Annotated in this window: 60 protein-coding genes and 1 tRNA gene (2 of these 61 running past the window's edge); 18 read left to right on the forward strand and 43 right to left on the reverse strand. The window is 32.4% G+C overall.

The window, feature by feature from the left end:
• The 21 genes from ACT53I_RS06715 to ACT53I_RS06815 all read right to left on the reverse strand — a co-directional run.
• Positions 1–162, reverse strand: partial view of an acyl-CoA thioesterase gene (locus tag ACT53I_RS06715; protein WP_476078992.1) — the beginning only. The gene continues 222 nt to the left of window position 1, outside the view; the window shows 162 of its 384 coding nt (coding positions 1–162); it begins with the start codon at positions 160–162; its stop codon lies beyond the left edge, outside the window.
• A gap of 62 nt (positions 163–224) precedes the next feature.
• The gene (locus ACT53I_RS06720; protein ID WP_476078993.1) at positions 225–893 is read right to left on the reverse strand and encodes a hypothetical protein; all 669 of its coding nucleotides are present in this window, start codon (positions 891–893) and stop codon (positions 225–227) included.
• Positions 894–1027: 134 nt separating this feature from the next.
• Positions 1028–1101 (reverse strand) — tRNA-Asp (locus tag ACT53I_RS06725).
• A gap of 127 nt (positions 1102–1228) precedes the next feature.
• Entirely contained in the window at positions 1229–1546 is a 318-nt protein-coding gene (gene trxA / locus ACT53I_RS06730) for a thioredoxin (RefSeq protein WP_069797670.1), read from the reverse strand.
• A gap of 106 nt (positions 1547–1652) precedes the next feature.
• Complete coding sequence (locus tag ACT53I_RS06735) at positions 1653–2795, reverse strand: cysteine desulfurase family protein (protein ID WP_476078994.1); 1143 nt, start codon at positions 2793–2795, stop codon at positions 1653–1655.
• Positions 2796–2867: 72 nt separating this feature from the next.
• On the reverse strand, positions 2868–3455 hold the full coding sequence (locus ACT53I_RS06740) for an HAD family hydrolase (protein ID WP_476078995.1): 588 nt from the start codon (positions 3453–3455) through the stop codon (positions 2868–2870).
• Between the two features lie 76 nt (positions 3456–3531).
• The gene (locus ACT53I_RS06745) at positions 3532–4164 is read right to left on the reverse strand and encodes a hypothetical protein (protein ID WP_476078996.1); all 633 of its coding nucleotides are present in this window, start codon (positions 4162–4164) and stop codon (positions 3532–3534) included.
• Positions 4165–4890 carry an SDR family NAD(P)-dependent oxidoreductase gene (locus tag ACT53I_RS06750; RefSeq protein WP_476078997.1) on the reverse strand — a complete coding sequence of 242 codons (726 nt, stop codon included), beginning with the start codon at positions 4888–4890 and terminating at the stop codon, positions 4165–4167.
• A 36-nt stretch (positions 4891–4926) separates the two neighbouring features.
• Positions 4927–6243: an FAD-binding oxidoreductase gene (locus ACT53I_RS06755; protein WP_476078998.1), complete on the reverse strand. Its 1317-nt coding sequence runs from the start codon at positions 6241–6243 to the stop codon at positions 4927–4929.
• Positions 6240–7127, reverse strand: a complete 888-nt coding sequence (locus ACT53I_RS06760; RefSeq protein ID WP_476078999.1) for a decaprenyl-phosphate phosphoribosyltransferase — start codon at positions 7125–7127, stop codon at positions 6240–6242. The genes ACT53I_RS06755 and ACT53I_RS06760 overlap by 4 nt, the downstream gene beginning before the upstream one ends.
• Positions 7128–7219: 92 nt before the next feature.
• Positions 7220–7915, reverse strand: a complete 696-nt coding sequence (locus ACT53I_RS06765) for a YiaD family glycine zipper/OmpA-like lipoprotein (protein ID WP_476079000.1) — start codon at positions 7913–7915, stop codon at positions 7220–7222.
• Positions 7916–7937: 22 nt separating this feature from the next.
• Positions 7938–8432 (reverse strand): hypothetical protein, encoded by a 495-nt coding sequence (locus tag ACT53I_RS06770; RefSeq protein WP_461376483.1) that lies wholly within the window; start codon positions 8430–8432, stop codon positions 7938–7940.
• Positions 8433–8585: 153 nt separating this feature from the next.
• Complete coding sequence (locus tag ACT53I_RS06775; protein WP_476079001.1) at positions 8586–10280, reverse strand: S8 family serine peptidase; 1695 nt, start codon at positions 10278–10280, stop codon at positions 8586–8588.
• Positions 10280–10912 carry a WbqC family protein gene (locus ACT53I_RS06780; protein WP_476079002.1) on the reverse strand — a complete coding sequence of 211 codons (633 nt, stop codon included), beginning with the start codon at positions 10910–10912 and terminating at the stop codon, positions 10280–10282. The genes ACT53I_RS06775 and ACT53I_RS06780 overlap by 1 nt, the downstream gene beginning before the upstream one ends.
• Before the next feature lie 111 nt (positions 10913–11023).
• The gene (gene lepB / locus ACT53I_RS06785) at positions 11024–12679 is read right to left on the reverse strand and encodes a signal peptidase I (RefSeq protein ID WP_476079003.1); all 1656 of its coding nucleotides are present in this window, start codon (positions 12677–12679) and stop codon (positions 11024–11026) included.
• Between the two features lie 80 nt (positions 12680–12759).
• Positions 12760–13461: a 4-hydroxy-tetrahydrodipicolinate reductase gene (gene dapB, locus ACT53I_RS06790; RefSeq protein WP_476079004.1), complete on the reverse strand. Its 702-nt coding sequence runs from the start codon at positions 13459–13461 to the stop codon at positions 12760–12762.
• 11 nt (positions 13462–13472) lie between these two features.
• On the reverse strand, positions 13473–14057 hold the full coding sequence (locus ACT53I_RS06795; RefSeq protein ID WP_069797647.1) for a DUF5683 domain-containing protein: 585 nt from the start codon (positions 14055–14057) through the stop codon (positions 13473–13475).
• Positions 14057–14944 (reverse strand): ParB/RepB/Spo0J family partition protein, encoded by an 888-nt coding sequence (locus ACT53I_RS06800; protein ID WP_476079005.1) that lies wholly within the window; start codon positions 14942–14944, stop codon positions 14057–14059. The genes ACT53I_RS06795 and ACT53I_RS06800 overlap by 1 nt, the downstream gene beginning before the upstream one ends.
• A gap of 60 nt (positions 14945–15004) precedes the next feature.
• Complete coding sequence (locus ACT53I_RS06805) at positions 15005–15778, reverse strand: ParA family protein (RefSeq protein ID WP_104793450.1); 774 nt, start codon at positions 15776–15778, stop codon at positions 15005–15007.
• Between the two features lie 190 nt (positions 15779–15968).
• The gene (locus ACT53I_RS06810) at positions 15969–16793 is read right to left on the reverse strand and encodes an energy transducer TonB (protein ID WP_476079006.1); all 825 of its coding nucleotides are present in this window, start codon (positions 16791–16793) and stop codon (positions 15969–15971) included.
• 204 nt (positions 16794–16997) lie between these two features.
• Complete coding sequence (locus ACT53I_RS06815; protein WP_069797639.1) at positions 16998–18284, reverse strand: adenylosuccinate synthase; 1287 nt, start codon at positions 18282–18284, stop codon at positions 16998–17000.
• Between the two features lie 209 nt (positions 18285–18493).
• Between ACT53I_RS06815 and ACT53I_RS06820 the strand changes: the two genes are divergently transcribed.
• Together ACT53I_RS06820 and ACT53I_RS06825 are read left to right on the forward strand one after the other, a co-directional pair.
• A complete protein-coding gene (locus tag ACT53I_RS06820) occupies positions 18494–20119 on the forward strand; it encodes an alpha-amylase family glycosyl hydrolase (protein WP_476079007.1) in 1626 nt (541 codons plus the stop codon).
• A 23-nt stretch (positions 20120–20142) separates the two neighbouring features.
• On the forward strand, positions 20143–20658 hold the full coding sequence (locus ACT53I_RS06825) for a TlpA family protein disulfide reductase (RefSeq protein WP_104793447.1): 516 nt from the start codon (positions 20143–20145) through the stop codon (positions 20656–20658).
• 35 nt (positions 20659–20693) lie between these two features.
• Here the strand turns inward: ACT53I_RS06825 and ACT53I_RS06830 are convergent, their stop codons facing one another.
• Positions 20694–21347, reverse strand: coding sequence for a DUF2461 domain-containing protein (locus ACT53I_RS06830; RefSeq protein WP_476079008.1), 654 nt, complete (start codon positions 21345–21347; stop codon positions 20694–20696).
• Between the two features lie 14 nt (positions 21348–21361).
• Positions 21362–21892: a hypothetical protein gene (locus tag ACT53I_RS06835; protein WP_476079009.1), complete on the reverse strand. Its 531-nt coding sequence runs from the start codon at positions 21890–21892 to the stop codon at positions 21362–21364.
• A 256-nt stretch (positions 21893–22148) separates the two neighbouring features.
• Between ACT53I_RS06835 and ACT53I_RS06840 the strand changes: the two genes are divergently transcribed.
• The 9 genes from ACT53I_RS06840 to ACT53I_RS06880 all read left to right on the forward strand — a co-directional run bounded on the left by ACT53I_RS06840 (position 22149) and on the right by ACT53I_RS06880 (position 30908).
• Positions 22149–23855 carry a DEAD/DEAH box helicase gene (locus tag ACT53I_RS06840; RefSeq protein WP_424305795.1) on the forward strand — a complete coding sequence of 569 codons (1707 nt, stop codon included), beginning with the start codon at positions 22149–22151 and terminating at the stop codon, positions 23853–23855.
• Between the two features lie 185 nt (positions 23856–24040).
• Positions 24041–24763, forward strand: a complete 723-nt coding sequence (locus tag ACT53I_RS06845) for a DUF2490 domain-containing protein (RefSeq protein ID WP_476079010.1) — start codon at positions 24041–24043, stop codon at positions 24761–24763.
• Between the two features lie 89 nt (positions 24764–24852).
• Complete coding sequence (locus ACT53I_RS06850; RefSeq protein WP_476079011.1) at positions 24853–25491, forward strand: DUF47 domain-containing protein; 639 nt, start codon at positions 24853–24855, stop codon at positions 25489–25491.
• Between the two features lie 34 nt (positions 25492–25525).
• Positions 25526–26668, forward strand: a complete 1143-nt coding sequence (locus ACT53I_RS06855) for an inorganic phosphate transporter (protein WP_476079012.1) — start codon at positions 25526–25528, stop codon at positions 26666–26668.
• Between the two features lie 102 nt (positions 26669–26770).
• A complete protein-coding gene (locus ACT53I_RS06860) occupies positions 26771–27742 on the forward strand; it encodes a polyprenyl synthetase family protein (RefSeq protein WP_476079013.1) in 972 nt (323 codons plus the stop codon).
• Position 27743: 1 nt separating this feature from the next.
• The gene (locus ACT53I_RS06865; protein WP_476079014.1) at positions 27744–28694 is read left to right on the forward strand and encodes a GSCFA domain-containing protein; all 951 of its coding nucleotides are present in this window, start codon (positions 27744–27746) and stop codon (positions 28692–28694) included.
• 50 nt (positions 28695–28744) lie between these two features.
• The gene (locus tag ACT53I_RS06870) at positions 28745–29443 is read left to right on the forward strand and encodes an SIMPL domain-containing protein (protein WP_476079015.1); all 699 of its coding nucleotides are present in this window, start codon (positions 28745–28747) and stop codon (positions 29441–29443) included.
• A gap of 74 nt (positions 29444–29517) precedes the next feature.
• A complete protein-coding gene (locus ACT53I_RS06875; RefSeq protein ID WP_476079016.1) occupies positions 29518–30027 on the forward strand; it encodes an N-acetyltransferase family protein in 510 nt (169 codons plus the stop codon).
• 116 nt (positions 30028–30143) lie between these two features.
• Positions 30144–30908 (forward strand): TatD family hydrolase, encoded by a 765-nt coding sequence (locus tag ACT53I_RS06880; RefSeq protein WP_476079017.1) that lies wholly within the window; start codon positions 30144–30146, stop codon positions 30906–30908.
• Between the two features lie 51 nt (positions 30909–30959).
• Here the strand turns inward: ACT53I_RS06880 and ACT53I_RS06885 are convergent, their stop codons facing one another.
• The 13 genes from ACT53I_RS06885 to polA form a co-directional block, all read right to left on the reverse strand.
• Positions 30960–32210, reverse strand: a complete 1251-nt coding sequence (locus ACT53I_RS06885) for a DEAD/DEAH box helicase (protein WP_476079018.1) — start codon at positions 32208–32210, stop codon at positions 30960–30962.
• Between the two features lie 194 nt (positions 32211–32404).
• Positions 32405–33016: a porin family protein gene (locus ACT53I_RS06890; protein ID WP_476079019.1), complete on the reverse strand. Its 612-nt coding sequence runs from the start codon at positions 33014–33016 to the stop codon at positions 32405–32407.
• Between the two features lie 14 nt (positions 33017–33030).
• Positions 33031–34014 carry a GTPase ObgE gene (gene obgE, locus ACT53I_RS06895; RefSeq protein WP_476079020.1) on the reverse strand — a complete coding sequence of 328 codons (984 nt, stop codon included), beginning with the start codon at positions 34012–34014 and terminating at the stop codon, positions 33031–33033.
• A gap of 86 nt (positions 34015–34100) precedes the next feature.
• Positions 34101–34679, reverse strand: coding sequence for an adenylate kinase (locus tag ACT53I_RS06900; RefSeq protein ID WP_476079021.1), 579 nt, complete (start codon positions 34677–34679; stop codon positions 34101–34103).
• Positions 34680–34770: 91 nt separating this feature from the next.
• Positions 34771–35325 (reverse strand): phosphoribosyltransferase, encoded by a 555-nt coding sequence (locus ACT53I_RS06905; RefSeq protein WP_461377633.1) that lies wholly within the window; start codon positions 35323–35325, stop codon positions 34771–34773.
• Positions 35326–35569: 244 nt separating this feature from the next.
• On the reverse strand, positions 35570–37054 hold the full coding sequence (locus ACT53I_RS06910; RefSeq protein WP_476079022.1) for a lipopolysaccharide biosynthesis protein: 1485 nt from the start codon (positions 37052–37054) through the stop codon (positions 35570–35572).
• 20 nt (positions 37055–37074) lie between these two features.
• Positions 37075–37869, reverse strand: coding sequence for an FkbM family methyltransferase (locus ACT53I_RS06915; protein WP_476079023.1), 795 nt, complete (start codon positions 37867–37869; stop codon positions 37075–37077).
• Between the two features lie 7 nt (positions 37870–37876).
• Entirely contained in the window at positions 37877–39001 is a 1125-nt protein-coding gene (locus tag ACT53I_RS06920; protein ID WP_476079024.1) for a hypothetical protein, read from the reverse strand.
• A 15-nt stretch (positions 39002–39016) separates the two neighbouring features.
• Positions 39017–40726, reverse strand: a complete 1710-nt coding sequence (locus ACT53I_RS06925) for an amidohydrolase (protein ID WP_476079025.1) — start codon at positions 40724–40726, stop codon at positions 39017–39019.
• A 3-nt stretch (positions 40727–40729) separates the two neighbouring features.
• Positions 40730–41662, reverse strand: a complete 933-nt coding sequence (locus ACT53I_RS06930; protein WP_476079026.1) for a glycosyltransferase family 2 protein — start codon at positions 41660–41662, stop codon at positions 40730–40732.
• Between the two features lie 3 nt (positions 41663–41665).
• A complete protein-coding gene (locus tag ACT53I_RS06935) occupies positions 41666–41935 on the reverse strand; it encodes a YciI family protein (RefSeq protein WP_476079027.1) in 270 nt (89 codons plus the stop codon).
• A 38-nt stretch (positions 41936–41973) separates the two neighbouring features.
• The gene (locus ACT53I_RS06940; protein WP_476079028.1) at positions 41974–42249 is read right to left on the reverse strand and encodes a hypothetical protein; all 276 of its coding nucleotides are present in this window, start codon (positions 42247–42249) and stop codon (positions 41974–41976) included.
• Between the two features lie 257 nt (positions 42250–42506).
• A complete protein-coding gene (polA, locus tag ACT53I_RS06945; RefSeq protein WP_476079029.1) occupies positions 42507–45350 on the reverse strand; it encodes a DNA polymerase I in 2844 nt (947 codons plus the stop codon).
• 314 nt (positions 45351–45664) lie between these two features.
• Here polA and ACT53I_RS06950 point away from each other — a divergent pair, with 314 nt between their 5' ends.
• Genes ACT53I_RS06950 through ACT53I_RS06960 form a run of 3 tightly spaced genes read left to right on the forward strand, consistent with a single transcriptional unit; the run spans position 45665 to position 47964 of the window.
• Positions 45665–46807, forward strand: a complete 1143-nt coding sequence (locus tag ACT53I_RS06950) for a leucine-rich repeat domain-containing protein (protein ID WP_476079030.1) — start codon at positions 45665–45667, stop codon at positions 46805–46807.
• A 7-nt stretch (positions 46808–46814) separates the two neighbouring features.
• Positions 46815–47594: a HipA family kinase gene (locus ACT53I_RS06955; protein WP_476079031.1), complete on the forward strand. Its 780-nt coding sequence runs from the start codon at positions 46815–46817 to the stop codon at positions 47592–47594.
• Entirely contained in the window at positions 47581–47964 is a 384-nt protein-coding gene (locus tag ACT53I_RS06960) for a DUF3037 domain-containing protein (protein ID WP_069797591.1), read from the forward strand. Before ACT53I_RS06955 ends, ACT53I_RS06960 begins: the two co-directional genes overlap by 14 nt.
• A 4-nt stretch (positions 47965–47968) precedes the next feature.
• Here the strand turns inward: ACT53I_RS06960 and ACT53I_RS06965 are convergent, their stop codons facing one another.
• Positions 47969–48805 carry an alpha/beta hydrolase gene (locus ACT53I_RS06965; protein WP_476079032.1) on the reverse strand — a complete coding sequence of 279 codons (837 nt, stop codon included), beginning with the start codon at positions 48803–48805 and terminating at the stop codon, positions 47969–47971.
• A 57-nt stretch (positions 48806–48862) separates the two neighbouring features.
• Positions 48863–51190 carry an ATP-dependent helicase gene (locus tag ACT53I_RS06970; RefSeq protein ID WP_476079033.1) on the reverse strand — a complete coding sequence of 776 codons (2328 nt, stop codon included), beginning with the start codon at positions 51188–51190 and terminating at the stop codon, positions 48863–48865.
• 221 nt (positions 51191–51411) lie between these two features.
• Here ACT53I_RS06970 and ACT53I_RS06975 point away from each other — a divergent pair, with 221 nt between their 5' ends.
• The 3 genes from ACT53I_RS06975 to secG all read left to right on the forward strand — a co-directional run bounded on the left by ACT53I_RS06975 (position 51412) and on the right by secG (position 52866).
• Complete coding sequence (locus ACT53I_RS06975; RefSeq protein ID WP_374450681.1) at positions 51412–51837, forward strand: hypothetical protein; 426 nt, start codon at positions 51412–51414, stop codon at positions 51835–51837.
• 152 nt (positions 51838–51989) lie between these two features.
• Positions 51990–52460, forward strand: coding sequence for a hypothetical protein (locus ACT53I_RS06980; protein ID WP_476079034.1), 471 nt, complete (start codon positions 51990–51992; stop codon positions 52458–52460).
• 67 nt (positions 52461–52527) lie between these two features.
• Positions 52528–52866, forward strand: a complete 339-nt coding sequence (gene secG, locus ACT53I_RS06985; RefSeq protein ID WP_069799356.1) for a preprotein translocase subunit SecG — start codon at positions 52528–52530, stop codon at positions 52864–52866.
• 51 nt (positions 52867–52917) lie between these two features.
• Here secG and ACT53I_RS06990 read toward each other — a convergent pair whose 3' ends face one another.
• Genes ACT53I_RS06990 through recR form a run of 5 tightly spaced genes read right to left on the reverse strand, consistent with a single transcriptional unit; the run spans position 52918 to position 57035 of the window.
• Positions 52918–53934: a WaaS/CpsH family glycosyltransferase gene (locus ACT53I_RS06990; protein ID WP_476079035.1), complete on the reverse strand. Its 1017-nt coding sequence runs from the start codon at positions 53932–53934 to the stop codon at positions 52918–52920.
• Positions 53931–55064: an NAD-dependent epimerase/dehydratase family protein gene (locus ACT53I_RS06995; protein ID WP_476079036.1), complete on the reverse strand. Its 1134-nt coding sequence runs from the start codon at positions 55062–55064 to the stop codon at positions 53931–53933. The genes ACT53I_RS06990 and ACT53I_RS06995 overlap by 4 nt, the downstream gene beginning before the upstream one ends.
• Before the next feature lie 4 nt (positions 55065–55068).
• On the reverse strand, positions 55069–55617 hold the full coding sequence (locus tag ACT53I_RS07000; RefSeq protein WP_476079037.1) for an acyltransferase: 549 nt from the start codon (positions 55615–55617) through the stop codon (positions 55069–55071).
• Positions 55614–56402: a glycosyltransferase family 2 protein gene (locus tag ACT53I_RS07005; protein WP_476079038.1), complete on the reverse strand. Its 789-nt coding sequence runs from the start codon at positions 56400–56402 to the stop codon at positions 55614–55616. Before ACT53I_RS07005 ends, ACT53I_RS07000 begins: the two co-directional genes overlap by 4 nt.
• A gap of 21 nt (positions 56403–56423) precedes the next feature.
• Positions 56424–57035, reverse strand: a complete 612-nt coding sequence (gene recR, locus ACT53I_RS07010) for a recombination mediator RecR (protein ID WP_476079039.1) — start codon at positions 57033–57035, stop codon at positions 56424–56426.
• Between the two features lie 76 nt (positions 57036–57111).
• On the opposite strand from recR, the gene ACT53I_RS07015 reads away from it, so the two are divergent.
• Positions 57112–57671: the 5' portion of an LURP-one-related family protein gene (locus ACT53I_RS07015; RefSeq protein ID WP_476079040.1), read on the forward strand. It continues 37 nt past the right edge of the window; the window shows 560 of its 597 coding nt (coding positions 1–560); the start codon lies at positions 57112–57114; its stop codon lies off the right edge, out of view.

A 57671-nucleotide genomic window follows, 5' to 3' on the forward strand; every position in this document is an offset into this window, starting at 1 on the left:
CACCCAAAAATCATCTGAATAAGGCGTACTATTTTTTAAAATATCCCAATGTTCTTTTGCCATTTCTTCTACCCAATGTACATACTGAACATTATTCACATGATTATTTTGGTCTAAATGCTCGTCACTTACTACAATTTCTTTGATGTGAACCAGTTTCATTTTAAAATTTTTATAAAATTATCAACTTATTTCTTCTTAAAAGATAAACTGAGAAAACTTTTTTAGAATAATGCAGTTGATACGAAAAGTCCAAAATTATTTTGGTTAAACTTTTGTGGTCCAAAATATTCAAAATTACTGGCTAAACCAAAAGAAATCTCGTTGTAATTAACGCCAGCTCTTAATCTAAGATAGCTTCTCGTGTGAGGATTACCTTCATTGGTAATTGCAGCATACATCGCCTGAATTTTAGAATAAAATCTCCAATTTTCTGAAAGTTTTGGTTTATACTCTCCCATTAAAAAAGCCTCCATTTCTCCATTATCATCTATATAGTAACGCGGATTAAATACAATTACATAATCTGGAGAGCCTTTAGAATAAATCACTCCTACTGCTGGTCTGATATCTACACCTGTAGCCATGTGAAAACCGCCCATTACGTTGAAATTTTTCATCAATTCATAGGTGATGTTCCCTTGAACCATAAAACCGTCAGTATCGTCTTTATCCCAAGTTCCAATGATATCACTTACTGCAAATATTCCAAATTTAGGAGCAGTTGTCAATTTTTTCTGAAAATTAGTTTGAAATCCTAAAGCTTTGTCTCCAAAAACAGTTTCTATAATTACAGGAGGATTTTTCACCTCTACAGTAGCCGTTTCTTGAGCTTTTAAAATTGAAATTGATGTAAATAAAGAAGCTATAGATAAAAATAGTTTAGTGGTCATGATCAAAATTAAATTTTTCTAGTCTGATTTTAGTATTGTAATCACTTAGATTAAAAAAAATATAAGTCTTAAAAAAACAAAAACCCTTTAAATTTTCATTTAAAGGGTTTCATTAGATTTTCCATTTCTGCTTGCGATCCGGACGGGACTCGAACCCGCGACCTCCGCCGTGACAGGGCGGCATTCTAACCAACTGAACTACCGGATCTTTTAATTAAAGAACATTGCTCTTTTTTCGTGATGGCAAAATTACAACTTTTCTTGAATACTGCAAATATTTTTATAAAAAAAATGCTCTCCAAAACGGAAAGCATTCATTTTCAACTATATTATTTTTACAAGTATGCATTTAATTTCTCTGCAATAGCCGCTTTAGGAGCTACTCCTACGAATTTATCTACTACTTCTCCGTTCTTAAAAATCAAAACAGTAGGGATATTTCTGATTCCGTAATCCATAGATACTTGTTGATTATTATCTACATCTACTTTTCCTACAATCGCTTTTCCTTGGAAATCATCATGAAGTTCTTCAATGATTGGCCCAAGCATTCTACATGGTCCACACCAAGCTGCCCAAAAATCTACTAATACTGGTTTATCTGAATTTAATACCAATTCTTGAAAGTTGCTGTCTGTTAATTCTACTGCCATAATTCTTTAATATTTGTTTCTAATTATTTATTGATTTCAGGTTACAAATTTACAATATTCTTGCCAAATTTTTAAAAGTATTGTCTATGCGAACCATTATCTTTTTCTATAATCGCAAGATTTCCACCAATGCATTAACTAAAGCATCTATTTCTTCTTTTGTGGTTTTATGAGAAAAAGATATTCTAAGCGGAGTGGTGTTTTGCTGAGTTTCTTCACTTAAAATTTTAGAAAGTACAGATGATGGTTTTGCTGCTCCTGAACTACATGCACTTCCTTGTGAAACTGCAATTCCTTTCATGTCCAATTGTAACCCAATCAACGGATTTTGTGAAGGCAAAGAAACACTTAAAACCGTATAAAGACTCTTATCCCTTTCTGCACTTCTTCCATTAAAAAGAATTCCGGGAATTTTTTCTGAAAGTCTTTGGATGGCGTAATCCTTGATTTCTTGAATATGAGAAGAGAATTTTTCTAAATTATCCGTTGCAATTTCAAATGCTTTCCCTAGTCCCGCAATCCCTACCACGTTTTCTGTTCCAGCTCTTACATTTCTCTCTTGAGTTCCTCCATGAATTTGAGCTTTTAAGTGCGTAGATTTTCTGATGAAAGCAAAACCTGCACCTTTTGGTCCATGGAATTTGTGCGCACTACAACTCGCAAAATCTACCAAAGTTTTAGAAAAATCCAAAGGTAAATGTGCCATCGTTTGCACCGTATCCGAATGAAAATACGCTCCATTCTCTTTACAAATATTTGCAACTTTGTCAAGGTCTAAAAGATTGCCAATTTCATTATTGGCGTGCATTAAACTTACCAAAGTCTTTTTATCTGAAGACTTCAAAAGCTGCTGTAATTGCTCTATATCTACATCTCCTTTTTCATTGACATTAAGGTAAATCACTTCTACATTTTTAGAATTTTTGAGATTTTCTACAGATTCTGCTACACATTTATGTTCTAATTCTGTGGTAATGATTCTTTCGATTTTTAAATCTTCTACCGCAGATTTCAGAATTAAATTATTGGTTTCAGTTCCGCAAGAGGTGTAGATAATTTCTGCTGGGGAAACATGCAGTGCATTAGCTATTTTTCTACGGGTTTCTTCTAGAATCGTTTTGGCTTCTTGACCAAGGGTATGTGTAGAAGAAGGATTCCCGAAATTGTTTTTCATGACCACCACCATCGCATCAATCACTTCCTCTAAAAGTGGTGTAGTAGCCGCATTATCTAAATATATCTGTGTCATTTTTAGGAAATATTTGTGAGCATTAAGATAGAAAATCTTAATTTCTCAATTTTAGAATTTAACGCGACGAAATTAATGAAAAAATCTGTAATGAGATTCGTGCGCGAGAGAAAGCATAGGTAAATCTCCAGAAGTATCCCCAAAAGCGATGATTTTATCGTACTTTTTGCCTTCTATTTCTTTTTTAATTCGGTTTACTTTTTCTTTGCCATTATTATTTCGGGTTTTGAAATGCCCAGTGAAAATTCCGTTTTCGAAACGGGCTTCTGTTGCCAAAAATTTCATTCCCATTTTTTCGGCAAAAGGTTTCACCCAAATATCAAGAGAAGCGGTTATTAAGTAACTTTCTGTGTTTTCTTTATCAATGTTTTGTATAAATTCCAAGGCATTATCTCTGATGATTTTCGGATAAAATTTATCGAGAAACTCTTGAGAAACTCTATTGATTTTTTCTTCTCTTTCGCCTTTTAGAATAGAACTGATGAAACTTTTTTTCACTTTTTCTGCATTCGCCAAATGTAATTTCACCAAAACAAAAAGCGGAATGTGTTTCAGAAAATTCCAGAAATATTTTTTTTCATTATAAAAATGCAAGTACAAAAACATGGTGTCTTTGTATGTAAGTGTTCCATCAAAATCAAATAGATATAGTTTTTTCATTAAATTGTTATTAAACCATTAAGAATACATTAAATTCTTATGAAGCATCAAGTATTCACTGGCGAATTTAATAAATTTAGTTGTTAAAGAACAGAGCGTTTGATAATCCTGTAATCAAAACTAAAGCTAATATTAAAAACAAAAATGCAGAAATATTTTCAATAAAATATAGAATTCTTGGTAATTTACAATCTTCTAGTTTACCTTCGCCTGTTTTTAGTTTTCTTATTAATTTTAAAACCTCTTGATATTCATATTTATTCAAGGCATAAGTTTTAATAGACTTTCCGTTTTCTAAATCTATATACGTTTTAAACGAATTTGTAATATGAGTTCCTTCTGAAAAAAGAGTTCCAGAAGTTTTAACCTCTTTTGAAATTTGTCTAATTTGTTTTATATCATCAAACTTTATTTTTATTTTATATGGAAAAAAAAGATATGATAAAACTAAATGTTCATTAGTTAATGTTAAAATTTGAATTTTGAGTAAATAAAATAATGCACCCAAAATAATAACCAAAAAACCAATAATTATTGCTAAAAAAGAATAAAATTCTACTGTGTTGGAAATTTTAAAAACTCCATTATTTTGAGAAATAAATGAATTTAAAGCAATTTTTATCATTAAACCACAAAAAATAATTCCTATTACGAAAAATACATTCATAATAGAAATTGGATTTGATTTATACAATATTTTTTGTTTCAATTACAGTTTCAATTTCTTAAAAATAAACTCAGGAATATGAATGATGATGAGCATGATTAATCTCCAAATTGGCAAAACATAAACGATATTTTTTTGCTTTTTATAAGCTTTATAAATGCATTCTGCCGCTTGTTTTGGTGTTGCAGTAAGTTTTGGATTGAGTGGTAAACCTTCGGTCATTTTGGTTTCCATAAAACCTGGTTTTACCGTCATCACATGAACTTTTTTAGAAAAAAGATAATTTCTCAATCCACTTAAATAAGCGTTAAAAGCTGCTTTTGCGCTTCCGTAGATAAAATTGCTTTGTCTTCCTCTATCTCCAGCTACAGAGGAAAGCGCGATGATGTTTCCACTTCTTTTGCTTTCCATTTTTTTAGCAAAATAATTGATTACAGGAACCAATTTTGCATAATTAATGTCAATGATTTTCTCAGTGTTTTTATCATCATACAAACCATCTTCGGTTCCCAAACCTAAATAACCAGTGGCACAGAAAAGCAAATCTGAGTCTACATTTTCAAAAACAGAATAATTGACTTCTTGAGTCAAATCCAATTCTATGATTTCTGATGGCTGTAGAAATTTCACATCGATATGTTGCGCAAAACGTTCTGTGGTTTCTCGGCTAGAAGTAACCAGATAAATTTTAGGAAATTTTTCACCAGCAGTTAATGCTTTTTCTACAAATGCTTGTGCAACTTCTGATGTGGAACCAAGAATAATCATATGTAATGAATTAGTTATGAATGATTTAGTTTTTTATTAAGAACCTCTTTTTATTCTTTTGCTTTGCAGCGAAACAAATTTAGAATTGTCTACATTTTTCAGATAATTGGTGAGTGAAGGTTTACTCATGCTGTCTTTGGTCAAGTAAATTCTACCGCCAAATTCTTCTACAATTTTATCTAAATTATCTACCAATTGTCTTAATTCTCTATTGATTTTAAAATCTAAAGCGAGGGTATAACCTTCAAAAGGGAAAGAATTATACGCTTCTGGATTTCCTTTGCCAAAAAGTTTAAGAACTGCTAAAAACGAGCCTTGACCACTTCTACCAATGGTTTCTAGGATTTTTTTCATGCCTTCTTTTCCTTTTTCCTTTGGAATCACCATTTGATATTGAATAAAACCACCTTTTCCATAGATTTTATTCCAGTCATTAATCGCATCAAGAGGATAGAAAAAAGTTTCGTAGTCTATGAAATTTTTAACTACTTTCTGTCTTTGTTTATTGAAATATAAAAAGTTAAAAGCTCTTACAGAAAAACTATTCAATACAAAACTTGGAAAATAAAACGGAATGGTAGGACTGAATTTTTTCTTTAATCTCAATGGATTTTCTTGCCATTTTTGGGGCAACTCTGCTCTAAGCGCAAACTCACCTCTCATTAGAATACTTCTTCCGATGTTTTTACCTTTTTGCAAGCAATCTATCCAAGCTACGGTATAAGTCCAGTCTTCTGATTCTTCGAAAAGTTGGAAAATTTCGTCTAGATTTTCAGCTTTTATTGATTCTTGACGAATATAAGCCGATTCTATATTTTTGAGTTTAATTTTTGCAGAAAGAATAATTCCGGTAAGTCCCATTGCTCCAAAAGTAGCCCAAAATTTCTCTGCATTTTCTTCCCTAGAACAGGTAATGATTTCTCCATCTTCTACCATCATTTTAAACTCAATTACACATTCAGAAAATGCTCCTTCTGCGTGATGATTTTTACCATGAATATTTGATGCAATTGCTCCGCCAAGCGTAATAAACTTAGTTCCTGGTGTAATGGCCAAAAAGTAACCTTGAGGTACTGTAATTTCTAAAATTTCAGAAAGCAAAACTCCAGATTCGCACTCTAAAATGCCATTTAAACGGTCAAAACTGATGAATTTATTTAATTTCTTTGTAGAAAGCATGGCTTCAGCCAAGGCTGCATCTCCATAGCATCTGCCATTTCCATACGCAATAACTTCGTTATTTTGTTTTACAAATTCTCTGATTTTACTGTAGTCTTCTTCGGCTTTGAACAGTTTGTTTACTATGGGATGATTACCCCAAGTAGAAACATTTTTTACGAAATTTGGTTTCATTTTTTTAAATATATTAATAACAAAAATGCTATTAACCAAATGAGAATGGTTATTTGTATATATCTGTCTTTGTAGACAATTTTAGTAGGAGATTCGGTTTTATTATACACCAAAGTTTGTTGTAAATACCTTAAAAAAGCAAAAACAACAAACAAAACGGTATAAAAAACCCTTACCCCGAATCTTTCTTGAACTTCTGGAGTTAAGGTAAACATTAAGTAACAAACAATAGCCAATGTTACCGAAATAGAAAGGGCAATATCTGCAAATTGTACGTTATAGCCATCGAGAGCTTTTCTGGTTTTCCCAGAAATTTCGGCGTTTATTAACTCTCCTCTTCTTTTACCAATCGCTAAAACCAATGCCAAAACAAAGGTTAATAAAATAGCCCATTGTGAAACAACAATTCCTGTAGCATAACCTCCCGCTAAAACTCTGAGCACAAATCCTAACGCAATAATGCAAACATCTATTATGGCAACATGTTTTAGCTTAAAAGTATAAGCAATATTCATGAAGAAATAAGAGGCAATGATGATAGAAAATTTGGTGAAATTTTTATGAAAATAATCTCCACCAAAGAAAACCAATAAAACAACAGATAAAATTAGAAGTACAAAAATAATTTTAGCAGCGGTTTTAGAAATGGCACCACTTGCTAAAGGTCTATTACATTTCTCAGGATGTTTTTTGTCTGATTCTATGTCTGTATAATCGTTTAATATATAAATAGAACTAGCTGTAAATGAAAAAACTAAAAAAGCGAAAATACTTTTTAGCGTTAAATCCACATGTGTAACATTCCCCGAAAAGAAAAGTGGTGTAAAAACAAAAAGGTTTTTCACCCATTGTTCTACACGTAAAAGTTTTAAAAATTTTTTCATCAAAAGTTATTATACTATACAAATTTAAGAATAAAAAAATAAAAAATCGCCTTGTAAACAAGGCGATTTAAGTGGATTATGATTTATGTATGTTATTTGGCTTCTTGTTGAGCATCTTTAATCATTTCTTCATTAGCAGTAATGGCAAATTCGACTCTACGGTTTTTAGCTCTACCAGCATCTGTACTGTTGTCTGCTATTGGCTCTTTTTCACCAACTCCCATTGCAAACAATCTAGATTTTGCAACACCAAGAGAAACTAAATAATTCACTACTGCATTTGCTCTTCTTTCAGATAAGCTCTGATTGTATTCATCTGTTCCTCTAGAATCAGTATGTCCGTAAATATTGATATTGGTATCAGGATTGTTTTTAAGAACTTCTGCTAGTTTATTGAGGTTGGTTTTAGCAACTGAAGTAAGATTAGATGAATCAAAGTCAAAGTTTACCGTATTTTCTGATAATGTTACTTTAATTCCTTCATTTACTCTCACCACTTCTGCTCCTGGTAAAGCTTCTTTTATTTCTTTGGCTTGTTTATCCATTTTATTACCGATTACTCCACCAACTACTCCACCAACTACACCGCCTAAAACGGCACCTTGAGGAGCGTTACCGCCTTTTCCAACATTATTCCCGATTACAGCGCCTAAAACAGCACCTGCTGCAGTACCAATTACGGCACCTTTTTGAGTATTATTAGCATTCTGAATTGCTTCGCAGCTGGTTAACACCATTGCTGATGATAAAAATAATGCTGCTACGCTTGATTTATTGATAAGTTTCATAATTTTTTTTAATTTTAAAAAGTTATTTTTGTTCCATTCCTGTTCTTACAAAATTGTAGTATACTTTAATTACATTTCCTTCAAAAGGAACGCTTTGAACTAAGGTAAAGTTGTCTGTGTCTTGTTTTTCGATTTGTAAAATATAACCAGCCGTTACATTTTTAGCTTTAGTATCTGCTACTAATTTCTTGAATTTAAATTCATTATCTCTGGTTACTTCAAATTTAATAGGTTGAGTTACTGTAGGACAGTTTCCACCACCTTTTATGGTATACGCTCCAGAATAATTATTCGGGATAAGTCTCCAATGACTTCCTACAAAACACTGAGCATCTGCTCCTTCGTCAAAAGGCTTTATTTGATATCCTTTATCATAATTTACACTGGTAATTTCCCAATCACCTTTCATTTTTAAAAATTCTGCTCTAGAAGTTTGAGCACTTTCTGCTTTTTTCACAGAAGAGCAAGAAACGGCAAATAATGAGCCGAAAGCTAGAGTCAATAGTACTTTTTTCATCTTTTACTTAAATTTGGTTGTTATTTATGAATGTAAAGTTATGAAGTTAATTGTAAAAATTGTGCCAATATGATAATCTTATAAACTTTTCTTAAAATTCAACAAATAAAAAAGGCTGTATTATACAGCCTTTCAATTAATTAGTATGATGAATTATTTTTTTCTAACTACTTTTTTCTTTTTCACTACAGCTTTTTTCACTGGCTTTGCAGGAGCCGCTTTGTAGAAATGTGTGTAAGCGTATTGTGCCGCTTTGTATAAATCTATCACACCTCCAGATTCTGAAATCAAATCAAATCTATTGTTGGTATTGGTAGGCAACATTGCATTAACCTCAGACTTATTCACCGATTTTACTAGAGATTCTATTACTTGTTCTGGTTTCAAATTAGGCATATAAGCCAATAAAACTGCAGAAGCTCCCGCTACAACAGGCGAAGCCATAGAAGTTCCTTGTAAATATTCATATTTACCATCTGGAACGGTAGAATAAATTTTGTCACCAGGCGCAAAAACATTCACCATTTTTTGATTAAAATTAGAGAATCCTGCTCTTAAAAATTCATTATTATTGGTACTTGCACCTACTACAATCATATTATTGATGAAAGGTTTTTCGTCTTTAGTAGATTTAAAGTTTGTTGGGAAATAAGGGTTTTCTTGAATATCTTCATTCTCATTTCCAGCCGCTTTTACCAATAGTACGCCTTTATCTTTAGCATATTGAAAGGCTTCCCACACCAATTCTTTTTCAGGAGAAACCGCTTTCCCGAAGCTCATATTAATGACTTTAGCACCATTGTCTACCGCATAACGAATAGAGTTAGCCACGTCTTTATCACGCTCATCACCGTTTGGAACCGCTCTTACCGTCATAATTTTTGCCACTTTATAAGCAACTCCGTATTGCACTTCATTTCCTTGAGGATAACCTGCGATAATTCCCGCAACGTGAGTTCCGTGTTGTGCATCTGGACCTTCGTAATGGTTATTTCCGTAGAATTTCTCTTTTTTGTCTTGATAATTATCTCCTACAATTGCTCTAGGATCAAAATCTAAGTTATATTGTTTGGTAGCTTGAGGTTCGAAATATTCTAAAGCTCCTTTAATTTCTTTATTTAAAAATTCTTCTACTTCTGCTTGAGATTTCCCAACCATAGTAGGATCATTTACTACTTGACTTAAAATCGAAAGATTTCTCGCTTCTTCTTGTGTAGTTGGTTTTATAGCATCTAAATTTTCTTTAGTCAGCGTTTTCCCTTTTAAAGTAGCCGCTACACTAGGAATCACTTTTGCAAATTCTGAATAAAACTGAAACTGCTGTTTAGCTTCTACACTTTTTTTATTGTACATATCCTTTGCACGAAGATACATCTCAAATTCTGTAGGCATTTTTGCTTGATTGGCTTTATTCACTTCTGAACTCGCCCCTTCAAAAACAGGTTTGTATTGTTTTACAACTCTCGTTATTTCTAAATTGTCAACATCTACATCTCCATCTTTACCTCCGATAAAGTTCCAGCCGTAAACATCATCTATATAACCGTTCCCATCATCATCTTTACCATTATTAGGAACTTCGTTTACGTTTTTCCACATATTTTTTATTAAACCAGGATGGTCTACTTCTATCCCACTGTCTATTACCCCTACCACTACCGTTTTAGGTTTTAGACCTTTTGATTCAAAAAATTTATATGCGTTTTTTGTATTGACTCCGTAAACATTTGTTGTAGAAAAATCTTTGTGATACCAAGTCATCAAATCTTTATCATCAGTTTTGGCTTCTTGCGAAAAACCAAAGTTAAATCCTGCTAAAAATGCAGCTGCAATGATTATTCTTTTCATTATGATATATTTTGTATGGATTGAGTTACTTTTTTAATATACGTAGCAGATTCTGGGCCAATGTTACAAACCACGTCTAGTATTGATAAATCTTTGATAAATCCTAATTTATCACTAAACGTTTGGTAATATTCTGGCAAACTATACTCTGACTCTTTTTTGGCAGAAAAACGCTCTCTTAAATCTACTGCATCTGGTGTTTTTTCGAATTCCGTTGTGAGAGAATATTCTTTTTCAATTTTTAAAATTTGAAGAATGATTTTCAAAGCATTGAGATTAAATTCAATAAGAGAAGTAGGCTGTACCGAGAAAATCTGCTTCAACTTATCTTCATAATACTCGAAATATGGCGAACTTTGGTAAGCGATTTTAATAGATTTCCAGTGGAGTTTTTGCCAATCTTCGGCATAAGAAAGCTCTAAATCTTTCATCGCACGTTTTCCGTTATGATGAATTGGCAAAATGAGCGCCAATTTACCATTTGCACCGTAAATATTGCATCTGCTTCTGTAGGTTTGTTTCGGGAAATTCTCATGTTGCTCTAGAAGAATTTCGTTTTCGTCTTTTAAAAATTCTGCAAACCAAGAAACTGGTGGCAAATAAAATATAGGTAATACCGTTTTCATTTTCATTCTAAAATTGAGTGTCCAAAGTTAAAAAAATAAATGTGATTATATCAAAAAACCCTTTCTGCGTTTTGAACGCAAAAAGGGTATGTCAATATTTCAAATTTCTATAAAATTCTACTCTTCTTCTTTATTTTTCCCTTTGAAAAGTTTTACAAAAAATTCCCAACCGAAGAATAAGATTAAAATTGCAGCTGCAACCCACCAATAAGACGTTTTTTCTTTTTCGCCAGTGTTTGTTGCTTTAAACATACGTTCCCATCTTACTTTTTTAGGACCTTCGTCAAAAGTTCCTTGTAAACTAAGCCAAGTAAACATCGGGCTTCCTACAATATGCGTCTCTGGAACAAAACCGAAGAAACGAGCATCCAGAGAAGCGTCTCTGTTATCTCCCATCATAAAATAATAGTCTTGTTTTACGGTATATTTATCGGTTTGAGCACCATTGATATAGAATTTACCCCCTTTGAATTCTAAAATATTCCCTTCAAATTCTGTGATCAGTTTTTTATATTCTGGTAAATTTTCTTGATTAATTGTAATCACATCTCCTTTTTTAGGAATAGTGAGCGGTCCGTACCAATCTTGGTTCCAAGGTTTATTAATTGGGAAAATCGATTGAGAAATATCTACTTTTTTAGACATCAAAGCGTGACCTGTTCCATCGTTTACATATTGACCGTTTTCGTCTAAAACTGGATAGTAAGAAATTGCTCCTTTTCCTTTTTCGCCTAAAACTTCTTCAGCTTTTACAAATTCTGGAATGGCTTTAATTTGAGCCAACAAATCTTTAGTTAGCCCTTGAAACTGATAATAATGCAATCCGTCTTTGGTTTCACCTTCATCTGTAATCGGTAAATAGGCAAGATTTTTCCATAAATAATCGATGTCTATTTCTGAACGTGTATAAATAGTATATGAACGCTGAACTTCAGCATCTGCCATTTGAACTTCTGGTTTGCCATTGATGTATAAATTCCCAGCTCTCATTTCTACCACATCACCACCTACCGCTACACAACGTTTTACATAAGGATCTTTTCTATCTATCGCAGTGTGCACGGAATCTCCAGGATAATTGAAAACTACAATATCATTTTTCTTTGGTTTTTTGAATTCACCAATTCTAAAATATGGTAATTTAATAGCATCTACATAAGATTTTGGGTCGTTTTTAGGATTTCCATCTTTCTGGGTATCCATAATGGTTCCCTGCAAAAATGGCAAAGCAACTGGTCTCATTGGCATTCTGTAACCATAACTCCATTTGTTTACGAATAAGAAATCTCCTACCAATAAAGTTCTTTCCATAGAACCTGTAGGAATAGCAAATGGTTGGGTAACAAAAGCGTGAATAATCGTAGCAAAAACCACTGCAAAAGTAATCGAACCTAAGAAAGATTCCTTTTTAGCTTTCGGATCATCAACTGCAAATCTATCTACTTTATTCAACTGAAAATAAGACGAATACGCCAAATAAATAAAAGGAAGCAACGCTGTAAGAATTTGTTCTAACGCTGAAGTTCTTCCAAATTTCTTCATCAAAAACAAATGGAAAACAGTCATCATAATAGGTCCTACAATTGGCAAATAAGCCAAGATAATCCACCATTTTGGCTCCCCTACTTCTTTCTGAATGATGTAGTAATTATAAAAAGGAACAAAAGCTTCCCAGCCTTTGTAACCCATTTTTTGATATAATTTAAAAGACGAAAGTCCTAGTAAAACTGATAAAATCAGTATAAAAATAGAATATTGTAAGATGTAATCCATTTTCTATAATTAATATGTGATGTGTAATTAGTAATGTAATTCGTGATTTGTTACATTATGGCTCAAGGTTTAAACTCAGATTAAAGTCCTAAAACTTCTTTCATTCCAAAATTCCCTACTTTTCCCGGCAACCATTCTGCAGCAATTACTGCACCTAATGCAAAACCATTTCTATTGAAAGCAGTATGTTTTATTTCGATTTCATCTACTTCCGAACGATAATAAACGCTGTGTGTTCCTGGAACTTCTCCTTCTCTAATTGCCTCAATTCCTAGAGATTTCCCTTCAGTTTCATCTAATTTCCAAGAATTATAGTCAGAATGCTTGAAAATTCCTTCTGCAATAGAAATTGCAGTTCCACTTGGTGCATCTTTTTTGTGAACGTGGTGAATTTCTTCGAGCTGACAAGTATAATCATCACTGAATTTCTGCATCAGTTTCGCTAAATTTTCATTTAAAGCAAAGAAAAGATTCACTCCTAAACTAAAATTAGAACCATATAAGAATCCTGTTCCATTTTCTAAAGCTATTTTTTCGATGGCTGGTTTTTGTTCTAGCCAACCTGTAGTTCCACAAACTACTGGAATTTTATTTTCTAAACAGGTCTTTATATTGCTAAAAGCTACTTCTGGCTGCGAAAATTCTATCACTACATCTGGATTGTTCAGATTTTCTTTGGTAGGCGTTTCATTTAATCTTGCTACAACTTCATGTCCTCTTTTTGTGGCAATTTCATCAATGATTTTGCCCATTTTCCCGTAACCTACTAATGCTATTTTCATTTTTTTAATTTTTAAAATCTAAAACTCAAAGACAATCCAGCTTTACCATTTGCTACGCCTAAATCATCGTAAATAATGGTAGGTTTAATGGCTAAATCTGGGTCTTTCTTTTGGTCGTATAAGTGTGCATCTACTACCGCATCTACAATATTTAAAATGTATAAAACTCCGGTAATGGCGATGGCGTAATCTCTTTGTCTTTTGGCTCTGTCTTGTGTATTTCCTAGAACCGTAGCGTCTACATAAGGTAAATCATCAAACTCGTGAGGTTGACCATTTAACTCTGCTAAAAACGCAGTTCTATAACGGCGATATTGCTTATCATTATACACAATAATCCCTACTCCAGTTCCTACAGCTCCCCAAACAATTGGGATTTTCCAATATTTCTTGTTGTAATATTGACCAAGCCCCGGAAAAACAGCAGAATACAACCCTGCTTTTGTAGGATTGTATTTTTGAATGGTGCTCACGTTGGCTTTTTCTATTTCCTCAACTACCTGTTTTTCGGTTTTGATGGTGTCGAAAGGTTTAATTTCTTGAGAAAAAAACAACCCAAAGAACAACAATAATATGATGGAGTAAACTGCTCTCATTAATTAAAGTGTGAAAGGATTTTGTTCAGTTCATCTTCGTTATTGAAATCAAGGATGATTTTCCCTTTTTTTCCTTTGCCTGAAGATTTTATTTCTACCCCAACTTCTAAAACATCAGCTAATGATTTTTCTACTTTTCTTAAATGATTAGGAAGTTCTTTTTCAGTTTTTTGGATAGATTTTTTAGGATTTTTAAGTTCCGAAGCTGCTTTTTCGGCTTGTCTTACGTTTAATCCTTCTTTGATGATTCTTTTGAAAAGTTCTTGTTGAAGTTCGGAATCTTCTACACTGATGATTGCTCTACCATGGCCTGCAGAAATCTCGCCGCTTCTGATTGCATTTTGAATTTCAGGACTTAACCTCAACAAACGAATAGAATTCGTAATCGTACTTCTTTCTTTTCCTACTCTAGAACTTAAATTTTCTTGAGTAAGACCTATTTCTTCTAATAATCTTTGATAAGTAAGTGCTACTTCTATGGCATCTAAATCTTCACGCTGGATATTTTCTACCAAAGCCATTTCTAGCAATTCTTGGTCATTTACCAATCTTATGTAAGCAGGAATAGAAGTAAGACCCGCAATTTTAGAAGCTCTGTAACGTCTTTCCCCAGAGATAATTTCAAATTTATCACCATCTTTTCTTAAAGTGATAGGCTGAATTACTCCAAGATTTTTTATCGATTGAGCCAATTCATTAAGGGCAGTTTCATCAAAATAAGTTCTAGGCTGAGTTGCATTAGGATAAATATCTTCTAATGCTACTTCTACCATGTTTCCTACTAATTTTTCGGCTCCTGTATCTGTTGCAGAATTAATGTTACTTTTGCTTTCGGCACTTAAAATAGCACCCAAACCACGTCCCATTGCTCTTTTTTTGTCTTTCATATTGTATGATAAGTCATTAGTCATGAGAACAAACAAAATTTCTTCTCAATTCTAAAAATGTTATGCTTTTTGTAATTTTTCGTTTTTCAGAAGTACTTCTTCTGCCAATTGAATGTATTGAATTGCACCTTTGCTTTCGGCATCGTACATCAAGATGCTTTCTCCGAAACTTGGCGCTTCAGAAAGTCTTACATTTCTAGAAATTACCGTTTCGAAAACCATTTCTGGGAAATGCGTATTCACTTCTTCTACCACTTGGTTAGAAAGTCTTAATCTAGAATCGTACATGGTAAGTAATAAACCTTCGATGTCTAAATCATAATTGTGAATTTTCTGAACATTTTTCACGGTGTTCAATAATTTACCTAAACCTTCCAAGGCGAAATATTCACACTGAATTGGGATGATTACAGAATCTGCAGCAGTAAGTGCATTTACCGTAATAAGACCTAAACTTGGAGCACAATCGATGATGATGTAGTCATACTCAGATTTCACCTCTTCTAATGCTTTTTTGAGCATATATTCTCTCTTATCACGGTCTACTAACTCAATTTCCGCTGCTACCAAATCAATATGAGAAGGTACAAGGTCTAGATTTGGAGATGAAGTTTTCTGGATACAATCTTTCACATCTGCACTGTGCTCCAATAAATTATAGGTAGAAAAATTTACTTCTTCTATTCCTAAACCAGAGGTAGCATTAGCCTGTGGATCTGCATCAATTAATAAAACTTTTTTCTCTAAAACGCCAAGCGCAGCTGCTAAATTCACTGCAGTAGTGGTTTTACCTACGCCTCCTTTCTGATTGGCAACTCCAATAATTTTTCCCATAAAAATGAATTAGTTTCCAAAAATACAATAAATAGTCATTCGGTTGAATGTTAATAACTGTCAAAAATATTAAACTATTGTGAATTAATGGGTTAAAGCACAAAAAAATTATCCACAATTTTTAGAAAATGTGGATAATTAAATGAATTGCTATCGATAAGACAATGTAGAAATTAAATATTCTAAATGATTATTCGAACTGCATAGAAATAGGAAATCTAAAATAAGAACGAACGTTTTCGCCTTGAAATTTCGCAGGATTCCATTTTCCTTTAATTCCTTTTATTGTTTTTTCTGCTTCTTTATTAAAATCTGTATTTTCTCCAGAAACTTTAATATTAGAAATGGTTCCGTCTCTTTCTACCACGAAAGTCACCACTGCTTTAACCACTTCATCTGTTTCATTTTCAACAACACTAGAATCAAAATTTTGTAAAACTTTTGTTCTAAAAGCATTTACTCCACCGATGAAATCTGCTTCTACATCTACATCTCTTATGATGTCATTTGGATTAGGTTTAGTAGTTTCTTTTACAATTTCTTTTCCGTTTTCTGTTCCAGCAGTTACATGTTGATTAGGATTGGTAACGGCAACTCCCGGAGTTGTAGTCGTAGAAATTACGGCATCATCTACTTTTTGATTAATGGTTTCCTCTTTTACAGCGTCTCTAGTTGGAGTAGGCGGAGTTAAACTCTGCGTTTTTACCTGAACAGGAGCTTTCGGAGGAATAACTCTAGGTTCTGGTTTTTCTATTCTATCGTCTGGTCTATCTACATTTTTTAGATTGACAGGAACATAAATAGTTGTTTTTGCGGCTTTAGGCTTAAGTGTATTAATAAGTAATGGCGTCATTGCTAAAAGACCAAATAATCCAACTCCTATAAATAAAGCCTTTTTTAGAACGACATTAGCTTCGTTTCGTAGAGCATACGCTCCATATTCTTTGTTTCTCTTCTCGAAAACAACTTCGTTCAGCGCTTGATGCGGGTCATAAGTAAAGAAATTCTTGCTCATTGTGTGATTTTTTAGGTTAAACAAATTTCAAACACGATTATTAATTTTTTATCTTTTTGCAAAAAGTAATTAGAGTAATTCAATTACCTTGCCAAAAAATTATTTAAAATTCAATATTTTATTTGTTTCCAATGAAAATAACACAATTTCAAAATAAAAAATCACGCCAAAAGCGTGATTTTCAATATTTTATATAAATTACGATTAGAATAATTCTTTTCTTATAATATTTTGACTTCTTTCTGGACCTACTGAAACCAAGTATACATTAATTCCTAGATATTCCTCGATAAAACCAATGTATTTCTTAGCGTTTTCTGGCAATTCATCAAAAGTTCTAGCCGTGGTAATATCTTCTGTCCAACCTGGCAAATCGGTATAAATTGCTTCGTAATCGTATAATTTTGTAGTAGAAGAAGTGAAATAATCAATAATTTTTCCGTCTTCTGTTTTATAGTGAGTAGCGATTTTCAACGTATCAATTCCTGTAAGAACATCTAGTTTAGTAATCACCAAATTATTGATACCATTAATCATACAAGCGTGTTTAAGCGCTACTAAGTCTAACCAACCAGTTCTTCTTGGCCTTCCTGTAGTTGCTCCGTATTCATGACCAACTTTTCTGATGTGTTCTCCTAAATCATTGTCTAATTCCGTAGGAAAAGGACCATGACCAACTCTAGTAGTATACGCTTTGGAAACCCCAATTAAATTCTGTAAAGAAGTTGGCGGAACTCCTGCTCCTGTACAAACTCCACCTGTAGAAGGCGAAGAAGAAGTTACGTAAGGATAAGTACCGAAGTCTATATCAAGCATCAATGCTTGCGCTCCTTCGAAAAGGATATTTTTATTATCACGAATCGCTTCGTTTAATTCTAATTCTGTATCTACAATTCTGTCTTGAAGTTGCTTTCCAATTTCTAAAAATTCATTGTAAATTTCGTCAAAACTCATGGCTGGTTTTCCAAAATATTTTTCGAAAAGATTGTTTTTAATTTTAAGATTCTTTTCAATTTTTTCTTTCAAGACTTCTGGATTCAAGAGGTCAATCATTCTGATTCCTACTCTTGCAATTTTGTCTTCATAACAAGGTCCGATTCCTTTCTTGGTAGTTCCAATTTGCGTTCCACCCAATTCCTCTTCTCTGTAAGTATCCAGCATGATATGATAAGGCATAATTACATGCGCTCTTCTACTAATGAAGACATGGTCAGTTTTATAACCTTTGGCTTCTAATTGTCCTATTTCTCGTAAAAAAGCTTTAGGATTTACCACTACTCCATTCGCAATAATACATTTCCCCTTGCACTGTAAAACTCCAGAAGGAAGCAAGTGTAGCACAAACTTATCTTCGCCTACATAAACAGTGTGACCAGCATTGTCACCGCCTTGAAAACGAACTACATAATCTGATTTAGCTGAAAGAACATCGGTAATTTTTCCTTTACCTTCATCTCCAAATTGAAGACCAACAACAACGTAAGTTGACATAAATTTTTAGAATTTTTTATTAGATTTTTACAAAGGTAATTGTAAAAAACCGTATCGCCAAATTAAGTTTTCACGAATTTACAACCTGAAAAATTTCATTCCTTTTGATAGCCGCTTTCCGTGAATATTCCTTAAATTTATGCCGCCATTTTTTGAGTTAAAGAAATTTAGCCCTAAAATTGCTTTCATTACAAATAATAAGATTCTTTATGAAAAAAATAGTTTTAGCTTCCGCATTCGCTTTTTTAGCAAGTTGCGCATCACAAAATACCACAACTCCATCATCGTTTGATTGGAAAGGAGCCAATGTATATTTCGCAGTAACTGACAGGTTCAACAATGGAAATCCTGACAACGATGTTAATTTCAATAGAACCGAAAAAGCAGCCGTTTTAAGAGGTTTCGAAGGTGGTGATATAAGAGGTGTTATTCAAAAAATAGACGAAGGTTATTTCAATAAATTAGGAATTAACGCGATTTGGCTTACTCCAATTGTAGAACAAATTCACGGAGCTACAGACGAAGGAACAGGTCTTACTTATGCTTTTCATGGATATTGGACTAAAGATTGGACCGCTCTTGACCCAAACTTTGGAACTGAAGAAGATTTAAAAGAATTGGTAGAAAAAGCGCACCAAAACGGAATAAGAATCGTATTAGACGCCGTGATTAATCACACTGGTCCTGTTACTTATGCAGACCCAGAATATCCTAACAAATGGGTAAGAACAGAACCACAATGTACTTACAATTCTTATGAAATGACCACCGCTTGTACTTTGGTTAAAAATTTACCAGATGTACTTACAGAAAGTGATGAAAATGTAGGACTTCCGCCAATGTTAGAACAAAAATGGCGAAAAGAAGGCCGTTACGAAAAAGAAATGTCTGAACTTAATGTATTTTTCGTGAAAACTGGATTTCCGAGAGCGCCTAAATATTACATTATGAAATGGCTTTCTGATTATATCGTAAAATATGGAATCGATGGTTACAGAATAGACACTCTGAAACACACCAATGAAGACGTTTGGAAAGATTTCAAAAAAGTTTGCGACTTAGCTTTTGCCGAATACAAACTCAATAATCCTAAAAAAATCCTAGACAACTCACCATTCTTCACCATTGGAGAACTTTATGGTTACGGAATTTCTCAGAAAAGATTGTATGATTTTGGAGATAAAAAAGTCAATTATTACCAAAACGGATTGAATTCTTTAATTAATTTCGATTTTAAAGGAGATGCCAATAAATCTTATGAAGAAATCTTCAGCAATTATGATCAAATTTTGCACGCAGACCTTTCTGGAAATACCGTAATGAACTACATTTCTTCTCACGATGATGGCGGACCTTTTGACAAAGAAAGAAAAAGAAATTACGAAGCGGGAACAAAACTTCTACTCGCTCCAGGAATTTCGCAAGTTTATTACGGCGACGAAACCGCTAGAAAATTAATCGTGGAAGGTGCAATTGGCGATGCCAACCTAAGAAGCAATATGAATTGGGACGAGGTGAAAAACAATCCTGAAACCCAAAAAGTATTAACGCACTGGCAAAAACTAGGTCAGTTCCGTAGAAATCACGCAGCAGTAGGCGCTGGAAAACATCAGATGGTTTCTAATTCTCCGTATTGGTTTACCAGAACTTACAAAGACGATAAAGTTTTAGTAGGTTTAGATTTAAATCCTGGCGTAAAAGAAATTTCTGTTGCAGGAATTTTCGAGAACGGAACAAGGTTAAGAGACGCTTATAGCGGAAAAACCGGAAAAGTTACTAACGGAAAAGTTTCCATAGATTCAGAATTTGGCATAGTTTTGTATGAAAAGTTATAATTAAAATTCTGTTTTTAAAAAATATGAAAAAGTTTATCCTATTGTTTGCGCTTCTTATTTTTGGTTGGGGAGTCTCGCAACAAGTTCCAAAAGTTTTGAAAACCAAATTTTCTAAAGAAGCTTTGGCTCAAAAAGTAACCGATATTAATGGTAAAACCATCAGCATTTCTAAAATTTTAGACCAAAATAAAGGAAAAATTGTGGTACTCGATTTATGGGCAAGTTGGTGCAGAGATTGTCTAAAAGCAATGCCAAAAGCTAAGGAATTAGAAGATAAAAATCCGAATGTGAAGTTTATTTTCCTTTCTCTAGACCGAAACGAAGAAGCTTGGAAGAAAGGATTAGAAAAACATGAAATGACTCAAAAAGAAAATTATTGGTTTCATGTAGGATGGAAAAATGATTTTAATAATTACATAGACCTCAACTGGATTCCGAGATACTTAATTGTCAATCAAAAATCTGGAATTGCAAAATATTATGCGATTTCTCCAGAAGATCCAGAAATTCAGAAAACAATAGATGAGTTATCAAAATAAAAAAAAGTCAGAGCTTATAAACTCTGACTTTTTCTTTACATAAAAGGCGTTTGTAAAAAATCATTAAGCGGTTTCATGGCTTTGAAACTTTTAGCGAAATCTTTAACCGCATTTTCGCTGAGCAATTGTTCATCAGATACAGGATGTGTTACGATAAAATGCTTGAGTTTCAAATATTCAGCCATTTTATCGTCTTTTTCAAAACCTTGAGGCACTTTTTTCAACTTATCTTCTACACTTAATCCTCGGAAATAATTTCTAAACTCATCTTGTTCTAAAATCGCTTTAAACTCATCACCAAAAGCAGAAATTTCTTGTCTTATCGTCTTTAAAACCGATGGTTCTGGCTTATAAACACCACCTGCCAAAAAAGATTTTCCGGGTTCTATATGCAAATAATATCCTGAAATTTTATTGCCTTTACCCATTCCTAAACCAGCTCCGAAATTGGTTTTATAAGGTGTTTTATCTTTAGAAAACCTTGTATCTCTATAAATTCTAAAAACAGATTTTTTAGCCTCTAGTTTTTCCATTTCTTCATCAAAATCCGCCATTTCTTCAATTAATTTTTCCACAAAAGAAATCACATCTTGTTGCGCTTCTTGATAAAGCGTTTTATTTTCATTAAACCAATCTCTGTTGTTATTCTTTTCTAAATTTCTAAGAAATTGAAGGGTGGATGATTGCATAATTATATGTATTTTTATTCAGCACTGTTATAATTATCATTTATTTCAAAACTTACAATTTTCAAATTATCAATATTTTTTAGATTTCTATCTTGATAATATGAGTTAAGAATTATATCAGCATATTTCTTTTCTCCTTTCACTACAAACTTAACACTATAATCATTTCCACTCAAATTTCTATTATTGACTGGGAAATCTATACTTTCTATTTTACCAATTTCACTTTCAATTGTTTTATTATTCAAAATAAAGTTTTTAGACTTATTCAAAACTTCTTCATTCAAATTAAATTCGTCATACATTTGATAAAACCCATACAAACATATAATAATATAGAGAAAAGAACTACTTAGAATTTCTCTTTCTTTAATAAAAACTTTAAGTGATGAGAAAAATAAAATCATTAGCAAAATTGGCCAAGCAATGATTTTAGATTCCCAAAAAAAATAAATATCAAACCATCTACAAATATATCCGTAAGCTAAAATTATTAATATTAAATAAATAAAATATTTTTCATATTTATTGAAATTCTCTGTCATATAGTTTTTTTTCAAAATTAATGAATTTCTCAGAAACCTTTCGCTCCTACGGAGCTCAATTTAACAACAAATCATTTTTCTACAAACCTTTTGCTCTTAAAGAGCAAAAATTTTAATTTCTATCAACACTCTTCCTCTTCCATCATCCATCACCCAACATTCAAAGCACATTAAAAAATCCCCAACAAAACCCTATTTTTTTTATTAAAAATAAAATCACTATCTTTGCCGCTTAATTATTATAGACGATCTTTAAATGAATTTATTTACGGAATCCAATTTAAGTCCTGATTTATTGAAGGCAATTGGCGAACTCGGCTACGAACAGCCGACAGAAATCCAGAAACAGACTATTCCTTTTATCCTTTCGGATACTCGCGATCTCATCGCACTTGCGGCAACAGGAACAGGCAAAACAGCAGCATTTTCGCTTCCGATTCTGGATATGATAGACGACGCAAGTCGTAAAATCCAGTTATTAGTGCTTTGCCCTACTCGTGAACTTTGCCTTCAGATTACCAAAGACATTAAAAACTATACAAAGTACCTTCCTAACCTAAAAACTACCGCAGTTTATGGAGGAAGCAGTATTACAGACCAAATTCGTTCACTTCGTGAGAAACCACAGATTATTGTAGGAACTCCAGGACGTGTAATTGATTTAATTGGTAGAAAAGCTTTAGATTTTTCAGAAATCCATTGGCTCGTTTTAGACGAAGCTGATGAAATGCTTTCTATGGGTTTCAAAGATGATTTGGAAACTATTTTAAACGAAACTCCTTCTGAAAAACAAACGTTACTTTTCTCTGCTACGATGAGCAAAGAGGTAGAACGTATTACCAAAAATTATTTGACCAATCCACACAGAATTTCTGTAGGTTCTATTAACGAAGTTAAGAAAAACATTAAGCACGAATATTATGTGGTAGGTTACAGACAAAAGAAAGAAGCTCTAAAAAGATTATTGGATGCTAATCCTAATCAATATTCTATTATTTTCTGTAGAACAAGAATGGAAACTCAGGAAGTTGCAGATTTCTTGATGCAAAATGCTTATGCAGCAGATGCACTTCACGGTGATTTATCTCAAGCACAGAGAGATACGGTAATGAAAAAATTCCGTTTGAAAAACATTGATATTTTGGTTGCAACAGACGTAGCAGCTAGAGGTTTAGATGTAAATTCTCTTACGCACGTTATTCACTACTCGCTTCCAGATGATCCAGAAGTTTTCGTACACAGAAGTGGTAGAACAGGTAGAGCTGGTAAAGATGGTATTTCTATGTCTTTAATTAAACCTGAAGAATCTAGAAAACTAAAACAAATCAAACTTTCTACAAAAATTGAAATTGTAGAGAAGAAAATTCCAACAGGTGAAGAAATCATCAAAGCACAAGTAGAAGGTGTTTTCGAAAAACTGTTTACAGAACACGAAGAACTTTTCACTTTTGACGACAGCCTTATCCCTGATTTATCTGCATTCTCTAAAGAAGAATTGGTTCACCAGTTGCTTCAACTTCAGCTAAGAGATTTAGCACTTTTCTATAAAGATAAACAAGATTTGGCAGACCAAAAATTATCTAATGACAGAGATGACAGAGGCAGCAGAAGAGATCGTGACCGTGATAGAGGAAGAGGAAGAGACAGAGGAGATAGAAGCGAAAGACGTTCGGACAGAGACGGAGGAAGAGAAAGAGGTGGAAAACCAAAACGCAGAAACGAAAACATGACCAGATTTTTCTTTAACCTTGGCAAAAGAGATAATCTAAAGAAAATGGACATGCTAGAAATCATCAATAAAGCTACGGCTAAATCTAAAAAACGTGCAGACATCGGTGATATAGAAATTCTAGAAAAATTCTCATTCTTCGAAGTTGAAAAATCTTTTAAAGACGAAGTTCTAAAAGGTTTACAAACACAGAAATTCAAAGGAAAAGATATGCGCGCCGAAGTGGCCAACTAATTTTTTCTTACATAACATAAAAACGCTACTTTTTCGGTAGCGTTTTTTTATTTTGTGTACATTTGTATAGAGATAAACTTTTTAAAGTTATGGTAAACATTTATTTTATATGTTAATTTAACATTACCGTAACATTAATTTTCTTTATTATGATTAGTTTCGCACCACTCAAAAAAAGCATTCTAATGATACGCAAATTTTGCATTATCTTCATTTTTACTTTTGCTCTTTTCGCAAAATCTCAAACCAATAATTCAGAACATCTTTCTGGTTTTGCTGTAGTTTCACTCAATTACAAACATAGTCCAAAATGGAATGCTTACTTAGAATTACAAGAACGTTCGATAGAAGATTTTAGCAAACCCGATTATTACGAAATCAAAGGAGGAATAGGTTATAATCTTAATAAAAGCAACCAATTTTTCGTAGGTTTAGGAAGATATGCGACCTACAAAGAAAGCAGAATTGCCAATGAAGAATTCAGAATTTGGTTACAACACACTTACTCCATTAATGTAGATAAATTAAAGATTGACAATAGAATACGTCTCGAAAAACGTTTCTTTCATAACGCAATTACAGACGTAAATACCAATGACGAAAGATACAGATTTAGAACTGCATTAACACTACCTCTAAACAGTGATAAAATGGCTCCAAAAACCATTTTTGTGAATGCTTTTGACGAGCTTTTCATTGGTCCAAATGGAGATTTATTTAAGAGAAATAGAATTTTCGGAGGTGTAGGATATGTATTTAATTCAAGCGTTTCTACCAATCTAGGCTATATGTGGCAAAGAGAACTTAATCCTAACCTTAGAAGCTTACATTTCTTGTATTTGTCATTTAATTTTACCTTAGACAGAGCTAAACTCGGGGAACACGAACCTTACAACGTAGCAGATTAAGTTAATGTTAATAAAACTTAACAAAACTATAACCATCGCACCACATTTTTTTCAGAAATTTGCAACAAATTATAATTAAATATAAAACAATGGGAATTGGAAACATTTTCAGAGCATTTCAACCAAAAGACAAAATTTTCTTTGTATTGTTTGAACAAGTAGCAGAAAAATTGATAGACATGTCAAAAGAATTTCACGAAGGAATTACAGATTTTGACATCAATGATGATACTTTGTTAAAAAAAATGAGTGATTACGAGCATCAAATGGATGACCTTACTCACGAAATTTTTGTGCAATTAGGTGAAAACTTCATCACTCCTTTTGACAGAGAAGATATTAATTATCTTGCAGCTGGTTTAGATGACATCGCAGATTATTTATTTGCTTCAGCTAAATACATCTATTTATACAAGAGCCCAGAAGTAAAACAATATTCAGAGCTTTCTTTATTGATTTACAAATCTTGTGTAGAAATTCAAAATGCGATTAAAAACTTAAAAGAGTTTGTTAATCCTAAAGAAGTTAAAGAATCTTGCATCAAAATTAATTCTTACGAAAACATTGCAGATGATGTACTAAGTCAAGGAATTGTAGATGTTTTTGAAAGCAATGACCCTATCAAAATCATTAAAGTAAAATCAGTTTTAGAATATCTAGAAATCGTAACTGATAAAGCGGAAGACGTAGCCAATACTATTGAAAGCATTGTTATTAAATACGCATAAATCTATTTTCATTAACCTTAAAAATTTATAGAGAATGGATTTTCCCATACTATTAATCATCATTATTGCACTTGCATTAATTTTTGATTTTATTAACGGTTTCCACGATGCCGCGAATTCTATTGCAACCATAGTTTCTACTAAAGTACTTTCGCCGTTTCAGGCAGTATTATGGGCTGCACTTTGGAATTTTGTTGCTTTTTTCTTTGCAGCATACGTCATCGGAGAATTTAAAATCGGTAATACCATCGCCAAAACAGTAAATGAAAATTACATTACCTTAGAAGTAATTTTTTCAGGATTGATTGCGGCTATCGCTTGGAATTTATTAACCTGGTGGTTTGGTATTCCCTCATCATCATCACACACACTTATCGGTGGTTTCTTAGGTGCTGCTCTTATGCATGCTTTAGTTTTAGACTATAATGCAGTAGCTCTAGCTCATCCAGATTTTACCATTATTGAAAAATTGAAACTTGCTTTTTCGGAGCTTTTTACACAGAATGTGGTTAAATATGAAAAGGTAATTCCTATCTTTTTATTCATCTTCTTAGCACCAATTATTGGGATGATTGTTTCGGTAATCATTACTTTAATCATTGTGTATTTTTCTAAGAAATCTAATCCTCACAAAGCTGATCAACAGTTTAAAAAATGGCAGTTGTTTTCTTCTGCACTTTTCAGTTTAGGTCACGGATTAAATGACGCGCAAAAAGTAATGGGAATCATAGGTGCTGCTGTTATTTATTACCACGTAAATATGATTGGTGGTACAGATGTATATGCCACTATGGAAAGTGCTGATCGTTTTAATCACTTCACCACAGATTACATTTGGGTACCATTCGTATCATTCTTAGCCATCGGTTTAGGAACAATGAGTGGTGGTTGGAAAATTGTAAAAACCATGGGTACTAGAATTACTAAAGTGACTCCATTAGAAGGTGTAAGTGCTGAAACAGCTGGTGCTATTACCTTATTCCTTACCGATCACCTTGGTATTCCTGTATCTACTACACACACCATTACAGGTTCTATTATTGGTGTAGGACTTACCAAAAGAGTGTCTGCAGTAAGATGGGGAGTTACCATCAGTTTACTTTGGGCATGGGTAATTACTATTCCTATTAGTGCAGTTATTGCAGCATTATGCTATCTTGGTGTAATCGCTTTATAAAAAAATAATATTTTTTAAATAATATAGAAACTACTTGTCTTTACAAGTAGTTTTTCTTTTTTTTAAACCTTAAGAATTGTATTTTTGTAAAAATTAACATGTATGGAATTCATAGACAGATATCAAGAAATAGTTGCCAAAGCAATTGAAAAACACTCCTTCAAAAATAAGCCAATCGAACTTTACGAACCCATGAATTACATCATTTCTCATGGCGGAAAAAGATTAAGACCTATCATGGTACTTATGGCTAATGAACTTTTTGGTGGAGACATAGAAAAAGCAATGAAACCAGCTCTTGCCATAGAGTTTTTCCATAATTTTACACTCATTCATGATGATATTATGGATGAAGCACCACTCAGAAGAGGAAAACCTACCATACATACATTACATGGAATTAATATCGGTATACTTTCCGGGGATGCATTACTGATAAAAGCTTACCAATTTTTTGAAGATTTAGAACCAGAACTTTTCAAAGAATGTATTAAAATTTTCTCTGAAACAGGCGCTGTTCTTTGTGAAGGTCAACAAATGGATGTGAACTTCGAAACGATGGAAAACGTAACCTATGATGATTACATAGAAATGATTACCAACAAAACAGGAGTTCTAAGTGCCGCTTCATTCCAAATTGGAGCACTCATTGCTGGTGCCAAAAAAGAAGATGCAGAACTTCTTTATAATTTCGGAAAACACATTGGTATTGCCTTCCAAATTATGGATGATTATTTAGATGTTTTCGGAAATGTAGAACAATTCGGTAAAAAACACGCCGGAGATATTTATGAAAACAAAAAAACCGTGCTTTATCTCCTTGCGATGGAACATGCCAATGAAGCAGAGAAAAAAGAACTCGATTTCTGGTATTCTAAAAAAACTGAAAATGTAGACAAAATCTACAGCGTAGAGAAAATTTTCAGAAGAAATAAAGTAGACGAAAAAGTGCTTAGACTGATTCAAAAGCACAACGAAATAGGTCACGATTTTTTAAAACAAATTGACGCACCAGAAGAAAAGAAAAAACCTTTCATGGAATTGGCCAATTATTTATTGAGAAGAAACTCTTAAAATGAAATTCAGAACAGAAGTCAATATTCCTATTTCTGAAAAGAAAATCCTTTTAACCGACAGCATTTTTTCTGTCGGTTCTTGCTTTGCTGCAGAAATGTCTCAATTGCTCAAAAACGGACAAATGCAAACACTTTGCAATCCTTTTGGAACGATTTTTAACCCATTTTCGTTGAATATCGCCATCAAAAATCTACACGATTGCAAAAAATATAAAGAAGAAGATTTAATTCTTTATAATCAAGAGTACATTTCTCTAAATCACCACACTTCTTTCAATAGTTTTTATGCACATAAAACCCTAGAAAGAATCAATCAAAACATAGAAACGGGAAATCAATTTCTACAAAAAACCAATTGGGTATTTATCACCTACGGCACTTCATTTATATATGAATTTTTGCCTAAAAATCAATTGGTGGCGAATTGTCATAAAATTCCGCAAAAGTTTTTCAACAAAAGACTTTTAACAGATGAGGAAATGAAAACTTCCATCACAGAAACCATAGAGAATCTAAAAGATATTTGTGAAAATAACGTTCAAATTCTATTTACAGTTTCACCAGTTCGTCACACCAAAGATGGAATGACGGAAAATCAATTGAGTAAATCCAAGTTGATTTGTGTGCTTCATGAAACCCTTTCCCATTTCGAAAACTGTCATTATTTACCGATTTACGAAATCATGATGGACGATTTGCGTGATTACAGATTTTACAAAGAAGACTTAATTCATCCTAATAATCAAGCGATACAATACATTTGGGAAAAATTCGGGAATGCTTATTTTTCAGAAGAAGTAAAAGATTTCATTACTGAAAACTACAAAATAAAAGCAGCTTTAGAACACCGCCCAAATGACGAAAAATCCCCAAAACATTTGGAATTTTTAGAAAAATTAAAAGAAAAAATAGCGCTTCAACAACAGAAAGTGAAGCATAAAATTTTCTAAAACTTCCAACTTAAATAAAAAAATAACCATCTTTAAAATAAATATTTATTATGAAAAATTTATTGTCCATCATCGCTTTATGTATTGTTTCGTTTGTATTTTCTCAAACTAAAAATTTCATAGACCAACCTTATTTAGAAACTTCTGCAGAAGCGGATACTTTAGTAATCCCAGATAGAATTTATCTTAAAATTACTATTTCTGAAAACGACACTAAAAATAAAAAATCTGTTGAAGAACTAGAAAACTCCATGGTTCAAAAACTTAAAAACTTAGGAATCGACACCAATAAACAATTGTTAATGAATAACTTAGCAAGCAATTATAAAAAATATGTTTTGAAAACTAGCGATGTAATGAAAACTAAATCTTATGATTTACTAGTTTTTGATGGATTAACAGCAGGGAAAGTAATTCAAGAACTTGAAAATGAAGACATTTCTAACATTCAACTTCTTAAAACTCAACATTCTCAAGAGGAAAAAATTTTGGCAGACCTTAAAAAAAGAGCAATTATTAAAGCAAAGAAAAATGCCAATAACATCGCCAACGCAATTGGACAAAAGGTTGGTAATGCAATCTTTATTTCTGATTCAAAAATAAATTTAAATCTCAATTCTAATGCTTTTTTAAATACTTCATTTGGATATAACGCTCCAAAACAAAAAGAAGAATTTGAACCTGCTGATTTGAATTTCAGAAAAATAGGATTTTCAGCAAGTTTATCTGCAACTTTTAAATTAGAATAAAAAATCCATAGGAACGGGCTTTAGCCCGTTTTTACAATAGCAAATTTCATTTGGCTTTAGCCAAAACCTAAAATATGAAAATCAGAAAAATCAATATTGATGATTTAGAAGCGCTTAGAAATCTCAGTATTCAAACCTTCAAGGAAACCTTTGAAGAAGTGAATACAGAAGAAGACATGCAAAAATATCTCCTTGAAAATCTGAGCATTGAAAAGCTAAAATCTGAGTTAGAAAATCCAAATTCTGAGTTTTATTTCGCTGAAAACAATGATGAAATTTTGGGTTACTTGAAACTGAATTTCAAAGACGCTCAAACCGAAAAATTAGAAGAAAACCATTTCGAAATTGAAAGAATTTATGTTTTAAAAATATTTTTAGGCCAAAAAATCGGACAAATTCTCTTTGACAAAGCCCTAGAAATCGGGAAAGAAAAAAATTTAGAATATGTTTGGCTTGGCGTTTGGGAAGAAAACCACAGAGCCATTCGTTTTTACGAAAAAAATGGCTTTGAAATCTTCGGAAAACATGATTTCACTCTAGGCGAAGATGTACAGACTGATTTATTGATGAAAATGAAAATATAAATGTAATTTTTGTCATTCTGAATGGAGCAAAGCGAAATGAAGAATCTATTGATAACAGATTCTTCACTCCATTTTATTTCGTTCAGAATGACAAAATACAAATAAATTTGTAAAAAATGATTGACACACATACACACTTATATTCAGAAGAATTTGATGAAGACAGAACAGAAATGATAAAACGTGCCATCAATAAAGGCATTACCGAATTTTATCTACCTGCCATAGATTCAGAATCCCACGAAAAAATGCTTCAATTGGAAGAAAATTTTCCTAATCAGATTTATGCAATGATGGGATTGCATCCTTGTTATGTGAAGCCAGAAACTTGGGAAAAAGAATTAGACATCGTAGAAAATTATTTGAATCAGAGACCATTTCCTGCCATTGGCGAAATCGGAATTGATTTGTACTGGGACAAAACTACGCTTGATATTCAGGTAAAAGCTTTTGAAAAGCAAATTGATTGGGCGATTGAGAGAGATTTACCGATTGTGATTCATACCAGAGAAAGTTTTGATGAAACTTTTGAGGTCTTAGAACGTAAAAAACACCCGAAATTACGAGGAATTTTCCATTGCTTTTCTGGAAATTTAGAACAAGCAAATCGAGCGATAGATTTAGGTTTTGTACTAGGAATTGGTGGCGTTGTTACCTTTAAAAATGGTAAAATCGACCAATTTTTACATGAAATTCCTTTAGAAAAAATTGTTCTGGAAACAGATTCGCCTTATTTGGCGCCAGTTCCGCACCGTGGAAAAAGAAATGAAAGTTCTTACTTGGATTTAGTCGTTGGAAAATTGGTCAATATTTACAACAAAGATTTTGCAGAAATTGATAGAATCACTAACGAAAATGCACATCGTATTTTCGGAAAATAAAAAAGACCGCAATGATATCATTGCGGTCTTCATCTTTTAAAGTTAAAAATTCTATTTTTTTCTATAAAAAACCTTCTTTTTCGGTTTTTTAAAATTGATGTCTTCTTTTTTCTGAGGTTTTAGTTTAGGAACAAAAGGTTTATTGTTAGAATCTCTTTTTTGTTCAACTAATTTTTCAGGATGAAAAGGATGATCTTTTACAACAGGAATTTTCTTTCCAATGAGTTTCTCAGTGTTTCTTAAATTCACCAAATCTAATCCGTCAACAAACGAAATAGAAGTTCCTTCTGCTCCTGCTCTTCCCGTTCTACCAATTCGGTGAACGTAAGTTTCAGAAACGTCTGAAAGCTCGAAATTAATCACGTATTTTAAGTCGTCAATGTCAATTCCTCTTGCAGCAATGTCAGTGGCTACCAAAACTCTCGTTTTCTTATTTTTGAAATTACTTAAAGCGGTTTGTCTAGCGTTTTGAGATTTATTTCCATGAATCGCTTCAGCAGAAATATTGCTTTTATGGAGTTTTCTGGCGATTTTATCAGAACCGTGTTTTGTTCTGGCAAAAATCAATACTTGGTCTAACTTTTCGTCTTGAAGAATGTGTGTCAACAAATCTAATTTATCGTCTTTTTCCACAAAATAAATCGATTGATTAATCGTGTCAGCAGTTGAAGAAACAGGAGCAACTTCTACTTTTACAGGCTTATGAAGCATAGAATTCGCCAATTCCTGAATTTCTTTAGGAAAAGTCGCTGAGAAAAACAAAGTTTGTCTTTTTTGTGGAAGTAATTTTACCACTCTTTTCACATCGTGAACAAAACCCATATCAAGCATTCTATCTGCTTCGTCCAAAACAAAAATTTCTAAATTTTTAAGCGAAATAATACCTTGATTGATAAAATCGAGCAATCTTCCTGGAGTGGCTACCAAAATATCAACCCCTTTTTTCAGAGCTTGTTCTTGAGCACCTTGTTTTACGCCTCCAAAAATCACCAAAGTTTTCAGCGGCAAATGTCTTCCGTAAGCTTTGAAACTTTCTTCAATTTGAATCGCTAATTCTCTGGTTGGCGTAAGAATTAAAGCCTTAATTTGATGGTTTTTGGTGTTTTTATGATAAAGATTTTGCAAAATAGGAATGGCAAATGCTGCAGTTTTTCCTGTTCCTGTTTGAGCAGTTCCTAGTAAGTCTTTGCCTTCTAATAAATGTGGAATCGCTTGTGATTGAATAGGTGTTGGTTTTTCATAACCTTCTTGGGTAAGCGCATCAAGGATGGGCTTAATCAATTGTAAATCTGTAAATAACAAATGTTTAAATTTTAAAAATGTGTGCGGGCGAAGTATTTTACTTCAACATTTTTTGCTCAAAAAATCTGTGAAATATTTACAGAAATTTGAAAAAGCATTTTCTACTTTGGCTAAAGAATGCCGCGAATAATGGGACAAAGATAGTCTTTTAGAAATAAATGAAAAAAAGCGCTCAAAAATGAACGCTTTATTTTTTAGAATTTATATCCTAAACCTATTTGAGCCATTGCAATTTTTTTATCTAAACTAGAACTATTGACTTTAAAAAAATTAGAATTATATCTTGCATCAACAAAAAAATTTTTTGACAATTGATACTCGACATTTAACAACGGAAAAAGATTTAATGTTTTTATATCTTCTTGTGCAACACTTGATTCTATTGGGTTTGGAAAGAGATAATAATTTTCAATGGTAGGATTTAAGTTAATTCCAAAATTTAAACCTAAACCTAAAGAAAATTTCTCCACAATATAATATTTTGCAATTAGTGGAACTTGAATTTGAGGAAATTTGAAAGTAGCAGTTTCCGTTCCTTCTACAATAACTTGATCCCCTACAATTCTATATAATTCATAATTTTGTTTACCTCCAGGTTCTGTGTAAAGGATTTCACCTTGCAATGAGAATTTTTCATTAACTCTTTTTTCTACAAAACCACCAATATAAAAATAAGATTTGTTTTCAATTTGTTGGTCTCCGATTTTCAATCCAGATAATAAGTATCCACCTTTTACACCATAAGAAATTTGAGCAAAAGAAATTGTAAAAAGTAAAATGGTAATTGTGGTTATTAATTTTTTCATGTTTATATTATTTTTTACCCGTGTAATTTCTTCCAAATAACATCTTTCAGTTCTACCAAACCTTCTTGCGTAACACCTGAAAAGAAAAGCGGTTTCAGTTTTTCTGGAAACTCTGCGGAGATTTCTTTTTTCAATTCATCATCTAGCAAATCTGATTTAGAAATAGAAACGATAATGTCTTTATCTATCAATTCTGGATTATATTCTTCTAATTCTTTGTGTAGAATTTGATATTCTTTGTAATGATCTTCAGAATCAGAAGGAATCATAAAAAGCAAGATAGAGTTTCGCTCAATATGTCTTAAAAATCTGTGACCAAGACCTTTTCCTTCTGCAGCTCCTTCAATAATTCCGGGAATATCTGCCATTACAAAAGACTTGAAATTTCTGTATTCTACAATTCCTAAATTGGGAGTTAAAGTAGTAAAGGCATAATCTGCGATTTTTGGTTTTGCAGCAGAAACAGCAGCTAAAAGTGTAGATTTACCTGCATTCGGGAAACCAACTAAACCTACATCTGCCAATATTTTCAGTTCGAAAACCACATAACCTTCTTCGCCAGGCATTCCTGGTTGTGCATATCTTGGAGTTTGATTGGTAGAAGATTTGAAATGCTCATTTCCAAGACCTCCCATTCCTCCTTTCATGATGATTATTTCTTGTCCATCTTCCATGATTTCTCCAATAATCTCACCTTCTTCATTTTTGGCAATGGTACCAATAGGAACATTAATGTAAACATCTGCTCCATAAGCTCCAGTCAATTGGTTTTTGCCACCATTTTCGCCGCGTTCTGCCTTTACATGACGTGTATAACGAAGCGGAAGCAATGTCCATTCCTGAGCATTTCCTCTCATAATAACATGTCCTCCTCTTCCTCCATCGCCTCCATCAGGTCCACCTTTGGGAATGTATTTTTCTCTACGAAGGTGCGCAGAACCAGCACCACCGTGACCTGATTTACAATGTATTTTTACGTAATCTACAAAATTGCTCATGTTTTATAAGAATTTAGGGTTTAGGATTTAGGATTTAGTTTTTTTGAAATTTCAATGCTATTTCCTAAATCCTATTACCTAAAAATCTATTTTATTTTTTCTACTTCGGCAAAAAGTTTTTCAGAAATTTCCGAGATTTCTCCTACTCCATTAATTTCTACATATTTGCCTTGTTGTTTATACAGTTCTGCTACTTCAGCAGTTTTAGCATAATATTCTTCTATTCTGTGTCTGATGATTCCTTCTTCACTATCATCTACTCTGCCAGAAGTTTCACCTCTTTTTACTAATCTTTGCACTAAGATTTCGTCTTCTACAATAAGTGAAAGACATACAGAAATTTCTGAATGTAATTGTTCTCTTACAATTTGGTCTAAAACTTCAGTTTGGTAAGAAGTTCTTGGAAAACCATCGAAAATGAAACCATTAGCTTCTGTAGGTTTTTTAAGCTCATCTACTAACATATTGATGGTTACTTGGTCTGGAACCAATTCTCCTTTGTCAATATAATATTTAGCCAATTTTCCTAATTCCGTATCATTTTTCATGTTAAAACGGAACAAATCACCTGTGGAAATTTGCTTTAGGTTAAATTTTTCAATTAGGTTTTGTGCTTGGGTTCCTTTACCACTTCCTGGAGGACCGAATAGAACGATGTTTATCATTTTTTAGATTTGAGATTTAAGATTTGAGATTTGATATTTTATAAATTTTCAAATTCAAATGTTAAACAAATATTTTGGGGGTTGTTTTCTATTAGTGATTTATTCTACCATCTTCTAATTGGTACAAATCTGGTAAGTTTCTTCCTAATTCATCATAATCTAATCCATAACCCAACACGAATTTATTAGGAATTTCTTTGGCTACATAATGTATTTTGAAATCTTTTTTATAGACTTCTGGTTTAAGTAAAAGTGTTGCCACTTTTAGAGATTTTGGTCTCTGTGTATTTTCGAAATAATTGTATAAACTTTCGATGGTATTTCCTGTATCTACAATATCTTCCATTAAGATAATGTGTCTTCCTTCTACTTCTTTAGTCAAGTCCATTTTCTTGTAAACAATCCCTGTAGATTGTGTTCCTGAATAAGAAGACATTTGGATAAATGCCAATTCGCATTTCCCCGGATAATACTTTAGAAAATCAGAAAAAAACATGATTACACCATTTAAAACCCCGATAAAAACAGGCGTTTCATCTTTGTAATCTTCGTAAACTTTTTCTGCAAGATTTTTTACGATTTCTTGAAGTTCGTCGTGCTTTAGGTAAGGCACGAAAGATTTGTCGTGAATTTGTATGCTTTCCATAACTTGTTGTAAGTCGCAAATTTACAGAAATTTTAGGAATTTTGGAGGGTAAATTTGGTTAAAAGGTATATATTTCTGCAATAGGGATAGAAGTGAAAATCCTTTTATTTTTCTTTGACAAATGGAAAAATAAAAGATTGTAACGAATAGCCCGACTTTTTCTTGCTTTGGCAAAAGTAGAGGCAGAAAAAGATTGCCCTATATATTTACGATTTTAGATTTGGGATTTTAGATTTGGGATTTTTTAAAACTTAAAAAGTGACTTTAGAAAATCTTTGGTTAAAAACTTATCTAAAGGATAAATTCTCATAAAGTGATTCCCCACGAAGAAAATAATCAAAACCAAAGCTGGTTTATATACCAAATTCAAAAAACTATTTGAAAAATTAGGTAAAACAATGGCTACAGAAATAGCTAAAGTTGCTAAAATCACGCTGTACAACATCTCTATCGTAAAAGGAGAAACCTTGAATTGATAGTAGTTGAACGCAATTTTGGTCAAATTAAAAATCGTCAATGAAACGGCGTAAGAAATAGAAATTCCCAGAATTCCTAAACTGGTTTTATTGATGAAATAGAAGTTAAGACTCGTGGTAAGAACCGCCAAAAACAACATCACGTAAATATTAAATCGATAATATTTTGACATGGAAATAATGTGACTGTTAAAACCTGTTGCCAATTCGAACAACAGTGCAAAACCAATTACCCAAACCAACGGTTGCGCTTCCAGTAATAATTTTCCAGATTTTGGCATAAAATCCGTGAGGTAAGGATAACCAACTGCGATACAAGAAAATAGCACCAAACCTAGAAAAAACAAACTCAGTGAGGTTTTTTTATAATAAAAATCTAGGTCTTTAATCGTGTCATCAGCAAAATGTTTACTAATAATGGGCGCAGAAATATTATACAATCCCATTGAAGGAATGCTGATGAGTTGTACCACCGAAAAAACCGTGCTGTAAATTCCGTTTTCTTCGAAAGAAAGCTTTTCCCCAATCATATAATTGGAAATATTTAGCGCTAAAAAACTCCCTAAATTCCCTAAAAATCCATAGAAACTGTAATTCAAGATTTCTTTCCAAAGTTTATCTTTTTTGACAAAATCTGTACTGAAATCTGGAGCTAATTTTTCTAATTTATTGGCATACAACACATAACCAATCAATCCCAGCACAAAAACGCCTAAGAAAAATGCATAAGAGATTTTTTCGGAATTTCCTAAGAAAAAGAACAGACAAAACGCTCCAAGATTGGCTAATTTTGGGAAAATATTTTCAAAAATATTCGGAACAACGATTCTTTTGAAATTAGAAATATATCGGTTAAAAACTGCGGAAAGCGACATCACCAAAACCATTGGAAAAATCAATCGCTTCATATCCCACAACTCAGAATCTTCCTGAAATGAGGAAAAAATATAGAAAAATGCGAAAAATCCGAGTAAAAAAATCAAGAAATTAATCCCAACACCAACTAAAGAAAGGCTAAAAAGATTTTGATGTTTCCCTTCTTCTTTAGCTTTCCCAAAAAAGTAAACATTAGAATAACTCAACCCGAAAACCACAAAAGGAACCAACATTAAGGTAGCCGATAAAACGAAACGCAGTTTTCCGTAGAAAACCATATCAAACGGAAATATGAAAATAGCAGAAACAGTTCCCAGTAAAAAACCTAGGTATCCTATGATAGAATATTTAAAACTTTGTCTGGCTACTACGCTCATAAATCAGGTTAAGGCAAAGGTTAAGATTGAGGAATAAATATAATATTGTTAACGTAATTTTCGTAATCTTTTACAAAGATAACATTTTGAGATTTGATAAACTCTTCTGTCAGTCTTTTCAATTCAAAAGTATTTCTATCTAGATAATGCGCTTCGAAACCCCAATTTTCCACTTCTGAAATCATATTCCAAACAGGTTCTTGGTGATGGCGCTGCTCCATTTCTACCATTACCGTTGGTTTAAATTTCAAAATCGTTTCTTTCGCTCCCAAAAGTGTTTTCATCTCGTTACCTTCTACATCTATTTTGATAAAATCTACTTTTTCTAATTTTTGAATTGGGTTAAAATCATCTAGTTTTACCACTTTCACCTTTTGAATAATGGTTTTTTCTTCGTTTTCTTCTCTGAAATCCGTCTGCAAAGTTCCTCTGGAATTTACTTTTTCACCTTTCAAAATTGGAATTTTAAATTCTGCAACCGTATTTTCGTCTGACAAAGCCACCGAAAACAATTTAACTTTCGGAAATAACCTTTTTAATCTTCTGTTCAAAGATTTATTTGGTTCAAAAGCATAAATATTTTGAGGAAAAAGATGATATTCTAATTGATAAATAAAATGTCCCACATTTGCGCCAACATCAATAAAAACTGCATCTTTCGGAAGAAATTCTGTTAACCAAAGCAATTCTGGCTCTACTTTTCTGGAAATAATATTTTCACGGGAAAGTTGATTCTGTTTCTTAAAAAACCTCTGTTTGTACAACTGAGGAATGATATATTGTGACGCTTCTGTGAGAAGTTGATAGAATTTCATGAATGAATTATAAGAGTGCAAAAATAGTTTTTTCTAGTTTTTGTAAGACTTTTTCTTTGCTAAATTCTGAAAAATCTACATCTTTTTTGATAAATAGAAAATCTTCTAGACTTCCTTTTTCTGGAATAATAAAAGAATATTTTGAAGGATAATTTTCTGGAAAAACCGCCAACTTGCCGAATTTAACAGCATCGCCAATGTTTCCACTCATTTTGGTAAAGCCGTAAATTTCTTTTTGACTGAAAAATTCCGTTTCTTGTTGAATCGGACACCACAAAACATCTGCTTTTTGCATATAATCATCAAAAACATCTTGTGGAACCTTTTCTGTGAAATATTTTATTGAAATATTTTCTGGTTTTGATTGTTCAAAATCTTGAAGCATTTCTAACTCTTTTCCAGATGCTTTTCCTAGGAAAATGAATTGATAATGAGAGTTTTTTGTAAATCTTTTAATTTGATTCAAAACCTTTTCATAATCTCTTCTTTTCTGCGAAACCGCTCCTGGAATGACAATAGTATAAGTTTCATTTTTAGGTTTTTCAGAAAATTTGGTGTAAAAAATCGGTAAGAATGTAAAAGATTCTTCTGAACTTCGTTCGTAATCTTCATTTAAAGTTTCACTTTTTATTTGATTATGCTGAGCTTCATTCAGAATGACATTGCACTTCAATGTTTGATCTAAAACCAAAAGATTTTTCGCTTTTTTGTAAACATTCGATTTCCTCAACAAACCTTCTTTCAATAATAATTTTAATCGATATTGAAAATCTTCTTTGAAAACAGAACTCAACAAATCAAAGTTTGAAGCTTTCACGAAATTCAAATTATGACAAATAATCGAAGTATTGAATTTCTCTGCAATTTTCTCAAAAACATTGAAATAGCGATGAACTGTTCCGATGATAATGAGTTGATAGTTGTCGGTTGATAGTTGTTGGATAAGATTTTCTGGAGTTGCTTTTTTGATATTTTCAGGCAATTTATCATTCTGAGTGTAGCCGAAGAATCTCAGAATTTTCTCGCTGAAATAATAATCCACAGAAAATGCTTTGGAATCATTCATTAATTCCATAAAATTCAGCGCAATTTCTGCGTGAGTATCGAGTTCTATGTATGCGATTTTTTTCAATTCAGAATTCTAATTTTATTTTATCTGCGGATTTTTATTTTCTATTATCTTTGGTTTTTTAATATCAAGATAACCTGGCGCAGAATTTTCTATATCATAAATCAAATCTATAAAAACAATTTTTCCATCAACGAAAGTTTTTAAAACTTTCGTTTTCAAAATATCTTTCTCATCAATATTCATTAAATCTTGGTTCAAAATAATAAAATCCGCATTTTTCCCCACTTCCAAACTTCCTCTTTCTTTCTCTTGAAACACCGATTTTGCTGCCCAAATCGTCATTCCACGCAATGCTTGTTCTCTGGTTAAAGCATTTTCTTTCTGAAAACCATTTTCAGGATAATTCTGCGCATCTTTTCTAGCAACTGAAGCCAAAAATGTTTTAAATGGATTGATATCTTCCACAGGAAAATCTGTTCCCAAAGCAACCCAACCGTTTTGTTTCAACAAATCTTGATAAGCATACGCCGTTTTAATGCGTTCACTTCCCAATCTTTCTTCCGCCCAATACATGTCAGAAGTGGCGTGAGTTGGCTGAACAGACGGAACGATATTATACTCTCCAAAATACTGAAAATCAGCAGGATTTACAATTTGTGCGTGTTCTATTCTCCATCTTTTATCGTTTTTGCCTTTTAAAACATCACCATAAATTTTCAGAATTTCTCTATTCGCAGAATCACCAATCGCGTGAGTACACATCTGTAAATCACTCTTAACCAATTTTTTAGCTAAATTTTCAAAATGAGATTTTTCGCTCAATAGAAAACCTCTCCATTTTGGTTTATCATGATAATCACTTAGCAAACACGCACCTCTACTTCCCAAAGCTCCGTCTGCATAAACTTTAAAACCTCCAATTGTGATTTTTCCGTTCGTGTAGCGACCTTTTTTAGTCCATTTTTCGTAATAATCAGGATTGTCACTTAAAAGCGCAAAAACATTCATTTTTAAAACTTTCTGCTGTTGGGATTTTTCTAAAAGTGACAAAGTATGTTCAGAAATACCACAATCATGAAGAGAAGTTAAACCAAAAGCAAAGCATTCTTTTTGCAACTCCCCGAAATATTTGATTGCCAAATCATCTTCAATCTCGGGAATCACTTTTTCTACCAAATCCATGGCATTATCAACTAAAATTCCGGTTAATTTTCCGTTTTTCTGTTCAATATCTCCTCCTAAAACTTTAGTTTCGGTTGTAATTTTAGCCAAATCCAAGGCTTTCTGATTAGCGATTGCAGCGTGACCGTCAACTCTTTTTAGATAAACCGGACGATTAGGAAACAATTCATCTAGTTTTTCTTTGGTTGGATATTCTTTTACTGCCCAATCATTTTGATCCCAACCTCTTCCATACAACCAAAATTTAGGAGCTGTTTCGCTGTATTTTTTGATTTTTTCTACAATTTCTTCCCAAGATTTAGTTCCAACCAAATCACTTTTCCAACGGTCTGTTGCATAACCTGTAAAATGAGAATGCGCATCTATAAAACCTGGATAAACGGGCTTTCCTTGAGCATCAATTTTTTGAGTAGCAGAATAATTTTTTAGAATTTCTTTTCCTCCAATAGCTACAATTTTTCCTTTGGAAATCGCCATGACTTCAGCAATCTCAAAGTTTTGATTTACCGTATAAATTTTAGCATTGTAAACAATTAAATCTGCTTTTTTTTGTGCGGAAAACAATCCGAAGAATAGTAAAAAGAATATTTGTATATTTTTCATATCTTATGATTTCATAATTTTTTTAAACATTTCATTCCATCTCAAGTTTCTGATAAACGCGATTTCCTCTTGGCTTAAAACTCTAGAATTTTTCTGTTTCAAAAAAGATTTCATGGTGATAAAAAACTCAGAAATCGATTTATTCTTCAAAGAAGATTTTGCCGAAGAAATAGCAGCCAAAGGAAAATTAAGACCAATATTATAAAAATATTCTCCCAATTTCTGGGCTTGTTGAGATTTATATTTATAAGCAGTTGGGCGAAGATGTTTCACCCAAAGTTCTTGAAGTGTTACTGTTTCAAATCCGTGCATTTTACAAAGCATCACATCTATATTATCCCAACCAAGAACCGCTCTCAAACCATTCATTTTCTGGAAAACTTCTTTTCGGTAAGATTTTATAGGACCACGAACATGATTTTTGGAAGATAAGTTTTCGAAAGTCCATTCATTTTGGTGGGTAAAATCGTAAAGTTGTGAAGTTGTAAAATCTTTTTTGTCAGGCTGAGCGGAGTCGAAGCCTTTTTTAATGTAAACCAACCCAGAAACCATTCCTGCGTTTGGATTTTTCTCGTAAACTTCGTTGATTTTTTCTAAATAATTTTCAGGGAAAATAATATCAGCATCGAATTTACAAACCACATCGAAATTTTCTAAATTTTCGGTTTCTAAACCTTTATTAAAAGTTCTCACGACTTTTGCGCCGGGTTGATGTTCGGATTTTTCTAAATTTAAAACTTTGAAACTTAACGCTTCGACTCCGCTCAGCGTGACACTTTTAATGAAATCTTCTACAATTTCTTGGGTTTTATCGGTAGAACCATCGTTTACAATGACGCATTTAAAATCCTGAAACGTCTGATTTTTCAGAGATTCTAAACACAAAAGCATGTTTTCTTCTTCGTTGTGAGCGGGAATTATAATGAGAAACTTCATAGATTACATCAATTCATCGTGCCATTCTTTGATGGTAACTTTCGAAACCAAACCTGTAGTTACAAAAGGATCACCTTTTACAAATTCTTCTGCTGATTCTCTGTCGGTGAAAATCGCCATCGCTCCTTCTCCCGGAATTGCAAACGGACCAATTCCCAAGATTTTTCCTGCATTTACAAATTTGTCTTCATTTTCTTGATGCGCAGGAAAAACTTCCATCATTTTCTCCATAGTTATATCTGGCGCGGTTTCGTAAAGAACTACTGTTTTCATAATTATTGATTTGATGTTTATAAATTCAATTTAGTTTATTAAAAAGTAATCTTTTCTTTGATTAATTTAAAGATTTCATTCTTATTACCCTTTTTAAAGTAGAATACCGCTTCTTCAATAATATGTTCAAGGCTATCTTTATATTCTCCTATTAAATTAGGTTTAAAATGAAGAAATATTAATTCCGATATTTCATAATCAACGAAAGGCCCATAAGGATTACCCTTTTTTATTGAAATCAAAAGACTTTTAACTTCATCATTTGTATTAATTTTCAACCAACTTTCATTGTTAAAATTTTTAAAATATTTCATTTCTATTATTATTTCTATTTAAAATTTTAGCACAGTTTTGTATAATTTTTTCTTAAAGTTTGGAATGAATTCCAACGCTCAAATATGTATCGTTCCTACGGAACTTCCTTTCAAAATCTACATTTTTTCTACAAACCTTTTGCTTCTAAGAAGCACAATTTTTAAAATAAATTTTGATTTTTTAGAAAAGCAAACTCTCCAACTCTACCACTCTCTAATTCTCTAATTCTCTAACTCTACCATTCTCCCACTCAAAATCAATGCGCTTCCAACCAATTTTCACCCACGCCAACTTCCACCAATAAAGGAACTTCAGTTTTGTAGGCATTTTCCATATTTTCTTTAATCAGTTTTTTAGCGGTTTCCACTTCGTTTTCTGGTGCTTCAAAAACCAATTCGTCATGCACTTGCAAGAGCATTTTGGTTTTCAGATGTTCCTGTTCCAGAACTTCCTGAATTTTAATCATCGCCAATTTGATAATATCTGCAGCAGAACCTTGAATCGGAGCATTTACCGCATTTCTTTCGGCGTGACCTTTTACCACAAAATTATTAGAATTGATGTCTTGCAAATGGCGTTTTCTGCCCAAAATTGTTTCTACATATCCTAATTTTCTGGCTTTCGCAACCTGTTCTGCCATGAATTCTTTCAATTTCGGATAGGTTTCGTAGTAAGAATCGATGAGTTGTTTTGCTTCCGTTCGTGAAAGTCCAGTTTGCTCTGCCAAAGCAAAAGCACCTTGACCATAAATAATCCCAAAATTAACAGTTTTAGCTTGTGAACGCTGTGTTTTGGTCACTTCTTCGATTGGGATTTTAAATAATTTTGCCGCAGTAGAAGCGTGAATATCTTCGCCATTTTGGAAGGCTTTAATCATATTTTCTTCGCCAGAAATTTCTGCAATCAAGCGCAATTCTATCTGAGAATAATCGGCAGAAATAAGTTTGTTTCCTTCATCTGCCACGAAAGCTCCACGAATTTGTTGACCACGCAAAGTTCTAATCGGAATGTTCTGTAAATTCGGGTTTAGAGAAGCCAATCTTCCTGTAGCAGCCGTAGTTTGCGAGAAATTGGTATGTACTCTTTTCGTGTCTTTATCAATCTGATTCGGCAATGCATCTACATACGTTGACTTCAATTTTTGGTAGGTTCTGTATTCTAAAATGTATTGTATAATTTCATGTTTAGAAGCCAATTTCTGCAAAATATCTTCCGAAGTAGCGTATTGACCAGTTTTGGTCTTTTTCGCTTTCGGGTCTAATTTTAACTTTTCGAATAAAATTTCACCGAGTTGTTTCGGAGAATTCATGTTAAATTCTTCGCCACAGAGTTCAAAAATTTTGGTTTCAAGGTTTTTCAAGTCGTTTTCTAAATCCTTGCTTTCTTGAATCAACCAATTTTCGTCTAAAGAAATTCCCGCAAATTCCATTTTAGCTAAAACGCGCATTAATGGCATTTCGATGTGGTAAAACAAATCTTCTACTCCTTCTTTTTTCAGTTGAGGCGCAAAAATTTCATAGAGTTGAAACGTTACATCTGCATCTTCCGCAGCGTAACTCGTTTGTTCTTCCAGCGAAACATCACGCAAAGTTCCTTGGTTCTTGCCCTTTTTGCCAATCAAACTTTCAATAGAAACAGGTTTATAATTGAGGTAAATCTCTGAAAGATAATCCATTCCGTGTCTTCCGTCTGGATTTAGAAGATAATGGGCAATCATGGTGTCAAAAATCGCTCCTTCTACTTCTACACAGTAATGTTTCAGAACTTTATAATCGAACTTAAGATTGTGAGCGATTTTTAAAATTTCTTTTTTCTCAAAAAACGGACGGAAAATTTCTAACGTTTTATTTGCTTCTTCTTGGTTTTCAGAAATCGGAATGTAATAAGCCAATCCTTTTCTGTAACAGAAACTCATCCCGATAAGTTCGGTTTCCATTTCATTAAGCGAAGTGGTTTCTGTATCAAAACAAACTACTTTTTGAGCCAAAAGATTTTTGACTAAAATTTTCTGAGCTTTTTCGGTATCGATATATTGATAAATTTTATCTGTAGTTTCGATATTGAGCGTAGTAGAAGTGGATTGTTCTAACGCTTCGAAATCTGCAAAAAGGTCTAATTGTAGAGCATTCTGCTTTCCGCTTTCCGCTTTCTGCGAAACTGGTTTTGAATCACTTTCATTCGCTGATTGCTGATTGCTGATTGCTGATTGCTCATGATGAAATGCTCTGTACAGATTTTCATACAATCTTCTGAATTCTATTTCGTCAAAAATCTCACGAACTTTTTCGAAATCTGGAATATCTAAATCGTATTGCTCTTGGTGAAATTCAACGGGAACATCACAAATAATAGTTGCCAATTTTTTAGACAAAATCCCTCTTTCTGCAGAGTTTTCTACTTTTTCTTTCAGTTTTCCTTTCAGTTGAGAAGTGTTTGCCAAAAGATTTTCTATACTGCCAAATTCTTTCAAAAATTTCATGGCAGTTTTTTCGCCCACTCCTTCTAATCCTGGAATATTATCCACAGCATCTCCCATCATTGCTAGAAAATCGATGACTTGTTTTGGGTCTTCAATTTCGTATTTGGCTTTTACTTCTTCCACGCCTAAAATTTCTACATCGCCACCTTTTAAACCCGGTTTGTAGATTTTAATTTTATCGGTAACCAACTGCGCAAAATCCTTATCTGGCGTTACCATAAACGTGGTGTAATTTTCTTTTTCGGCTTTATTGGCAATGGTTCCTATCACATCATCTGCTTCATAACCTTCTACTCCCAAAATTGGAATATGCATGGCTTCTAAAATTCTGTGAATGTATGGAACTGCGTTTTTAATCGCTTCTGGAGTGTCACTTCTGTTGGCTTTGTATTCTGTAAAATCTGCGGTTCTCACATTTTCTTTTCCTACATCAAAAACCACAGCCAAATGTGTAGGTTTTTCTCTTCTAATCAACTCAATTAATGAATTGGTAAATCCAAAAATAGCAGACGTATCAAAACCTTTAGATGTTAATCTAGGATTTCTAATCAGGGCGTAATAACCGCGGAAAATCATCGCATAAGCATCGATGAGAAAAAGTCTTTTGTCAGAATTTGTCATAAAACAAAGGTAATAAAAAGAGCCAAGTAAAAAGAACCAAGTTATTTTTTTTTGGAGTAGAAATTAGAAGAAGGAAGTTTTTAATTTTTAGTTTGAATGTGATTGATTATTTAGTAAATTTGGTAATTAAAAACGAAATCCCGAGTGGACAAACCGGCTCGGAATTTCTATTTTAGTGAGGATGCCGTAGCAAATATGTATACCCTGCATTCCTACTCGGTTGTATTTTCATACAAAACAGTTTAGCCATATTTTGTTATTTAAACTCCCTTCCCTCCAAAAGGAAGTACAAAACTAATAAATTAAAAGAAATAATGATAATAAATTTATCTAATAAAAACATAACTAAATTAGATTTATCAAATCAAAATTTAAAAGCATTTCCTAAAGAAATTTTTGAATTAAAAAATTTAAGAAAGTTAAATTTATCAAATAATCAGATTAAAGAGATTCCAAAAGAAATTGAGAATTTAAAACTTCTTAACACCCTTGATCTATCAAACAATAAAATTTCTGGTTTATATTCAAATTTTTTTAATTTGAAATTTTTAAAAATATTAAACTTTAACAATAATAAAATTAAAATTTTACCAAGGCAAATATCTAATTTAAAACTACTAACAAATTTATATTTATCAAATAATCTCATTAAAGAATTACCATCAGAATTTTATGAATTAAAAAAATTAAAAGAACTGGATATTAGTAGAAATGAGATAAAAAGTATTTCTGAAAAAATTGGTAATCTAACTGAATTAAAAAAACTTTGGTTAAACAATCTAGATATTGTTAATTTTCCAGCAGATAAAATAAAATCACTCCCAAACTTGGCTTCACTATACTGTTTTAGTTCTCAAAATATAAATATACAAAACAAAACGTATTTTGATTTAACAAAAATAAAAGGAAATTCTTTAGGCAAATTAAAATTAAATGAAACTCATAAAGAAATCCTTAAAGAAGTAAATGATAATATACTTGAATTAAATATAAATTTGGAACCAAAAATTTTTATTAGTTATTCTCACCAAGACAATCATTGGTTAAATAGAATTCAAACCCATTTAAGAGTTCTAAAAAATCATTTAAATCTAGATTTTGATTTATGGGATGATGAAAGATTAACAACTGGTGATGATTGGGAAAAAGAAATAAAAGAAGCAATAAATGAAGCTGATATAGCAATACTTATTATTTCTACAGATTTTTTAGCTTCAGATTTTATTACAAAAAAAGAAATTCCACCTATTTTAGAAAACGCAGAAAAGAAAGGCGTTAAAATAATGCCAATAGTTGTTGAACATTGTTATTTTGAAATTTCTGAAATATCCAAATTTCAATCTGTTAATCCTCCAAATAAACCATTAAGTTCATTATCAAAATCTGATTCTGAACTATATTTAATTAAATTTGTCAAGGATATAGGAAATATTCTGCTAAAAAATTCAAGTAAATAACTAAACAATGAAAGATTTGAATTTAAGGAACGTTACGGTAATGCGTTACATTCTTCCGCTTCGTGAAGGTGGAAGTTTGCCTGCATTAGCAGAAGCGGATGATGATTTTAAATACGTTTTGAAATTCCGAGGCGCTGGCCACGGTGTTAAAATGCTGATTTCTGAATTGTTGGGCGGAAAAATCGCTGAAATTCTAGGTTTGAAAATTCCAGAATTGGTTTTTGCGAATCTGGATGTAGATTTCGGGAGAACCGAAGCCGATGAAGAAATTCAGGATTTACTGAAATTTTCAGAAGGCTTAAACTTAGGTTTGCATTATCTTTCTGGAGCTATTGCATACGATCCAAGTATGAAAATAGATACGCTTTTGGCTTCAAAAATTGTTTGGCTCGATGCGTTTATTACCAATATTGACCGTACTTTCAAGAATACCAATTTGCTTTGGTGGCACAAAGAACTTTGGGTGATTGATAATGGGGCTTCTTTTTACTTCCATCACTCTTGGCAAAATTTTGATGCAGCTGCGAAAACACATTTTAAATATGTAAAAGACCACGTTTTGCTTCCTCAAGCCAGCAAATTAGACGAAGCAGATACTTTTGCAAAATCGGTTTTAAATGATGAAGTTTTCAAAGCGATTGTGAATTTAATTCCTGAAGATTGGTTGCAATGGAATGACGCCGATGAATCACCAGAAGAAATACGAGAAATTTATTTTAATTTCTTGAAAACCAGATTAGAACATTCAGAAATCTTTTTAAACGAAGCCAAAAATGCAAGAGGATAAAATTTACGAATACGCAGTCATAAGACTTGTTCCGAAGGTTGAAAGAGAAGAATTTTTCAACATAGGATTGGTGATGTTTTCTAAGAAAGAGAAATACATAAGAGTAGAATTTTATCTCTGTAAAGACAAATTCCAACTGATGCACAGCAAATTAGACTATGAAGAAGTTTTTAAAAATCTGGAAAACTTTCAAAAAGTTGCCAAAGGCGAAAAAGAAGGCGGTCCAATTGCTTTGCTAGATATTCCAGAACGTTTTCGTTGGCTCACTGCAGTAAGAAGTGCCGTGATTCAAACATCCAGACCTCATCCTGGAAAATCTAAAGATTTGGACAAAACTTTTGAACGATTATTTGAAGAATTGGTGAAATAAAAATTTATTTCACTTTTACTTCTTTTAGTTTTTCTATTCTTTTTATTTCTTTTAAAAGCAATGGAAATGCAGGTTCTGCCATTCCGCTGTGGTCGAAACCTTGCAATTCATATAATGTAGTTTGTTGATGACCAGCTAGTTTCATCATTCTTTGCATGTAAGCGTTTTCTTCGTATCTACCGAATAATTCTAATTCTCTATCGCCAGTAATTAACAACATAGGTGGCGCATCTTCTCTTACAAAATACAGCGGCGCAAATTCATCAATTAGCGGTTTATATTCTGGAAAACCTTTTTCTTTTCTGATGGTAAAATGCGTAATAGTATGTCCGCTAAAAGGAATAATTCCTGCCAATCGATTCGCATCTAGATTATATTTTGCAAGGTAATCTTTGTTCAATGCAACCATGCTCGCCAAATAACCACCCGCAGAATGTCCTGAGATAAAAATTAAATTTTCATCACCACCATAATTTTTAATATTTTTAAAAACCCAAGCAGTTGCCGCCGCAGCATCTTCAATTGCTTTCGCTGCATTTACCTGAGGTGAAAGTCTGTAATTAACGCCAATGATTGCAATTCCTTTCTCCTGTAAATATTTAGGAATTTCTTTGTTTCCGCCAGTTAATCCACCACCATGAAACCAAATAACCGTAGAAAAATTCTTCACATTTTTAGGAATATAAATATCTAAAACACAACGTTCATTGATATAAACATCTGATTTATTGATAGATTCACTATAATAATGAATATTCGTAATGGTTTGATAATCTTTATTTTGCGCAAATAATTGTATTGAAATAAAGATGAAAAATAAAAATGCCCATAACTTTTTCATAGTAGAAATTGAATTTGATTAAAAATAAAAAACGCGCTTATTTGCACGTTTTTGCGTTTATAGTTTCGTCAATTTTGCAAATTTCAGGATTAGATTTTTTTCTCCTTCTGTTACAAATTTCACTTTAGCTTTAATGTTTTCTGGGTCAGTTCCATCAAGAAAAACTACTTCTCCTACTCCAAATCTATCATGACGAACTCGGTCTCCTACTTCAATATCTTGAGAAGAATTTCCGCTCGGGTTGATGATTTTTGCCGAAGCAACCGGTTTTAATTTTTTAGGTAAAGGCAAAGATTCAGGTTCAGAAGAAGAAAGTTTCTTCTTTTCAATTTTTTTGAAAGTTCTCGGCTCAAAAGAATTATCGCCAAAAATATCAGAACTTAAACCTGATTTATTCACAAATCTGCTTTCTACAACTGGATTTAAGAATTCTATATATTCTTCGTCTACTTCGCTTAAGAATCTGGAAGGTTCTGCATCTGTAATTTTACCCCATTGAAATCTGGAAACCGCATAAGAAAAGAATACCTGTTTTTCGGCTCTGGTTAAAGCCACGTAGAACAATCTTCGCTCTTCTTCCAATTCTTCACGCGTGGAAGAACTCATAAAACTTGGGAACAAATTTTCTTCTAAACCTACCAAATGAACTACTGGAAACTCCAATCCTTTTGACAAGTGAATCGTCATCAAAGAAACCTGGTCTTCGTTTTCAGATTTCTTGTCTTGGTCGGTAGAAAGCGCAATATTTTCGAGGAAATTAGATAAACTTGGGTCTCCGTCTTCTAACTGTTGTTGCTCCTCTATGAAACCTTGCATAGAGTTCATGAGTTCTTGCACGTTTTCTACTCTGGAAATTCCTTCAGGAGTTTGGTCGTCTTTCAAAAACTTGATTAAACCACTTCTTTGGGCAACTTCCATTGCAACAGTATACACATTTTCGGTTTTCAGCATCACTTGGAAAGCTTTAATCATGCTCCAAAAATCTGCCAATTTAGAAATCACGCCATTGTTAAAACCTAAATGTGGTGCATAAATTCCTAAATTATCTAAAACGTTTGCCAAACTCACATTTTGTGAATCTGCAAAAACAATCAATTTATTCTGAGTGGTTTCTCCAATTCCACGAGTAGGATAATTAATGACTCTAAGCAAAGCTTCGCTGTCATTTTCATTCACCAAAAGTCTTAAATACGCTACCAAATCCTTGATTTCTTTTCTTTGGTAAAAACTTAAACCGCCATAAACTCTGTACGGAATATTTTTACGTCTCAGTGCATCTTCGAAAGCTCTGGTTTGTGAATTGGTTCTATATAAAATGGCAAAATCTGTAAATTTTCTTTGGTTTGCATTGTGCTGTTCCCAAATGTTATTCGCCACAAAATTGGCTTCATCTGCATCTGAAAGCGCTCTGAAAACCTTTATTTTATCGCCCACTTCATTATCACTGAATACATTTTTCTTGAACTGTTCTTTGTTTCTGGCAATGACCACATTCGCAGCGTTCACGATATTCTGCGTAGAACGGTAGTTTTGCTCCAAAGAAACCGTTTTGGCATCTGGATAATCTTTCTTGAAGTTCAGGATATTGTAAATATTCGCACCACGGAAAGAATAAATAGATTGCGCATCATCTCCTACCACACAAATATTTTCAAATTTTGAAGAAAGTGCTTTTACAATTAAATATTGAGAATGGTTGGTATCTTGGTACTCATCTACTAAAATATATCTGAATCTATCTTGATATTTGGCTAAAACTTCTGGAAATCTCGTCAATAATTCATTGGTTCTCAAGAGTAAATCATCGAAATCCATCGCTCCATTTCTGAAACATTGCTCTACATATTTCTCGTAGATTTTGCCAATGTATTTCATGTTTGAACGTTCGTCTGCTTCGATTAATTCTGGATTATTTTTATATGCATGAACAGTGATGAGATTGTTCTTATAGCTAGAAATTCTAGCTTGAACTTTTTTAGGTTTGTATAATTCTTGGTCAATATTAAGGTCTTTCAAGACTTTTTTGAGAACATTGAAAGAATCTTGCGTGTCATAAATGGTAAAATTAGAAGGAAAACCGAGATAATGCGCTTCGCTTCTCAGAATTCTAGCAAAAACCGAGTGGAAAGTACCCATCCAAAGAGATTTGGCATTTCCTTCTCCTACTACTTTAGCAATACGCAGTTTCATTTCTTTGGCGGCTTTGTTGGTAAAAGTAAGCGCCAAAATATTAAAAGGATCAATTCCGTTGGTAATTAAATGTGCAATTCTCATCGTAAGAACTCTCGTTTTACCAGAACCTGCTCCTGCCAAAACCATCAATGGTCCGTGCAAAGTGGTAACTGCTTCATACTGAGGCTCGTTTAATCCTTTCAAATAATCCATATTTTACTGCAAATTTTTCTGCTGCGAATTTATGAAAATTTGTTGGGAGTTGGAAGATGGAGTTTGGAAGATGGGAGTTGGAAATTATTTTAATAGAATGAGGAATTGATTAAAGTAATGGTCATGGAATAGAAATCCTCGACATATGGATTTTAAGAATAACTTGTAAATATAAATAACTTACGTATATTTGAGTGTTACTGCAATTTTACCAAAACAAAGTGGAAAACTTAAATAAAAATAAAGAAGTCAAAATTGGAATTTCAAAATTTTCAATTGGTTTTGATTTTATTATTGTCATAATAATATTCGGAATTGCATTCTATTCATACTTTGGAAAAAATAATATTAAAATTTCAATTTTTCTGGTTATAATTGGCACACTAAACTTAATATATTATCTTCGAAAACTTTCTGACACTGAAACAAAAATATTGATTAACTCAAGAGGAATAAACCTTGAAAGCAAATTCATTAGTTGGGATGAAGTTAAGGATATTAATGTGGAAAGGTTGAGTTCTGGAAAAACATACAGCGAATATTTGAATATTGTAACTAAAAAAAACAAATTTTTTGATATTGAAATTACAGAATTAAATATTACTGGAAACAAACTACTAAAAACTATTGAATTTTATCGAAAATAAAAAAACTGCAGATAAAATAGGTTTTATAAAAGTCGGAGTTAAACAATCAACACTACTTCCAATAGAATTTCTAAAATATAAATCTAAATTTTACTTAGATTTACCACTAAAAGTTATCCAATTAATATTAACGTCTTGATTTAAATAAAAATATGAAAAAAATATCTTTAGTCATTATAGCGCTTGGTTTACTTTCTTGTCAGAAAAAAAATGAAACTCCTGAAACCCTTTCTCCTGAATTGGCTTCTTATGAGCAAAAAAGTGCTTCTGATTCATCAAATGTTACAAGTGCACAGAATTCTGCACCTATCACGATGAACAACTCTGTGCCTATTGCCACCAATTCAGTCAACCAGGCACAACAAACTGCACCGGGAATGAATCCACCACACGGACAACCAAATCATAGATGTGACATCCCAGTTGGCGCTCCATTAAATTCTAAAAAAGCAGAAGCTATAACGGTAAAATCCACTGATATTCAAACGAGTACAACTACTCCTATTGCTGTACCACAAAACAATACCTCTTCTACAAGTGTAGCAGCTGGAATGAATCCTGTACACGGACAACCCGGTCACAGATGTGATATTCCAGTTGGCGCACCTTTACCAACAAATTAATTTATAATATTTTACAAATTTTATAAAAATAATCACTACATTTGCAACTCAAAAATTTTAATATAAGATGAGTACTATATTTAGTCTTTTCATGGTGTTAATCATCATAGCTTGTGTTTTATTAGTTATTATTGTAATGGCACAAAACCCAAAAGGTGGAGGTTTATCTGCTACGTTTGGCGGTTCTTCTGCACAATTCGGCGTACAGAGAACGAATGATTTTATGGAAAAAGCAACTTGGGTATTAGCGATTATCATTGTTTCATTGATTTTCTTAAGCGTAGTGCTTACTGCAAAACCAAGCGTACAAATTAAAGACGTAAATGCTCCAGAGAAAAAAGAAGCTAAAGCTCCTGCTCAATCAGCTCCACAAGCTCCGGTTCAAAAACCAACTGCTACGAAATAATTTATTATTTACGATATTAAAAAAGCGATTCAGAAATTCTGAATCGCTTTTTTATTGCCAATATTCGTCTTGATTTTTAATAAACAGACATTCTATAAATGAATCTAAAGACATCATAGAAAGAGTTTCTTTGTCTATTTCTTGAAATTTTGAACTAAAAAATTCTTCGGGAAGTTTTATGTTTTCTCTATTGATAACCAAAATATTTTGAGGATTATAAAAAGGATAATTTACAATGTCTGTATTGGTGGTAATCAATTTTTTTCCTAATGCTAAAACTTCAAAAGTTCTAATAGTAAGACCATTTTGGAAAGGCTTATTGATATCTAAAATAGCTTTTGACTGTTGGTAAATTTTAATGATTTGTTTGTGATTTAATTTTTGATAACTGATTTTTTGAGTATCAAAATATTGTAAATTTTTATCAAAAATTCTTTTGAGTTTAAAGGAAATTTTGCCCATTGCATAATAGTAAAAATAGCTTTGAAATTTCAAATTTTCTGCCAACTTTCTCACTTTTTCACCTATCAAATATCTATCAGTATGAGCGCTACCAATGAAAGAAATATCATATTTCAAATTCTCATTATTTGATTTTTTATTTTGATATTCATCTAAATAAAAGAGAGGTCTGAAATGTAGGTTATATTTCTGTGCATCTTTTCTATCAAATGTAAAATTTTTATCAAAATAAGGAAGATGAGAAACTAAATTGGGATATTCTTCTAGAGAATCAAAATTATAGTAAATGCAAGTGATTTCGGGATTAAGCTCTTTTACTTTTTCAATAAAATAACTAGGAATTGCTTCTCCTTTTATCAATAAAAAATAATGGTATTTTTTATTTTTTATCTCCGAAATTATTTTCTGATAGTAAGAATCTATTTGATACTGATACCATTTTTTATCAAACCGAATAATGCCTTTTGAAAGGTTAGAATTAGAAGGTCTCTCGTCATAAAAATCTACACAAGCTCCCAATTCCCGAAGTCTTTTTACAATAGCAATTTCGTACTGAAAAAAGCTTACGGAAAGAAAAAGGATATTGGTATTTCTTAAATCAATCATTTTAATAAACCTTTACTTTTCATCTCATCGAAGGATTTTTCGAGGTTAATTTCTGAAATATTTTGTTGAATAACCCAATCCGAAAACCTTTTAATTCCATCTTGAAATGATATTTTTGGCTCAAATTTTAATATTTTTTTTGCTTTAGAAATATCTGCAAAATTATGTCTAATGTCGCCTAATCTAAACTGACCAGAAACATGAATCTCAACATCTTTTTGATATAAATTTTTCAAAGTTTCTGCCACTTCTAAAACTGATGTAGAAATGCCAGTTCCTATATTGAAGATTTCTCCATTAGCTTCATCAGTTTCTATAGATTTTATAATGGCTTCTACTGCATCATCTATATGAATAAAATCTCTAGATTCTGTTCCGTCTTCAAAAATATTGATGCTTTTTTCGTTTAAAATTTGTGTAGAAAATATAGAAAGAATGCCAGTGTAAGGATTTTTGAGCGATTGACCTTCTCCATAAACATTTTGAAATCTTAAAGAAACAGGCTTAATGTTCACAGTCGTACAAACTGTCATCACCATTTGTTCTTGTACTTGTTTGGTAATGGCATACACAGAAATAGGAGAGAGCTTTGCATTTTCGTCTGTTGCGATGGGGTGTAGAATTTCTCCAGTTTCACTTTTTACTTCGAAATCACCTTTTTCCATGTCTTCCATTTTTCTAGATTTTGGAAAAACAATGCCCAAATTTTCATTAAAATATTTTCCTTCACCATAAATTGCTCGTGAAGAAGCAATAATTACTTTTTTTACCTGATGTTTTTCATTGACTAAAATATCTAGCATTTTAGCAGTTCCTAGAACATTTACTTCTGTATATTTTTCTATTTCATACATAGATTGTCCGGTTCCTGTTTCTGCGGCTAAATAAATGATAATATCTTGATTTTCAATAGATTTTTTCCAATCAATGCTATTAGTAACGTCTCCATTTATAAAATTTACTTTCCCAGAAATATTTTTAAAAAGCGAGGAATTTATTTCAGGATTTTCGCCATGTATTTGCGGAGAAAGATTGTCTAATACCGTAACTTTATAACCTTTCTTCACCAAAGCCAAAGAAAGATTACTCCCAATAAAACCAGCACCTCCTGTTATTAAAATCTTCTTCATATTATTATACTTTCTCCCAAATTTTAGTATCAGGATTATATTTTTTCACCAATTTAGCAGGAGCTCCTACTATTACACAATAATCAGGAAACTCACCTCTCACTACAGAATTTGCACCTACTATACATTGTTTCCCGAGTTTAGTTCCCGCCATAATTGCAGCTCCCATTCCTATATAAGCATTGTCGCCAATTATAGTATCTTTTACCAGATATTTTTGTTTTACTACATGTTTATCTATTTCTTGGTAATCATGATCAATATTGGTAATAAAAACATTTGCCAGAATTAAAGATTTTTTACCTATTTCTAAATTTCCTGCAGAAGTGATATGAACATTTTGAGAAATAATAACATCTTCATGAATGTGTATACTCCCATTTTGATGAGTTTCCATTCTAATATGAGGGAAAATTCTTACTTTTTTATCAATAAAAATTCTTTTGGTACCCATAAGAAAAGTAGGCTTACCAAGATAAGAAGGTAAAGCAAACTTCCCGAAAAATGGTTTATATAAAACCGCTCTTATTGCCCAAAAAAATTTATCAATCATAATTTATTTTTAAAAATTCTAACCACATATTTCAGCTTTGAAAATAGTAGAAAGAAAAAATATTGCATAAAATTAATTCTTTTTGTAACATACATTTCTTTAATATTTTTTTGTATGCCTTTTTCCATTTCCTGTAAATTGGCAGAAAGACCAGATTCACCATAAGATTTTTTTCCCGCTCCAGTAAAAACCAAATCTTCTGCTAATATATACATATTATTGTTTTTAGAAATTCTCATCCAGTAATTAGCATCTTCAGAATATTTTTGATTTTCATCGAAAAACCCCGTATTTTCAATAATTTTCTTTTTGAAAATAGCCGTAGAAGTTTGTCCTTCAATTCTAAGAAGCAGTTTACAAAGTGTTATTTTGGCAAGATTATTTTTACTGATAGAATAAGGAAACCAAATTTTTTCACCATTTCTTAAAGAAGTTATAAAGTCTATTTTATCATTTTCATTGATTAAAAATTTTAACTGCCTTTCTGTTTTTTGGGGTAACCAAACATCATCTGCATCCAAAAAAGCGATATAATTTCCTTTAGAATTTTTCATGCCTGTATTTCTTGCAACAGAAACACCACCATTTTTTTGATTAATTAACTCAATTTTTAGGTCGGGATTATCTTTTTGAAAATTTCTAACTAAAATTTCACTTTTATCGGTAGAACCGTCATTGATTACCATAATTTCGAAATCAAAATTCCCTTCTTGATTTTTCACCGAATCTAGTGCAGCTAGAATGGTATTTTCGGCGTTGTAAAGAGGAATAATTACAGAAATCATGCAGTGAAATTTTTATAAAAATTACATTTTTTCGTTGTAAGGCAAACGGTTCACAATACTTCTTCCCAAAGAGATTTCATCTGCATATTCCAATTCATCACCCACGGAAATTCCACGAGCAATGGTAGAAAAAGTTACTGGAAATTCTTTGAATTTTTTGTATAAATAATACGCTGTAGTATCTCCTTCCATGGTTGCAGAAAGTGCAAAAATCAATTCTTTTACCTTTCCTTCATTCAGTTTTCTTTCAATCGAAGAAATATTCAATTTATGTGGCCCAATTCCTTCCATAGGAGAAATTTTACCACCCAAAACCAAATATTTTCCATTAAATTTTGCGGTATTTTCTATCGCCATTACATCTCTTACATCTTCTACAATGCACAAAACCTCATGATTTCTCTTATGATTACTACAAATTTCGCAAATATCTTCATCTGAAAAATTATGACATTCCTGACAATATTTAATGTCCGTTACCAATTTCTGAATGGCTTTACCTAGTGCCATTCCTTGAGATTCTGGAACGCGAAGCAAATGCAAAGCAAGTCTCAATGCAGATTTTTTACCAATTCCGGGCAAACTAGAAATTTCTTCTACGGCTTTTTCTAAAACTTTACTGGGAAAATTCATTATACAAATGTACTTTTTAATTTGAAAATCTGAAAATTTGAAAATTTAAAATTATCTTTATCCAAAATATATTTCTATGCAGAATCTTCAGTATCCGCTATTTTTAAAATTCAAAATTTCTACATTGGCGAGTGATTTCAATATTTCTGACAAAAACGGAAATTCTTTGGCTTATGTTCGTCAAAAATTATTCAAACTCAAAGAAGATGTAGTTGTTTACAATAACGAAAGCAGAACGCAGGAAAATTTCAGAATAAGAGCCAATCAATGGATAGATTTTAACGCAAGTTATGTGATAACAGACCACACTGGAAAGAATTTAGGAAAAATCGCCAGAAAAGGAATGCGCTCTATTTGGAAGGCTACTTATTTTGTAATGGATGCTTTTGACAACCAAAAATATAAAGTTCAGGAAGAAAATGCTTGGGTGAAAATTATAGACGGATTCTTTACCGAAATTCCAATTTTGGGAATTTTTACAGGTTATTTTTTCAATCCTACTTATATCGTTCATGATAATAACGGGAAGGAAATTTACCGTTTGAAGAAAATGCCTTCATTTTTCGGTAGAAAATTTCAGTTAGACCAAATTAATAATATTGCAGATGAAGATGAAACTCTGGTAGTTTTAAGCCT

Source organism: Cloacibacterium sp. DMC96, assembly GCF_056313765.1.

Bases quoted from the DNA above. Each gene is read 5' to 3' on its own strand.
- ACT53I_RS06720 (WP_476078993.1), bottom strand. From the start codon at position 893: ATGACCACTAAACTATTTTTATCTATAGCTTCTTTATTTACATCAATT.
- trxA (WP_069797670.1), bottom strand. From the start codon at position 1,546: ATGGCAGTAGAATTAACAGACAGCAACTTTCAAGAATTGGTATTAAAT.
- ACT53I_RS06735 (WP_476078994.1), bottom strand. From the start codon at position 2,795: ATGACACAGATATATTTAGATAATGCGGCTACTACACCACTTTTAGAG.
- ACT53I_RS06740 (WP_476078995.1), bottom strand. From the start codon at position 3,455: ATGAAAAAACTATATCTATTTGATTTTGATGGAACACTTACATACAAA.
- ACT53I_RS06750 (WP_476078997.1), bottom strand. From the start codon at position 4,890: ATGATTATTCTTGGTTCCACATCAGAAGTTGCACAAGCATTTGTAGAA.
- ACT53I_RS06755 (WP_476078998.1), bottom strand. From the start codon at position 6,243: ATGAAACCAAATTTCGTAAAAAATGTTTCTACTTGGGGTAATCATCCC.
- ACT53I_RS06760 (WP_476078999.1), bottom strand. From the start codon at position 7,127: ATGAAAAAATTTTTAAAACTTTTACGTGTAGAACAATGGGTGAAAAAC.
- ACT53I_RS06765 (WP_476079000.1), bottom strand. From the start codon at position 7,915: ATGAAACTTATCAATAAATCAAGCGTAGCAGCATTATTTTTATCATCA.
- ACT53I_RS06770 (WP_461376483.1), bottom strand. From the start codon at position 8,432: ATGAAAAAAGTACTATTGACTCTAGCTTTCGGCTCATTATTTGCCGTT.
- ACT53I_RS06775 (WP_476079001.1), bottom strand. From the start codon at position 10,280: ATGAAAAGAATAATCATTGCAGCTGCATTTTTAGCAGGATTTAACTTT.
- ACT53I_RS06780 (WP_476079002.1), bottom strand. From the start codon at position 10,912: ATGAAAATGAAAACGGTATTACCTATATTTTATTTGCCACCAGTTTCT.
- lepB (WP_476079003.1), bottom strand. From the start codon at position 12,679: ATGGATTACATCTTACAATATTCTATTTTTATACTGATTTTATCAGTT.
- dapB (WP_476079004.1), bottom strand. From the start codon at position 13,461: ATGAAAATAGCATTAGTAGGTTACGGGAAAATGGGCAAAATCATTGAT.
- ACT53I_RS06795 (WP_069797647.1), bottom strand. From the start codon at position 14,057: ATGAGAGCAGTTTACTCCATCATATTATTGTTGTTCTTTGGGTTGTTT.
- ACT53I_RS06800 (WP_476079005.1), bottom strand. From the start codon at position 14,944: ATGAAAGACAAAAAAAGAGCAATGGGACGTGGTTTGGGTGCTATTTTA.
- ACT53I_RS06805 (WP_104793450.1), bottom strand. From the start codon at position 15,778: ATGGGAAAAATTATTGGAGTTGCCAATCAGAAAGGAGGCGTAGGTAAA.
- ACT53I_RS06810 (WP_476079006.1), bottom strand. From the start codon at position 16,793: ATGAGCAAGAATTTCTTTACTTATGACCCGCATCAAGCGCTGAACGAA.
- ACT53I_RS06815 (WP_069797639.1), bottom strand. From the start codon at position 18,284: ATGTCAACTTACGTTGTTGTTGGTCTTCAATTTGGAGATGAAGGTAAA.
- ACT53I_RS06820 (WP_476079007.1), top strand. From the start codon at position 18,494: ATGAAAAAAATAGTTTTAGCTTCCGCATTCGCTTTTTTAGCAAGTTGC.
- ACT53I_RS06825 (WP_104793447.1), top strand. From the start codon at position 20,143: ATGAAAAAGTTTATCCTATTGTTTGCGCTTCTTATTTTTGGTTGGGGA.
- ACT53I_RS06830 (WP_476079008.1), bottom strand. From the start codon at position 21,347: ATGCAATCATCCACCCTTCAATTTCTTAGAAATTTAGAAAAGAATAAC.
- ACT53I_RS06835 (WP_476079009.1), bottom strand. From the start codon at position 21,892: ATGACAGAGAATTTCAATAAATATGAAAAATATTTTATTTATTTAATA.
- ACT53I_RS06840 (WP_424305795.1), top strand. From the start codon at position 22,149: ATGAATTTATTTACGGAATCCAATTTAAGTCCTGATTTATTGAAGGCA.
- ACT53I_RS06845 (WP_476079010.1), top strand. From the start codon at position 24,041: ATGATACGCAAATTTTGCATTATCTTCATTTTTACTTTTGCTCTTTTC.
- ACT53I_RS06850 (WP_476079011.1), top strand. From the start codon at position 24,853: ATGGGAATTGGAAACATTTTCAGAGCATTTCAACCAAAAGACAAAATT.
- ACT53I_RS06855 (WP_476079012.1), top strand. From the start codon at position 25,526: ATGGATTTTCCCATACTATTAATCATCATTATTGCACTTGCATTAATT.
- ACT53I_RS06860 (WP_476079013.1), top strand. From the start codon at position 26,771: ATGGAATTCATAGACAGATATCAAGAAATAGTTGCCAAAGCAATTGAA.
- ACT53I_RS06865 (WP_476079014.1), top strand. From the start codon at position 27,744: ATGAAATTCAGAACAGAAGTCAATATTCCTATTTCTGAAAAGAAAATC.
- ACT53I_RS06870 (WP_476079015.1), top strand. From the start codon at position 28,745: ATGAAAAATTTATTGTCCATCATCGCTTTATGTATTGTTTCGTTTGTA.
- ACT53I_RS06875 (WP_476079016.1), top strand. From the start codon at position 29,518: ATGAAAATCAGAAAAATCAATATTGATGATTTAGAAGCGCTTAGAAAT.
- ACT53I_RS06880 (WP_476079017.1), top strand. From the start codon at position 30,144: ATGATTGACACACATACACACTTATATTCAGAAGAATTTGATGAAGAC.
- ACT53I_RS06890 (WP_476079019.1), bottom strand. From the start codon at position 33,016: ATGAAAAAATTAATAACCACAATTACCATTTTACTTTTTACAATTTCT.
- obgE (WP_476079020.1), bottom strand. From the start codon at position 34,014: ATGAGCAATTTTGTAGATTACGTAAAAATACATTGTAAATCAGGTCAC.
- ACT53I_RS06900 (WP_476079021.1), bottom strand. From the start codon at position 34,679: ATGATAAACATCGTTCTATTCGGTCCTCCAGGAAGTGGTAAAGGAACC.
- ACT53I_RS06905 (WP_461377633.1), bottom strand. From the start codon at position 35,325: ATGGAAAGCATACAAATTCACGACAAATCTTTCGTGCCTTACCTAAAG.
- ACT53I_RS06910 (WP_476079022.1), bottom strand. From the start codon at position 37,054: ATGAGCGTAGTAGCCAGACAAAGTTTTAAATATTCTATCATAGGATAC.
- ACT53I_RS06915 (WP_476079023.1), bottom strand. From the start codon at position 37,869: ATGAAATTCTATCAACTTCTCACAGAAGCGTCACAATATATCATTCCT.
- ACT53I_RS06925 (WP_476079025.1), bottom strand. From the start codon at position 40,726: ATGAAAAATATACAAATATTCTTTTTACTATTCTTCGGATTGTTTTCC.
- ACT53I_RS06930 (WP_476079026.1), bottom strand. From the start codon at position 41,662: ATGAAGTTTCTCATTATAATTCCCGCTCACAACGAAGAAGAAAACATG.
- ACT53I_RS06935 (WP_476079027.1), bottom strand. From the start codon at position 41,935: ATGAAAACAGTAGTTCTTTACGAAACCGCGCCAGATATAACTATGGAG.
- ACT53I_RS06940 (WP_476079028.1), bottom strand. From the start codon at position 42,249: ATGAAATATTTTAAAAATTTTAACAATGAAAGTTGGTTGAAAATTAAT.
- polA (WP_476079029.1), bottom strand. From the start codon at position 45,350: ATGACAAATTCTGACAAAAGACTTTTTCTCATCGATGCTTATGCGATG.
- ACT53I_RS06950 (WP_476079030.1), top strand. From the start codon at position 45,665: ATGATAATAAATTTATCTAATAAAAACATAACTAAATTAGATTTATCA.
- ACT53I_RS06955 (WP_476079031.1), top strand. From the start codon at position 46,815: ATGAAAGATTTGAATTTAAGGAACGTTACGGTAATGCGTTACATTCTT.
- ACT53I_RS06960 (WP_069797591.1), top strand. From the start codon at position 47,581: ATGCAAGAGGATAAAATTTACGAATACGCAGTCATAAGACTTGTTCCG.
- ACT53I_RS06965 (WP_476079032.1), bottom strand. From the start codon at position 48,805: ATGAAAAAGTTATGGGCATTTTTATTTTTCATCTTTATTTCAATACAA.
- ACT53I_RS06970 (WP_476079033.1), bottom strand. From the start codon at position 51,190: ATGGATTATTTGAAAGGATTAAACGAGCCTCAGTATGAAGCAGTTACC.
- ACT53I_RS06980 (WP_476079034.1), top strand. From the start codon at position 51,990: ATGAAAAAAATATCTTTAGTCATTATAGCGCTTGGTTTACTTTCTTGT.
- secG (WP_069799356.1), top strand. From the start codon at position 52,528: ATGAGTACTATATTTAGTCTTTTCATGGTGTTAATCATCATAGCTTGT.
- ACT53I_RS06990 (WP_476079035.1), bottom strand. From the start codon at position 53,934: ATGATTGATTTAAGAAATACCAATATCCTTTTTCTTTCCGTAAGCTTT.
- ACT53I_RS06995 (WP_476079036.1), bottom strand. From the start codon at position 55,064: ATGAAGAAGATTTTAATAACAGGAGGTGCTGGTTTTATTGGGAGTAAT.
- ACT53I_RS07000 (WP_476079037.1), bottom strand. From the start codon at position 55,617: ATGATTGATAAATTTTTTTGGGCAATAAGAGCGGTTTTATATAAACCA.
- ACT53I_RS07005 (WP_476079038.1), bottom strand. From the start codon at position 56,402: ATGATTTCTGTAATTATTCCTCTTTACAACGCCGAAAATACCATTCTA.
- recR (WP_476079039.1), bottom strand. From the start codon at position 57,035: ATGAATTTTCCCAGTAAAGTTTTAGAAAAAGCCGTAGAAGAAATTTCT.